Source organism: Gottfriedia endophytica (genome assembly GCF_017814275.1).
GTDB classification, from domain to species: Bacteria; Bacillota; Bacilli; order Bacillales; family Bacillaceae_G; genus Gottfriedia; species Gottfriedia endophytica.
Window position 1 is genome coordinate 1 of the sequence record NZ_JAGIYQ010000013.1, and the last position, 57,671, is coordinate 57,671.

Annotated in this window: 45 protein-coding genes and 5 pseudogenes (1 of these 50 running past the window's edge); 10 read left to right on the forward strand and 40 right to left on the reverse strand. The window is 32.7% G+C overall.

The annotated features are described in order from the left end of the window. The first annotated feature begins 605 nt into the window (after window positions 1-605). Together J5Y03_RS15775 and J5Y03_RS15780 are read left to right on the forward strand one after the other, a co-directional pair. On the forward strand, window positions 606-1,139 hold the full coding sequence (locus tag J5Y03_RS15775) for a hypothetical protein (RefSeq protein WP_209406965.1): 534 nt from the start codon (window positions 606-608) through the stop codon (window positions 1,137-1,139). After that, window positions 1,138-1,650 (forward strand): annotated as a pseudogene (locus tag J5Y03_RS15780) (IS3 family transposase); the annotation flags it as partial. The gene J5Y03_RS15775 and the pseudogene J5Y03_RS15780, both read left to right, overlap by 2 nt. Before the next feature lie 46 nt (window positions 1,651-1,696). Here J5Y03_RS15780 and J5Y03_RS20030 read toward each other — a convergent pair. From J5Y03_RS20030 to J5Y03_RS15805, 6 genes are all read right to left on the reverse strand, one after another. Continuing rightward, window positions 1,697-1,822: a hypothetical protein gene (locus J5Y03_RS20030; RefSeq protein WP_280850430.1), complete on the reverse strand. Its 126-nt coding sequence runs from the start codon at window positions 1,820-1,822 to the stop codon at window positions 1,697-1,699. Between the two features lie 1,339 nt (window positions 1,823-3,161). Continuing rightward, window positions 3,162-3,674, reverse strand: coding sequence for an NPCBM/NEW2 domain-containing protein (locus J5Y03_RS15785; protein WP_209406966.1), 513 nt, complete (start codon window positions 3,672-3,674; stop codon window positions 3,162-3,164). Between the two features lie 1,007 nt (window positions 3,675-4,681). Then, window positions 4,682-6,904 carry a transglutaminase TgpA family protein gene (locus tag J5Y03_RS15790; protein ID WP_209406967.1) on the reverse strand — a complete coding sequence of 741 codons (2,223 nt, stop codon included), beginning with the start codon at window positions 6,902-6,904 and terminating at the stop codon, window positions 4,682-4,684. Next, window positions 6,901-7,932 carry a DUF58 domain-containing protein gene (locus J5Y03_RS15795; protein WP_322099594.1) on the reverse strand — a complete coding sequence of 344 codons (1,032 nt, stop codon included), beginning with the start codon at window positions 7,930-7,932 and terminating at the stop codon, window positions 6,901-6,903. Before J5Y03_RS15795 ends, J5Y03_RS15790 begins: the two co-directional genes overlap by 4 nt. A gap of 185 nt (window positions 7,933-8,117) precedes the next feature. Continuing rightward, the gene (locus J5Y03_RS15800; protein ID WP_322099595.1) at window positions 8,118-9,077 is read right to left on the reverse strand and encodes an AAA family ATPase; all 960 of its coding nucleotides are present in this window, start codon (window positions 9,075-9,077) and stop codon (window positions 8,118-8,120) included. A 562-nt stretch (window positions 9,078-9,639) separates the two neighbouring features. Continuing rightward, on the reverse strand, window positions 9,640-9,819 hold the full coding sequence (locus J5Y03_RS15805) for a hypothetical protein (RefSeq protein WP_209406969.1): 180 nt from the start codon (window positions 9,817-9,819) through the stop codon (window positions 9,640-9,642). 317 nt (window positions 9,820-10,136) lie between these two features. On the opposite strand from J5Y03_RS15805, the gene J5Y03_RS15810 reads away from it, so the two are divergent. From J5Y03_RS15810 to J5Y03_RS15820, 3 genes are all read left to right on the forward strand, one after another. Further along, window positions 10,137-12,119: a serine hydrolase domain-containing protein gene (locus J5Y03_RS15810; RefSeq protein ID WP_209406970.1), complete on the forward strand. Its 1,983-nt coding sequence runs from the start codon at window positions 10,137-10,139 to the stop codon at window positions 12,117-12,119. Between the two features lie 654 nt (window positions 12,120-12,773). Next, entirely contained in the window at window positions 12,774-13,298 is a 525-nt protein-coding gene (locus J5Y03_RS15815; protein WP_209406971.1) for a GNAT family N-acetyltransferase, read from the forward strand. An 860-nt stretch (window positions 13,299-14,158) separates the two neighbouring features. Continuing rightward, entirely contained in the window at window positions 14,159-14,383 is a 225-nt protein-coding gene (locus J5Y03_RS15820; RefSeq protein WP_209406972.1) for a DUF2651 family protein, read from the forward strand. A 48-nt stretch (window positions 14,384-14,431) separates the two neighbouring features. Here the strand turns inward: J5Y03_RS15820 and J5Y03_RS15825 are convergent. The 4 genes and pseudogenes from J5Y03_RS15825 to J5Y03_RS15840 form a co-directional block, all read right to left on the reverse strand. Continuing rightward, window positions 14,432-14,557, reverse strand: a pseudogene (locus tag J5Y03_RS15825) (IS1595 family transposase); the annotation flags it as partial. Between the two features lie 128 nt (window positions 14,558-14,685). After that, window positions 14,686-14,985 (reverse strand): hypothetical protein, encoded by a 300-nt coding sequence (locus tag J5Y03_RS15830; RefSeq protein ID WP_209406973.1) that lies wholly within the window; start codon window positions 14,983-14,985, stop codon window positions 14,686-14,688. A 112-nt stretch (window positions 14,986-15,097) separates the two neighbouring features. Continuing rightward, window positions 15,098-16,942 (reverse strand): terpene cyclase/mutase family protein, encoded by a 1,845-nt coding sequence (locus J5Y03_RS15835; RefSeq protein WP_209406974.1) that lies wholly within the window; start codon window positions 16,940-16,942, stop codon window positions 15,098-15,100. Between the two features lie 228 nt (window positions 16,943-17,170). After that, a complete protein-coding gene (locus tag J5Y03_RS15840) occupies window positions 17,171-17,737 on the reverse strand; it encodes a bifunctional transcriptional activator/DNA repair enzyme AdaA (protein ID WP_245208928.1) in 567 nt (188 codons plus the stop codon). A gap of 419 nt (window positions 17,738-18,156) precedes the next feature. On the opposite strand from J5Y03_RS15840, the gene J5Y03_RS15845 reads away from it, so the two are divergent. Further along, complete coding sequence (locus J5Y03_RS15845; protein WP_209406976.1) at window positions 18,157-18,840, forward strand: DNA alkylation repair protein; 684 nt, start codon at window positions 18,157-18,159, stop codon at window positions 18,838-18,840. A gap of 182 nt (window positions 18,841-19,022) precedes the next feature. Here the strand turns inward: J5Y03_RS15845 and J5Y03_RS15850 are convergent, their stop codons facing one another. From J5Y03_RS15850 to J5Y03_RS15895, 11 genes and pseudogenes are all read right to left on the reverse strand, one after another. After that, complete coding sequence (locus J5Y03_RS15850; protein WP_209406977.1) at window positions 19,023-19,322, reverse strand: Ada metal-binding domain-containing protein; 300 nt, start codon at window positions 19,320-19,322, stop codon at window positions 19,023-19,025. 20 nt (window positions 19,323-19,342) lie between these two features. Continuing rightward, window positions 19,343-20,164: an SPL family radical SAM protein gene (locus tag J5Y03_RS15855; RefSeq protein WP_209406978.1), complete on the reverse strand. Its 822-nt coding sequence runs from the start codon at window positions 20,162-20,164 to the stop codon at window positions 19,343-19,345. A 42-nt stretch (window positions 20,165-20,206) separates the two neighbouring features. After that, entirely contained in the window at window positions 20,207-20,734 is a 528-nt protein-coding gene (locus tag J5Y03_RS15860; protein ID WP_209406979.1) for a methylated-DNA--[protein]-cysteine S-methyltransferase, read from the reverse strand. 107 nt (window positions 20,735-20,841) lie between these two features. Beyond that, on the reverse strand, window positions 20,842-21,555 hold the full coding sequence (locus tag J5Y03_RS15865) for a 2OG-Fe(II) oxygenase (protein ID WP_209406980.1): 714 nt from the start codon (window positions 21,553-21,555) through the stop codon (window positions 20,842-20,844). A 187-nt stretch (window positions 21,556-21,742) separates the two neighbouring features. Next, window positions 21,743-22,036, reverse strand: a pseudogene (locus J5Y03_RS15870) (homoserine kinase); the annotation flags it as partial. A 227-nt stretch (window positions 22,037-22,263) separates the two neighbouring features. Next, entirely contained in the window at window positions 22,264-23,280 is a 1,017-nt protein-coding gene (locus J5Y03_RS15875; protein ID WP_209406981.1) for a hypothetical protein, read from the reverse strand. Window positions 23,281-23,729: 449 nt separating this feature from the next. Beyond that, window positions 23,730-24,031, reverse strand: a pseudogene (locus J5Y03_RS19885) (NADH oxidase); the annotation flags it as partial. Window positions 24,032-24,057: 26 nt separating this feature from the next. Continuing rightward, the gene (locus tag J5Y03_RS15880) at window positions 24,058-25,209 is read right to left on the reverse strand and encodes a toxic anion resistance protein (protein WP_209406982.1); all 1,152 of its coding nucleotides are present in this window, start codon (window positions 25,207-25,209) and stop codon (window positions 24,058-24,060) included. 28 nt (window positions 25,210-25,237) lie between these two features. Continuing rightward, window positions 25,238-26,920, reverse strand: coding sequence for a vWA domain-containing protein (locus J5Y03_RS15885; protein ID WP_209406983.1), 1,683 nt, complete (start codon window positions 26,918-26,920; stop codon window positions 25,238-25,240). Between the two features lie 13 nt (window positions 26,921-26,933). Continuing rightward, window positions 26,934-27,665: a hypothetical protein gene (locus tag J5Y03_RS15890; RefSeq protein WP_209406984.1), complete on the reverse strand. Its 732-nt coding sequence runs from the start codon at window positions 27,663-27,665 to the stop codon at window positions 26,934-26,936. Window positions 27,666-28,408: 743 nt separating this feature from the next. Continuing rightward, window positions 28,409-29,021 (reverse strand): annotated as a pseudogene (locus tag J5Y03_RS15895) (helix-turn-helix domain-containing protein). A 114-nt stretch (window positions 29,022-29,135) separates the two neighbouring features. On the opposite strand from J5Y03_RS15895, the gene J5Y03_RS15900 reads away from it, so the two are divergent. After that, the gene (locus tag J5Y03_RS15900; RefSeq protein WP_209406986.1) at window positions 29,136-30,017 is read left to right on the forward strand and encodes a DMT family transporter; all 882 of its coding nucleotides are present in this window, start codon (window positions 29,136-29,138) and stop codon (window positions 30,015-30,017) included. A 289-nt stretch (window positions 30,018-30,306) separates the two neighbouring features. Here the strand turns inward: J5Y03_RS15900 and J5Y03_RS15905 are convergent, their stop codons facing one another. The 8 genes from J5Y03_RS15905 to J5Y03_RS15940 form a co-directional block, all read right to left on the reverse strand. Continuing rightward, window positions 30,307-31,146 carry a YitT family protein gene (locus J5Y03_RS15905; protein WP_209406987.1) on the reverse strand — a complete coding sequence of 280 codons (840 nt, stop codon included), beginning with the start codon at window positions 31,144-31,146 and terminating at the stop codon, window positions 30,307-30,309. A gap of 861 nt (window positions 31,147-32,007) precedes the next feature. Further along, window positions 32,008-32,364 (reverse strand): hypothetical protein, encoded by a 357-nt coding sequence (locus tag J5Y03_RS15910; RefSeq protein WP_209406988.1) that lies wholly within the window; start codon window positions 32,362-32,364, stop codon window positions 32,008-32,010. 500 nt (window positions 32,365-32,864) lie between these two features. Beyond that, complete coding sequence (locus tag J5Y03_RS15915) at window positions 32,865-33,350, reverse strand: hypothetical protein (RefSeq protein ID WP_209406989.1); 486 nt, start codon at window positions 33,348-33,350, stop codon at window positions 32,865-32,867. Between the two features lie 228 nt (window positions 33,351-33,578). After that, window positions 33,579-34,211 (reverse strand): DUF3995 domain-containing protein, encoded by a 633-nt coding sequence (locus tag J5Y03_RS15920; protein ID WP_245208921.1) that lies wholly within the window; start codon window positions 34,209-34,211, stop codon window positions 33,579-33,581. 281 nt (window positions 34,212-34,492) lie between these two features. Beyond that, on the reverse strand, window positions 34,493-36,031 hold the full coding sequence (locus J5Y03_RS15925) for a SagB family peptide dehydrogenase (RefSeq protein ID WP_209406990.1): 1,539 nt from the start codon (window positions 36,029-36,031) through the stop codon (window positions 34,493-34,495). Window positions 36,032-36,054: 23 nt separating this feature from the next. Further along, entirely contained in the window at window positions 36,055-37,983 is a 1,929-nt protein-coding gene (locus tag J5Y03_RS15930) for a TOMM precursor leader peptide-binding protein (protein ID WP_209406991.1), read from the reverse strand. Beyond that, a complete protein-coding gene (locus J5Y03_RS15935) occupies window positions 37,980-39,860 on the reverse strand; it encodes a putative thiazole-containing bacteriocin maturation protein (RefSeq protein WP_209406992.1) in 1,881 nt (626 codons plus the stop codon). The genes J5Y03_RS15930 and J5Y03_RS15935 overlap by 4 nt, the downstream gene beginning before the upstream one ends. Window positions 39,861-39,959: 99 nt before the next feature. Continuing rightward, window positions 39,960-40,223, reverse strand: coding sequence for a heterocycloanthracin/sonorensin family bacteriocin (locus J5Y03_RS15940; RefSeq protein ID WP_209406993.1), 264 nt, complete (start codon window positions 40,221-40,223; stop codon window positions 39,960-39,962). Between the two features lie 297 nt (window positions 40,224-40,520). On the opposite strand from J5Y03_RS15940, the gene J5Y03_RS15945 reads away from it, so the two are divergent. Continuing rightward, on the forward strand, window positions 40,521-41,642 hold the full coding sequence (locus J5Y03_RS15945; RefSeq protein WP_280850442.1) for an RtcB family protein: 1,122 nt from the start codon (window positions 40,521-40,523) through the stop codon (window positions 41,640-41,642). A 259-nt stretch (window positions 41,643-41,901) separates the two neighbouring features. Here the strand turns inward: J5Y03_RS15945 and J5Y03_RS15950 are convergent, their stop codons facing one another. The 4 genes from J5Y03_RS15950 to J5Y03_RS15965 form a co-directional block, all read right to left on the reverse strand. Next, entirely contained in the window at window positions 41,902-42,213 is a 312-nt protein-coding gene (locus J5Y03_RS15950; RefSeq protein WP_209406995.1) for a hypothetical protein, read from the reverse strand. Between the two features lie 19 nt (window positions 42,214-42,232). Further along, the gene (locus tag J5Y03_RS15955) at window positions 42,233-42,448 is read right to left on the reverse strand and encodes a hypothetical protein (RefSeq protein ID WP_209406996.1); all 216 of its coding nucleotides are present in this window, start codon (window positions 42,446-42,448) and stop codon (window positions 42,233-42,235) included. A 1,589-nt stretch (window positions 42,449-44,037) separates the two neighbouring features. Continuing rightward, window positions 44,038-45,351, reverse strand: a complete 1,314-nt coding sequence (locus tag J5Y03_RS15960) for a hypothetical protein (protein ID WP_209406997.1) — start codon at window positions 45,349-45,351, stop codon at window positions 44,038-44,040. A gap of 101 nt (window positions 45,352-45,452) precedes the next feature. Further along, on the reverse strand, window positions 45,453-46,040 hold the full coding sequence (locus tag J5Y03_RS15965) for a hypothetical protein (protein WP_209406998.1): 588 nt from the start codon (window positions 46,038-46,040) through the stop codon (window positions 45,453-45,455). A 948-nt stretch (window positions 46,041-46,988) separates the two neighbouring features. Between J5Y03_RS15965 and J5Y03_RS15970 the strand changes: the two genes are divergently transcribed. After that, the gene (locus tag J5Y03_RS15970; RefSeq protein WP_209406999.1) at window positions 46,989-48,107 is read left to right on the forward strand and encodes a tyrosine-type recombinase/integrase; all 1,119 of its coding nucleotides are present in this window, start codon (window positions 46,989-46,991) and stop codon (window positions 48,105-48,107) included. Window positions 48,108-48,799: 692 nt separating this feature from the next. Here the strand turns inward: J5Y03_RS15970 and J5Y03_RS15975 are convergent. From J5Y03_RS15975 to J5Y03_RS15985, 3 genes are all read right to left on the reverse strand, one after another. Beyond that, a complete protein-coding gene (locus J5Y03_RS15975; protein WP_245208923.1) occupies window positions 48,800-50,041 on the reverse strand; it encodes a chloride channel protein in 1,242 nt (413 codons plus the stop codon). A 337-nt stretch (window positions 50,042-50,378) separates the two neighbouring features. Further along, window positions 50,379-51,227, reverse strand: coding sequence for a polysaccharide deacetylase family protein (locus J5Y03_RS15980; protein ID WP_209407000.1), 849 nt, complete (start codon window positions 51,225-51,227; stop codon window positions 50,379-50,381). Then, window positions 51,220-52,590 (reverse strand): glycosyltransferase, encoded by a 1,371-nt coding sequence (locus J5Y03_RS15985; RefSeq protein ID WP_209407001.1) that lies wholly within the window; start codon window positions 52,588-52,590, stop codon window positions 51,220-51,222. Before J5Y03_RS15985 ends, J5Y03_RS15980 begins: the two co-directional genes overlap by 8 nt. A 635-nt stretch (window positions 52,591-53,225) precedes the next feature. Here J5Y03_RS15985 and J5Y03_RS15990 point away from each other — a divergent pair. Further along, the gene (locus J5Y03_RS15990; RefSeq protein ID WP_245208924.1) at window positions 53,226-54,671 is read left to right on the forward strand and encodes a flavin monoamine oxidase family protein; all 1,446 of its coding nucleotides are present in this window, start codon (window positions 53,226-53,228) and stop codon (window positions 54,669-54,671) included. Between the two features lie 120 nt (window positions 54,672-54,791). Here J5Y03_RS15990 and J5Y03_RS15995 read toward each other — a convergent pair whose 3' ends face one another. The 4 genes in view from J5Y03_RS15995 to J5Y03_RS16010 are tightly spaced (at most 27 nt apart) and all read right to left on the reverse strand, a layout consistent with a single transcriptional unit that may run on beyond the window. Continuing rightward, complete coding sequence (locus tag J5Y03_RS15995) at window positions 54,792-55,403, reverse strand: alpha/beta hydrolase (protein WP_209407002.1); 612 nt, start codon at window positions 55,401-55,403, stop codon at window positions 54,792-54,794. Then, window positions 55,403-56,347 (reverse strand): ring-cleaving dioxygenase, encoded by a 945-nt coding sequence (locus J5Y03_RS16000; protein WP_209407003.1) that lies wholly within the window; start codon window positions 56,345-56,347, stop codon window positions 55,403-55,405. The genes J5Y03_RS15995 and J5Y03_RS16000 overlap by 1 nt, the downstream gene beginning before the upstream one ends. 27 nt (window positions 56,348-56,374) lie before the next feature. Next, entirely contained in the window at window positions 56,375-56,983 is a 609-nt protein-coding gene (locus J5Y03_RS16005; protein WP_209407004.1) for a flavin reductase family protein, read from the reverse strand. 23 nt (window positions 56,984-57,006) lie between these two features. Further along, a protein-coding gene (locus J5Y03_RS16010; protein ID WP_209407005.1) for a ring-cleaving dioxygenase crosses the window boundary here: on the reverse strand, window positions 57,007-57,671 show its 3' portion. Its footprint extends 274 nt past the window's final position; only the last 665 of its 939 coding nucleotides appear in the window; its start codon lies beyond the right edge, outside the window; it ends in the stop codon at window positions 57,007-57,009.

The window sequence follows — 57,671 nt, forward strand, 5'->3', positions numbered from 1 at the left end:
CGACTTCCTTCAGATTCTGCGTCACCACAGACACCCTTGTCTTAAGCTAACCACTACTACTGCCTTCATGGCTCGGGACTTGCACCCTATAGATTATGCACATGCTGGGCGCACATAAAAAATGACCGACGAATCGTCGATCATTTTATTCAATTAACTCATGCGTTAGCCATCCATAAATCCAATGATTCGCAACAGTGAATGGAAGTATTTATCGTTCTTCCATAGTAGTTGTACAAGAACTTAAATAAAATAAATAATTATATCGATTTTTATCTAAATATTGTCATAAAAAAAGTAGGAGTATGTAGGAAAAATATATCCAGGTGTGACTGGGAAATATAAAGAAATTATTTTATAAAAATTATAAGAAAAATGTCCTCAACCAATTGAAATTATTTATAGAAAAAGATTTATAAATAATCTTTAGTGCTTTTTTAAAAAATCGATAAAAAATAACTATCTTCCTATTTAGCCTCGCCCCAAAATGGTTGAATATTTGTAAAATTAATAATTGGTTCATGTTATACTTAAATTAGGTTTGGAAAAGGTTTCCTGAAAGTTAATGAATACCTGCAAAAAAAAATAACTATAAGGAGGAAAAAATGGAGAGTAATTTTGACGAAAGTGTAGTAGAGCTTCAAAAGGGATTGGACCCACTTCTTTCAGCAGCAAATACTAATTACAAAACGGTAAAAACTAAAAACGGATTTGAACGTATGTGGATACCCTTATTCTTGTTTTATCCATTTAAGCAGTTGTTATCACTGATAACAATCGGACAATATGGCATGAAAGTATCCAAATTACAAGTTGGAGCGGGTATAACAGGACTTGTTGCTACAATTACCAAATTTATTCCTATTTCAGAGTCGTGGTTTAAATGGGGATATGATTTTTATCATCATCATACAATTTGGCAATTCCTTTTATATGGATTGATGATTTGGTACGTTGTAACAGTTATTTATACCTTTTTTCAAATGACTAATTGGAAAAATGAAGATTTGTTTCATATTGATGCATATAGAGTGTTTAGAGCAAACGAATATGCAATCGTTCAACCGTTTTTAGGTAGAACATTCTCTATTATACCATGTTCTTCAAATTTTTTTCTCCACAATTCAATTGAACTTTGAAAGAAATTTTATTGCTTCCAAACCGAATGAAAAGTGGGTAACTGATATTACAGAATTCAAAATGTACGGGGAAAAGCTATATCTATCTCCGATATTAGACCTTTATAATGGAGAAATTATAGCTTATAGCATTAATAAGCGTCCTGTTTTTCATTTAGTTTTCAATATGTTAAAACAGGGATTGAGCTACTTAAATAATGGAGAGAAGCCAATTCTTCATTCGGATCAAGGGTGGCACTACCAAATGAGACAGTATCGCGAGATACTAAAACAAAATAACTTTAAACAAAGTATGTCTCGTAAAGAGAATTGTTTAGATAACGCAGTCATCGAAAACTTCTTTGGCTTATTAAAGTCTGAATTACTATATAATGAGGAATTTAGTAGTATGGACCAGTTTATAGAGAAATTACATGAATATATTCACTATTACAATCATGAGCGTATTAAGATAAAACTAAAAGGATTGTCCCCTGTTCAATACAGAGTCCAATCCTCTTTAGTTGCATAAATCTTTTTGTCTAACTTTTTGGGTTCACTTCAAAATGGCTCCTATTTTAATATTCTTTGATTTTTTTTAAAAACTCATTTGTTTTCTGTTTGGATAATTTCAACTTCTTCTCCCGCTCTTCCCTATTTTTCTCGATTATTTTCTTAATCGTTGGAAGTTCCTTCTTGTTCATTATCCTTACCTCCTCATAAAAAGCTATTCACGAATTCGAATCTTATTCCTATGAATGATACGTAACATTTGTGATTTCTAAATAGATTGGTTCGTTTGTTAAATTCAGTTATTCACAGCTTTTAACGATTCCAAACCCGTTATCATGAGGGAAAATGTATATTTACATAAAATCAAATAAAAAAAGAAACTTGGTATTACACTAACTTTTACTATTAACAAAAAATGGACTACATTAAAGTAGCCCATCTTTGTTCAACTAGTCGAGTAGAATGGAGTCTTTTTACCTTGCGGTAAATTGCACCCCACCCCCTCTCAGAACCGTGCTTGCACTATTAATGCACACGGCTCCTCCAGTAATCATTTATAGAATGTAGCAATTTCATATATTGCTAATTCTACTATCCTTAATAGTTTTGTTTCCATTTATTCTACCTCTGTGTGTAGTAAATGTGTCCCTATTAAGAGTGATAAACTGGTAGCAGCCTTTCCTCCATCGGCATTACCCAACTTCATAGGTACTACGCTGCTATCCGACTCCCTACATCGGCATTTGGTCTCCTTGCTTGTTATCACTTGTACACCATACTCTTCTATTAAATAAGAAAAGACCGGTAGGGCCTCCCAAGTTGCCGTATCATATCAATGTGTAACGTGCCAAGGTCTCTGACTCCGGAGAGGCTTTAGCCTTCTTGCCTTAACGAAGAGTAAAATGTTGCTTTCTGCTATGCGTAAAGCATCAGCCCTCTCGCTTTACTAACATTTCGGAGCTCAATTCCCCTCAACCAATTGGCTTTCGGCCCATTACCTAACTGTCTACGCTTAAAGACTAAAGTTACCTTTAGCCCTCCAAGACTCGCTACGAGCGAATGGCTAATTCTTACTCGACGGGAATCCCACCCGCTATATGATACGACCTAGGCTCGGCCGCACACATATGCGTTAGTTCAATAAGGTCCCATCTATAGTGAGGCTGTTAGAATTTGCGGTTATCAATGTCTTTTCTGACTCGAAAAGGTAGTCCCATTTTTTAGTTTTTACACATTTTGCTCTATCATATAGGAAGCACCTCTTCTGTTTGGTAGTGTATTCTCGAAAAATCCACTATACCAAAGAATGAGGTGTTTTTTGTATATATTAAGCATAATGTCATGGATTCTATTGAAATATACAATATCTAAATAGAATCAAGATTTATCCTAATTATCAAGGTGCGAAGTTTGAGTTACTAATTTATGTCCTATTTTTATTTCTGATTTAACGCAATCCTTGATTTAATAATAAAAAAGTCAGACCAGTTTTTTATTATTTGGTCTGTCCTTTGTCTATATAAATTTACCTTATTTAACTATAGGATCGCAGATAATAACTTCGTTAAAGTTAGAATCATTTATCTCACCATATTCTCCATTGAAAACGAAGCTTAATTTGTTTATACCGTCAACATCAAGAGTTAGAGGATATGGTAAATCTCCGGGTTTCATGTCAATATTGAATAATAACCCACCGTCACCGTAAATTTTTAAATTAGTAGGGATGTTATATTCATGGTATTTGCTAGAATATCCAATTGAACCTTTAAATTCGGTATACTTTTTCTTCAAATTAAAAGCAGTTTCTTGCTTGCCACTATGAATTTTAAGTGCATATCCTTTTGAATAAAATGTACCACCAGCATAGTAGAAATCCCTGTAGTTATCATAATTAACGCTCCGATATTCCGTACCATATGAAGTGAAATAAGGTTCACCAACAACATCTTTTAAATAACTACCATATGGATTATATCCCATATATAATATATTTTTCGTTTTATTGAAAACTGTAGGATATCCTAAAGTTTCAGTTACCATTTTTACTGGTGAATATTTTATACCTTTGATTTCAACAATAGATGGGACTGAAACGTTATTTTCAAAGTATCTAGTGTTTAATACACTTGATTTATGTTGTACTTTCGTAGTTGGAACTGTGTAAGTACTTGATTTTAATTTCTTGTTTTCAGCTTTTAGCTTACTAATTTCTATTTTGTTTGAATTAATTACTTTTGTAAGTCTAGTAATTTCTTGTTGTAGTTTTTTTACATCAGTTGTTGCACCGCTTGGTGATACAAAATAAGTAGTTGAAATAATTAATGATAATATCAGTAATATTCCCCAATTCTTTCTTTTTGATTCGAATCTTTTAACAAAGAAGTTATTGAGATTATTTTAAAATTATAAAAAATTATTACAACACAAAAAAGGTAAATATCCATCATTTAATGAAAGAAAAGAAAGTTGAGATTGAGACATATTATTTGTAAATACATTTTGTTTAACAATGAACTAATTGATCAATTATTTAGATACAGTTGAGATTGTTTGAATAGGTAACACTTGTAAAGTTTTATCGTTCATATTTTATATGAACATAATTATCAAGGATGCACTTTATAATTATCAATTCTGTACTAATAATTATCCTATTGTCTTTATAATTCAAATTTTCTACGAACTGAATATATATTATGTAAACTAGAAAAAACCAGGCGAAATAATAACTAAAGGTACTCACTTCCTTAACGTTGAACCCAACTTGTATACATATAAGAACCAAATGTGGTACATAATGTTTTAAAGTTTTATTTCGCTCCTAAATTCCTCTTTTTTTTGAACCAAACATATTACATAACCTACAGTTTTTATCATTAAAATTTGGGAATTTATCATTATCAATGGTATTTTCAATAAGTTGAATACATTTTCCAAATACTACTAGTAACTCTCTTTAAAAATATAAAAAACCGCTGTAAAAAGTTAATTAACTGCGGTTTTTATTAATTCAACATATTAAATTATCTCATTTTAATTCTTAAATTTTAGATAGTCCTCTTCATTAAATTCTTCCATAATTTTAGGCATCTCTCCCAATTATCTTCTTGGCTAACTTGTTGATACAAGTATTGCTCATAATATATAGTTAATTCGGTCATTTCGCTTGAAGTAAAAAGAGAATCAATATATTTTGCATAATTTCTAAGTGTTTCGTTTTCGTTACGCTTTAATCCATAACGAGCTAATTGACGTAATAAAGTAAGGTAAGCTAATTCTAGTCTATTGTCTTTTTTATTAAAACGGTAAATTAACATGAAATAGTAAGGGAGCCATTTTCTACGATTTAGATAAATGATACCTATAATAGCAAGGATCAGCCCTATAGAAAGAAAAATCTCTTTCCAACCATTCATAATTGATTGTTTAATCTCTGACCAGAGACTAGAAGAGTTATTTGTTTTTTTAGGGTTCTTTGATTCTTCACCTGTTACTTCTAGTTCATGCATCGGTTTATTTTTAAGTACAGTTGTAGGTAAATCTTGCTGTTGGGTAGTAGAGGAATTTTCGTTATTGTTAGTGAAATTTTGTTCATTCGAATTCGAAAAGCCTTTAGTAGGTTCAAATGCCACCCATCCTTGATTTGGTAAAAATACCTCAACCCATGAGTGAGCATTGTTAACATTCACTTCGTAAATTTGTTTTGATGAGTCTTCTTTACTGTTGTTAACAAAATTACCGCCAGAGAATCCTTTAACCCAACGTGTTGGTATCCCTATCGTTCTAAGCATTACTGCCATCGATGTTGAAAAATTATTACAATAACCAGCTTTCGTGTCAAATAAAAATTGGTCAACATAATCAACATTCTTACCTGGAAAAGCAACATTCTTTTTAGTATATCTGTATTCATCCCTATCAAAGTAAGTCTCTATTGCTTTCGCTTTGTCATACCAATTTGTTTTTCCTGTTGTTATTTGCTGCGCCAACTCACCTATTCTCTTAGGTAAATTTGCTGGTAATTGAGTATAATTTTGGTAAAAGACAGCATTAATCAAATTTGAATCAAGTTTTACTGTTTTGATTAAATCTTTTGCTTTATATCTAGGTATTTCATATTCTACTTCAAAACTGGCTGGAATTTCTGGAATGCTATTATTGAAATAGCTTATTCTGTCAATGGTTGTATCAAGTTTGAAAACATTTCGACCGGGTTTATAAGGTAGAATTTTTACTACTTTTTTAATTCCTTCAGGATACATAATATAGTTATACTGATAGTTATCATTAATTGTGATCCTTGCTGTTTCGATTTTGGTCTCAATCGCATCTGGATAAGTATTTAACATTACAAAATCTTCTTTTTTCATAGGACGCTGCGTCGATGCAGAATCAACCCAACCTCGACCTGTATAGGTGTCTTTAGTCTCCATTTTCCAATAGATACTTTGATTTGATTCATATTTAAAAATCGGGTCATCATTATCTTTTATAGGTCCACCTAGTCTTGAATCATCGGTGTCGTACCCCACCGTTTTTGTTCCTCCACCGGAACCAACATTGTCATCCTGGTTTAATACTTGGAAAGACCATTTTGAGGAAATCCAAATTGGTGAAGGCTTAGGGGCCAAAGAACCAATTAGGACAAAAAGAGTAATCATACTAACGAGTGGAACCATCCATTTTTTTACATATTCTGAATAATAATTAACTCTTCCTTTATTCATTAGATTTTCAAAAGTTAATAAACCCATGGTTGTAAAACCAAGTATTACTGTTCGAACAATGACAGGTTTGCCAACGTAGTCGGAAAGCGAATATAAAAGAGAAATGTATAAAACTGTCAAAAGGAATAAGAAAAATATCCAATTGCGGTTTAAAAAGAAATTGATGAAATAGACGATTATAGAAAGTGAAAGTAAGAATAATAATGTCTTGAATTCGTAAGTCAATTCATTAAAATGGCCAGTTGTAAGCCAAATAATGTTCTCAAATACATGATTAATGAAAGTTAATATCCATCTATAATCAAAGAAACCTAAATCGTAATGGAATCGATTAACTAAGATTAAAACTAAGAATATGTTTATAATCCATTGAAAGATTCTTTTTACTTTAAAAAAAGATAGTGTAAAAACTATTAACATGTATAGCATGAAGACTTTCATATGATCAGTATTGGGAAAATGATCAATGGGCCATATCCATTCCAATAACAATAAACAGCCATATGAATACAACAAAAATAAGGTGAAATTACTTTTTATCATCGTATATCTCCCCCTGTAAAGGCTGCATTAAAATTCCCTTCACGTACAATGATTGTTCTCACCCCGTGTGCATTGGCGATTGAAATGAGTGATTTTTCACTTTCTGATACGACCATAGACTCTTCCTTAATCACAAATATTGTAAATGAGCCTTTTCTATTTTTAATAAAACTAGCTTTTTCGACCAAATTTTTCGATAACTGGGTAGTTATTAAGATATAAGATACACTTTGTTGAATGAAACGAAGTTCTTTTTCTAAAACCATCTCAATTGATGAAGTATTATTTGCTTCTATTTTCGCAAGGTGGTAATAAAGTTTTTGAAAATGTCCTTCTCCCCCTCTAATTGGAAAAGAATCTAGTTTTTTGTTATTTGTTAAAAACCCAACCTGAATCCCCTTTTTCAGTACAGTATGCAGAAAAGATGCTGTAAACGACACAATTGATTCGAAAAGTTCATTTTGAGCACAATCCATTATGACAAACAGATCATTAGATTGTAATTCTTCAAACTCTTTTGTCATCATCTCATTTCGTTTCGCGGAAGCTTTCCAATTAATCCAAGAAAACCGGTCTCCAGACTGATATTCTCTTATACCAACAGCCATTGATATATCCCGCTGAAAGTGATGACGTGATACTGTTGAGCCTTGATTATTTTGATGCTCAAGTGAACGATAATAAAGCTCCGAATACTGAGGATATACTACGAATCTATTAATAATGGGGAATTTAATTTTCGATTCGAAAATACCAAGAGGATCACCAACCTTTATTGTTAAGGAATTAAAAATGTACTCCCCTCGTGGTAATTTGTAAATCAAATAATCAAAGGAACATTCCTTTTTAAAGCCAGTTAAAATCAGTTCCTTTGTAACTTTTTGTTGATCAGTAGTTTGTAAACTATTTGAGTAATTTTCTTCTATTAAAAAATAAAATACTGGAAAAAAATTTGACTTTCTCAAGGTTAAAATAACTTTTATCGGATCACCGACTTTGAAACTGTTTTTAGGAATTTCTCTAGTCACTATCAGGTTTTCCAATGGATAAAATGACAATGCAACACAGTATAAGATAAAAGGTAGAAAACTATAGAATAAAAACCAACTTACAAATCCCCCTTGAAACAAAGCATTCAAAAACAGTATTGGTAATAGAAAATATAACAATAGGTACTTTCTGGCTTTTTTGAGGACACGTAATTGTATTTTCATTATAATTTCACATTCCTTTTAACAGGTACAGAAATCTTTTTAACAATATTTTTAATAATTTTTTCAGTAGTTATTCCTTCAAATTTTGATTCTGAATTTAAAATAATTCGGTGGGATAATACAAATGGAGCTAGATATTGTATATCATCCGGTAAAACGTAATCACGTCCGTACATGAATGCATATGCTTGTCCCGCTTTCATAAGTGCGATTGAACCTCTTGGGCTTGCACCCAAATAAATATTTCGGTCCTCTCTCGTACTATTAACAATACTCACAATATAATGCTTAATTGATTCATCGATAAAAACATTCTTCATTTCCTTTTGAAGGGTTAGTAAACCATCAATGTCAATGACAGGTTTTAGCTTATCAATTGGTGGGAGATTTTGGAACCTATTTAATATTTCTAATTCTTCAACCATGGTCGGATATCCCATTGTAATCTTTAACAAAAATCGATCTAGCTGTGCTTCAGGAAGTGGATATGTACCTTCATATTCAATAGGATTTTGAGTCGCCATAACAAAAAAGGGCTTGGGTAGTTCATAAGTTATCCCATCAATTGTTATATTTGCTTCCTCCAAACCTTCTAATAGTGCAGACTGTGTTTTTGGGGATGTTCGGTTAATTTCATCAGCAAGGATAATATTCCCCATTAAAGGTCCTGGATGGAACTGAAACTCCATCTCTTTTGGATTATAAATTGAAACCCCTGTTACATCTGAAGGCAACAAGTCTGGGGTAAATTGAATTCTACGGAAATTTGCATTAACAGATTTGGCAAGTGATTTTACCATCATTGTTTTCCCAACACCCGGCACATCTTCCAATAAAACATGCCCCCCTACTAAAAGGGCAACCAGACTTAGTTCGACTACATTTCTTTTTCCAATCATTACATTTTCGATATTTGTAATGATATTTTCAATATCAGGATGCATTTTTTCGTTGACCACGTTTTTAATCCTCCTTAAAGTGTAGTAGTTTGTTAAAATAATAGCTTTTCATTTCATCGTTCGATTCTAACTAGGGATAATGTACAAGGAGTATTTAAAAATAAATAGATACTTTATATACTTCTTCGTTGACAGACTTATTCAATAAAACAATAGTAATAAATACAAATCGTTTGAATTGTAGGTCGTTAGAAGTAAAATAATCACTAAACTTCAGTTTTACCATACAAGGTTATATAAAATTACAATTTTCATACTCCAAATAATGATCATGCTGACTATGGGAATCGTTATCTAAAGTATAGTATAATTTTAATAAAATTTCGATAATTCAAAAAATATTTCAGGGTTTTTTTTCTTCAATAAAACAAATTTCCGTAAAGGACAAATCAATTGGTTGTATATGTTCAATATCTACTCCTATTTTTCTTTCTTCAACAACACCTAGAATAATCAATTCCCCTGAATGAGATATATTAAAATCTCCTTGCCATACCAGAAAACCCTCTATATTAGGACGTCCCCATCTGTCCCTATTAATGAATTCTGTTATTAGGTATCTTTAGTGCCTTTTCAATGTATCGTTTAATTTTAAAACAATTGCCAATAAACTCCTTTGGCGATCTTCCCATTTATGTAGACGCAAGATACATTCCTTATCAATCGAATCTAATTGTTGAATTTCCCAATCGAATACTTCATTTTGGATTGGGATCCCTTTTTTAACAGCAAATAATTCCAATAAGATTCCCCCATTATGATTATTTCCTGCATCCCCGGAATGCATATGATTCAGGATATGCTTAATCCCTACTATTACTCGGATGAAATGTTGGTGACTCTTTCTAACAACCCCTTTGATTGAGATAATTCTTGAATAATCGCATTCATATTTGTTCCGTCTTGAAGCATAGAATATTGAATATTGCGGCAGGATGGTGGTTTACAAGGAGACGCACTCATTAAATTAAAAATAAAAGTAAAATTGTTCATTGCCAGAGGCTAGTCATTTACGATAAGAAGAAGTTTTTTATTTCATAAAGAAAGGATTGTAATTAAATGCAAAGAAGAGTATTACAATTGATATTAGTATTTATTACTGCATTTCAATTTCTACTTTCAGGTTGCCAAACTACAGAAAGGTCTGTAGAAGTACCAACAAGAACTTTATCTACTAAAGAGGTTAGTAAATTTGTAGAACAATTTTTTCAGCAGGATAAAATCAAAAAGATGAATGTACCCGGAGGGGCTGTAGTTGTAGTCAAAGGGGATAAAATCTTATATAAAAAAGGATTTGGTTATGCAGATCTAAATAAAAAAATAGCCGTTAACCCAGATGAAACGGTGTTCCTAATGGCCTCTACTACAAAGCCGTTTACTGCCACTGCGATCATGCAGTTAGTTGAACAAGGAAAAATTGACCTAAATAAAAATATTCAAACCTACTTAAAGGATATTAAAATTGATAATCCATATAGAGAACCAATTACTGTGAAAGATTTACTAGATCATACAGCTGGATTTGCTTCAATTGAAACACAAAAGGTTGATTTTGAAGAAGATTTAACAAAGATCCATCCAATGCGACCTTTTTTGCAGTCAAATATGCCTCCAGTAGTTCGAAAGCCTGGGCAAGTGTTCGTGTATGATAATTTTGGTTATACTTTGTTGGGTTACATGGTCGAAAAAGTATCAGGTATGCCATTTGAACAATATATGGAAAAACATGTATTTCAACCCTTAGAGATGAAAAATAGCAGTCTCTATTTATCTCCTGAAATTCAGAAAAAACGCTCACTTGAATATGACCCAAACGGCCATGTTATCCCTCCCTATACTTGGACACCTACGATTGATGGAGCGGCAGCGCTCAATGCAACACCTGATGATATCGTCCATTTTATGATTGCCCAACTGAATGGTGGTGTTTTCAAAAATAAACATATTCTTCAACCAAAAACTATTCGCAAGATGCAACAATATCAATCCAAAATTCATCCAGCATATCCAGATACAACACTAGGCTTTGAAAATTCGCTTCTCACTCAAGACCACCATAATCAGCTCGTCATTTCTAAAGGAGGCGATGGTGAAGGTTTCAGCAACTTACTAACACTGCTACCTGAACAAAGAGTGGGCTTCTTCATTGTAGGAAACATGCCTTCTGACATACGCCAAGAGTTTTATAAACAATTCATGAATCATTTTTATCCTAGCAAGGAACACACAACATATTTGAAAACCCCTCAGGAAGAATTGCAGCGTTTTGCAGGAACTTTTATAGATTTGCGCAAGGATTTTTTAATCACTCATATTACGCCACATGGTGATGGGGAGCTAACAGTTGAAAATAATATCTCTTTCATTAACGGCAATAATATTTATAGGCAGATTGATCCATTACTATTTATCAACGATGAAGGGCAGATGCTAGCTTTTAAAGAAAATCCAGATGGTTCGATTGCGTATATGAAAAATCTTTTGTCTTATGCTCAAAAAAGTAAACTTCCATATTTCTCTGATGTCCAAAAGGATGATGCCTATGCACAACAAATCCGTAATGTTCAAGTGTCAAAACTATTGCCTTCAACTTGGAAAGATCGGTTTGAACCGAGTAAACCTATAACCTGGGGAGAATTTATAACCATGACGATGCTAGTACTAGAAGTCTCCCCTACGATTGAACCAGAACAAAGAAAAAATGGATCAATCACAGAAGAGGTACAAAAAGCAAAGGACATCGGGATTATAGACGCCCCTATCAAAATTGATTCGCCAATCCAACGACAAGAAGCTGCAACTATTTTTATGAAAGCAGCCAAAAAACTTAGAATGCCAGAGATAGATACGTTAAATGCTCAGATAGCAGGAGAAGTAAATGACTCCTTTAAACAGGGAGTTAAGGCAATAGTAGCACTAGAATTATTTGGGCCTGAAGTTACTAAAACCAAAATTGGTGTCGATTACCATGCCAAACAAAATATGCTTAGAAAAGAAGCCGCTGCATTAATTTCTGAAGCTATTTTTAAGTTAGCACCCTGATCATAAAGATTGATCTGCAGAACATCAAAAGGGTTACTAGAAATAGTCACCAACACCTTATCCGAGTCTAAGGCTATACGCGCATTGGTCCCCAAATCCCACCTTCAACGTCGTATATGACGGCAAAGGCAGCACGGGCGGAACCTTACCTGCGGACCCCGGTTCGTATGAGCGAAACGCATCTTAAACTATTAATTCCAACCTTACTTTGCTTTTCTTGGATATATTTAACTTTCTGTATATAAAGTTCTTCATTTTTGTTTGTCTTTTCTTCCCTTAATGATTCACTAATTCTCAATATCCCTCTAATCTCCTTGATTAGTTCGGGATATTGTGGTACATCAGTGTAGATATAAAATAAAACGTTATTTTCTCTGTCTTCAACTTCTTAACAAAAAGGTGAATATTTTTGTACAAGGTAATCCATATATTCTCTACCATTTTTACGACCTGGTTCAACAAAAATATCACTAAGAACTCTCATTATTTAAATCTTCCCCTAACATTTTGTTCAATTAAAAATAAATTCAAATAGATACATGTTCTTTGCTAGATATCTATATAATATATTGGTTTGTATTAAAAGGATTTTACATAAAAATAGAGAACAAATAGATTAGGAATCTAGAATAACTACATTAGGAGGATTGGAATTTGTCTTCAAACTATGAAAAAATTGCTTATGTTTGGAATGAACCGAAAGAGAAGGTTATCGTACCTGATCGCTGTCAATATAAAAAAGTGACGCCAGAATTAGAAAGCACGTTTAAAGAAATGATTAGTCAAGTAGTGGTAAATTCGCTAGATCGAGAGGATAAAGAACACTTAACACATGAAAGTCACCGCGAACTTGTAGATAAAGTTTTTCATGTAGACGATGAATATTTTCAATACGAAAAAGAATGGTGGGAACTGGCATACTATCAAGGTGAACTAGTAGGAATGATCCAGCCTGTTGCATTTAAGGGATGCGAGAATAATGGATTGCTAGAGGGAACAATTCATTATATCGGAGTCAAACCTGAATATCGCGGTAAAGGATTGATTAACGATTTGCTTTTAAGGGCAACGAGAGTCTTACAGGATATTGGTGTTTGGAGAATATTTGCCGATACAGATGTTGAAAATATACCGATGAGAAATGCATTTGTGAAGGTAGGGTATGAAAAGAATAAATAAGATTGTGTTTTTGTTATAAGGATAAACGGAAACAACCCTTCCATTAGAAAGTGCTTTTTAAACTTTATAATGATGGAAAATAGTTGTATTCTATCCATTTGAACAGTTCGATATTTCATCAACAATAGAAGCATATCAATTAATATCAATTGGTTTAATAATCCTTTCATTACCAACGTCTATTATATGCTTCCTCGAAAGGCTTGTTAAAAAGTTTTAAGAATATATTAAAATAAAGCTCGAATATAGTTTTCGGTATATTCGAGCTTTAATTCTACATTCTAACTCACTTTACAACCATAAGAGTATTAATACTTGATAGTTAACATCATAATATCTTGCTTTAATCAGATCTGTAATATTATACTTGGCCTGTCATTATAAATCCTAAAAGTATGAAATCTGTAAATTAATATCTAATTGTGCTTTTACCTTCGTAATTGATACCAAATTTTCTATAATTTATTTAGCTCGTTAACTAATACTCCAAAAACAAGAAAGTTACACCTTTTGGCTAAATGATATGCTGAGGTTCGTTAATGTATATAGTCTACCCGTAAAAATATATAGTTCATTATAGTTATTTTCTATGTATTCGCTAATAGTGTTTAGCCCTTCTATAAATCTATCTACTAATAAATATGTGTACTTTTCATCCCACGCATACCGATTAATTCTGAGAAGTTCATCTGCTATTATTTGAAACTTATATTCCTTAAGAAGTTTTATTTGATACATTTTATCTGTATTTTTAAAAAAGCTATTTTTGCTATTTTCATGACTTTTATAAACAAATTTTATAAAATCTTTTATATTTTCTTATAATGGTATAATTTTAAAAAAAGGGATGGATAAAAGATATGGAATTTCTTTTGGTATTATTTATATGTCCTATTATTGTTCTTGTAGCATCAATCATCGGTTTCCTTGTGGTAAGAAGATGGTTTGTAATGCCACTATTAACTTTCGTAGTGTTCACCATCTTAACTTTCACTGTTTTCAATGATACTTTCTTTATTTGGGTTGTGGTTTATACAATTCTTTCAGTCATAGTCAGCTTAATTATGAAATTGATTAAGAAGTAATTTTGATTTTCTTAATAGGGAGAATATACCGTAAACAGACGGTCTTTTTTAAGCGATACCCCTTAAAGCATTGAAGGTTGTATAATTGGATTTTTGACACGCTGATATAAGAATCTGCTCAAATCGGCTTTCAGATGCTAAGTTTTTACCAAGTTCAAGCCATCGGAACCAGTAGAAAATTGCCAGTCCATAAAAATAAAATCCCCTTCAGATTGGAGTCTAAAGGGAATTTTTATAAATTCTTCAATCATACTATAAAAAACTAAATCACTAAAATTATAAACATTCAATATTATTGATGATTAAAACCAAAAGCAATCTCTTCTACCTTTTATCATATTCCACATTTCTCTTTGATGGGAATGATTTTGTGGATCTACATCACAATTCATTAGCCAATCTGCAGCATTATCTCTTTCCTCAGGTGAGCATTCAATTCCACAACAATCAGACAATCGGTCGATCATCCCATATGCATGTTCTGGGTGTTTTAAATCTTTTCTGCGATATGAACGACAAATATTGAATATACGTGGAAAATGTTTAGGATGACAAGCTTTTTCTCGAAAAACCCTCATTAAATGTGGGTCAAGTTGGCCCATTTATACCACTCCTTTTAATCAAACACAACCTAAATTCAGAACTATGGTATTGTATGTTTGAACGATAAATAAGGACATGGATGTTTAACTTATTAGACAAAAATTTTCAGTGTTATTTAAATTTATTTTGATAATGACTTAAAGTTAGTAAAGGCCAAATGTATTGATAGCTGTGGTAATAAATATAAAAATGTCCAGGTAAGCCTCCCCCTGTTGGATATGTTATTCTATTATCTGGAATTCTCATCCAATTTATAATATTTAATATACCATTATTAATTTCGTCTATATCGGAATCAAAAACTGAGATTAGTGTATCAAGTGCCCAAGAACTATGAACTAATGTAGAATACGAAAGTGGGATATATTCACCTAAGATATCACTTTTACATGATTCTCCCCAACCTCCATCTGCATTTTTTTTGCTAAGAAGCCAGCCGATAGCCTTTTGGATACTAGGATGATCTGAAGGTACACCAACCGCCTTCATACCTGTAACAGCGGCCCATGTTCCATAAATATAGGAAATTCCCCATCGACCATACCAGGATCCATCCTCCTTTTGATTTTTTATTAACCAATTAACACCATCTTTAATTCTTTGATGATTCATATCCAATTTTAAATAGTTTCCTAGAAATTCTAAAGTACGTCCGGTTAAATCAGCAGTGGAGGAATCGATTGCGGTATCTACAAAGTTCTGTAAAGGAAAAATTCTTGCTAAGCTTTTATTACTGTTCTTTTCAAAGGATGCCCATCCTCCATCATTATTCTGCATTTCTAACAGCCATTTCACTCCTGAGTTCCAAGCTATTCTAAATTCAGGATTTTGGAGAGATAAATTAGCTATAGCTCTAAGTACCGCTTGAGTATCATCAACATCTGGATTATGTGTATTATATTCAGAGAAGCTCCATCCTCCAAGTGAGTAATATAGCGAGTCATTATTATTTTCGATTTCTTTTTGTTGAAAAGATAGTAAATAATTTGACGCAGATTGAATCGATTTATCCTTTTCTGACAAACCAGCTTTCTGCAGTGAATAACTAATAAGTGCAGTATCCCATATAGTAGAAGGCGAGTTTTGAATATGAAATTGTTCATCCGATTTATATAAAAAGGAAATGATTCCTTTTACTGCATTTTGAATCAATGGCGATGTAGGTTTATACCCTAAAGAAAGTAAGGAATACACCATAAAAAATGTTGCACTTGCATAACTGGATAGTGTCCCATCCTTCTCAATACTATGAATCATATATTGCTCTGCTCTTTTAATTCCCATTTTGGAAAACATCTTAAAAAAAGGTAAATTTAATATAGAAGTAGCATGTTTTTTACCTATTTTTTTATATTTTTCATTATTTAAAAATAAATGTTGTAAATTGGGGGTCCATTGATTTCTAGTAGTATATCTCTTATTTCCAACAATTAACAGAGGTGCAAAATGTGATCTAACATAAGAGCTAAACTTATAGAAACTTATCGGAAGAAATTTGGGACTGTTCATTAGTAATAGAGGTAATGGAAAGAATTTGGGCCATGGATACAAATCATGTAAAGCGAGCATAAATTTTGTCGAAATATGCACCTGTTCTAATCCACCATTTTCTAGAATATATTCTTCTGCCATCTTCAACTTTAAATCAGAAGTTTGAAAATAACCTGAGTATAATAGAGCGGTATAAGCCTCTACAGTAGCTGAAAGGTTCCCATCATCATCATCATATAACTTCCAAGCTCCATTTGAGTGTTGCTTTTTCAAAAGTCGATTAACAAGTTTATCAATCAAATCCTCCTCGTTAAACTCAAGCGTCCTAAGTACCATAATTGTATAAGCATCTGTCATCGGACCACTTTCAAAACAATATCTCCATGATCCGTCCTTAAACTGATCATTTTTGATTTTCTCTATCAGTCTATTTATTTCAGTTTGTACCTGCTCGGTTAAAGTCATAATATAAAACACCACCAACTAAAGTTGACTATATTTTTACATTATGAAATCAAACTTTAATTGGAATGGGCTAACTAACTACTGTTAGAATCGAGAAGTCTATTTAAACGAAACTTGAATTCAAAATGAGCGGAAAGATTTTTAAATAATGAACCAAATTTATTAATCTTCATGAATTAACAGCATCGAATAGACTTTACAATTTTTTTGTCTCCATATTAATGCTAACTAATTAATACGATTTTTAAGTTGACGATATTCTGTTGGGGTAAATCCAGTTTTTTGTTTAAACAATGTAACATAATATGACATATTCGAAATTCCAACTGCTATTGCTATTTCTTTTATTGGTCTATCTTCATTTAATAAAAACACCATAGATTTTGAAATTCTAGTATCTTGGATATATTCTGCCGGAGTAATTCCCTTAACTTTTTTAAATGTTCTTTGCAAGTGAAATGGACTACCATGAAATAATTCTGCTAATGTTTGCAAGGATAGATGTTGGTTATAATTTGAATCTATATAAGAAGCAACCTGTTCAACCCATTCTTCCGAAGGTAATCTCTCATCAGTTGGCTTACAGCGTTTACATGGACGGAAATTTTCGTCTAATGCTTGTTGTGGGTGATTAAATATTTTTACATTTTGTCTTTTTGGTGGTCGTGATTTACAAGAAGGTCTACAAAATATTCCTGTAGTTTTTACACCATAGTAAAATTTCTTATCATAAAAAGCATCGTTACATATAATTGCATTCCATTGTTCATGTGTCATGCCATTATTAACTTCCATAAAGTAAGAATTATCATGGTGTACATTATGGTTGTTCTCAAATTTTGTTTCAATATTATTCTTCATGTACTCACCTCGATTCAAAGTATACTCTCATTAATAATTTAATATAAGTTCCTACGGATAAAAGAGCAAGATATCGAATAGATCATTCTTAAAATTTAACTTTCATTTTTGAATTATTATGTTGGTTTATTATATAGATTGTGCTTTAACTTTTTGCTTTGCTTCTTCTGTTAACCTTAAAAGGAACATAAATGATTCTTTAAGTTATTTCTTTGCCCATCATGTTATTAAAAAAGATTTATTACAATATCTTGCTGTTACATTCTAAATTTGATTTTTTTTATAAATTATCAGCTATAGTTAAATGTGTAAAACAAAGTAAGGAAATAAGAATTTTCGATATGGAGAAGCTAATGAATAATGAAATAAGAAAGCAAATCTTTGAACTGATAGATACGGATTATCAAAAATTCGCTGCAAGACTAATACCTAATATTGATAATGTTTTAGGTGTTCGTTTACCAGAGCTTCGGAAAATTGCAAAAAAAATTGCAAAAGATGATTGGAGAACATTTCTAAAGACCGCTGAAAATAAATATTTTGAAGAAACAATGTTACAAGGCATGATTATAGGTTATGTTAAAGCTGATATAGAGGAAATATTATCGTATGTTTCTGATTTCGTACCAAAAATTGATAACTGGTCAGTATGTGATAGTTTTTGCACTGGCTTAAAGTTTACAAATGATAATAGAGATCGAGTATGGGATTTTTTAATGCCATATTTAAACTCAAAAAATGAATACGATGTACGATTTGGAGTAGTTATGCTATTAGATTTTTACATCGAACCAAATTATATAAAAAAAGTACTTAAACTACTGGATAAGATAAACCATGAAGGTTTCTATGTTAAAATTGGCGTTGCTTGGGCGATTTCAATTTGTTATGTAAAGTTTCCTGAAATAACTATGAAATATTTAGTTGATAATTCATTGGATAAACTTACGTATAACAAAGCTTTACAAAAAATAATAGAATCAAATCGTGTAGATAAAAATACAAAAAATGTCATGCGTAAATTGAAAAGAATATAAAATTATTTATTGTTTTGTACATTTATTTAATTGAACAATATAACAGACCAGATAGAAAAAATAAATTCTATCTGGTCTGTCTTTTATTTAAATATATAAAGATATTTATTTAATATTTAAAAGTTATATTATCACTAATTCCTTTAAAAATCTTTTAGTTCACTAGTATGCTAGTCCTATATTTACTTTTGTCTAGACTTCCATTCTGCATATTTCTCAGGTAAGCAAATAGCACACGGTCTATACCCTGCTAAGATCGCTGTTTGTTCATCTTTAAAAAACACACGATGTTTAATATACCCTCCTTTTGATATTGCTCGTAACGCTGTAGGGCAATCTAATCTGCCATACAATTTACCTCGTCGATATCCGCCGAGAGTGCCAGGTTTATCACTTTGATACGGACGTGAATCTGCTCCTAATAATGTATATATCTTATTAACTTCGTGAATTTGTTCCTCTATTTTATTATTACTTAGCATATATTCATATCCTATTTGAATTAAGGTTCAAAACCGGCTTGACTTAAATAAATTTGATCTTCATTAAACACCTCTTTAAATCTCTTATATACTATTTTATATGCACAAGTACTATACCATTCTTCTAATCCTAGCTCTATAAACTTCTTATCAATTCCAATTTTTTTAGTTCGTTTTCCTCCACTTCCGTCACCCAAAAAGAAGTCATCAATACATATTCGATTCACAATTGGTTTCAATTTATGTGGGAAATACTCTCCACTAGGTAGTAAAGGAGCAATTGCAACTTGTGTGGGTATTCCTGCATCTGCTAGAATTTGTAATGCCTTTATACGTGCTTGGATTGGTGGTGCTTCAGGAGAAAAATATTTACGTATTATTTCTGAATCCGTTTCAATTGTCATGCTAACACGTACTTTTTCCCTTAATTGTTGCAGTAAATCGATATCTCGACATACAAGTGGACTTCTGGTTTGGACTAGTAAGAAATCGGGTGGGGTTTCTACAAGCACTTCTAATATTGAACGAGTAACTGTTTCTTTGTGTTCTATGGGTTGATATGGATCAGTACTTGATGACATAAAAATAGTTACACTGCCCTTTTTTTTCGCCTTTACAATCTCCTTTTTCAATATATCTGCAGCACCATTTTTTACATCCACCCAACTTCCCCATTGGCCGCCCTCACGAAAGAGTGATACAGGCATTTGTCGTACATAACAATAAGAACAACTAAAAGAACAACCAGTATATGGATTTAATGAATGTGTATATCCTGATAGAAAACCTGTACCTTTATTTAGAATGGATTTTGGATTTTTGTAAAATATTTCACTTTTCATACTTAGTCCTTTCATATAAAATACATTGCTAATTTCACTGAATTAATTTACTAAGCTATTTTTTTCAATAGCTAACAGTTGCTTCTTCATTTCTAAACCACCACGATATCCAGTTAATGATCCATTTTTACCCACAACACGATGGCAAGGTATTGTAATAAGAACTGGATTAGCACCTATCGCAGCTCCAACAGCGCGCACAGCTTGCGGATTGTTAATATAATTTGCTATATCCGAATATGATTTAGTTTCTCCATAATTTATATCGCGTAGCGCATTCCATACTGCAACCTGAAATTCTGTACCTTTATAATCAAGTGGACTAGTAAATGTTTTTCTGTTTCCCTCAAGATAATCAATTAATTCAGTTGCATATGGTTCAAGCTTTTCATTATTTTGTACTAACTGGCTGACAGGAAAATTTTTCTTTGTCCAATCAGCCAATTCAGCGAATAGTTTATTTTGTGATCCTACATAACATAATCCTTGGTTAGTAGAGGCAATATAAAAGTTCCAATTTTTAAGTTTTAGCAATGACCAATAAATTGTAGTATTACTACTAGTTTCCAATATTAAATACCTCCATTTTATTTATGTTTAAAGTTAATTCTCTATTTCTCCTCTTCTTTCCTTATCAAAATTATCTAATATTGAATAGTATCAGTTTTGTTTATGATCTATTTAGAATCATGGAATATGATACCAAGTCCAAAACGGCTGCCAGAAGTTACAGTACTTACTCCATGACGTATTGTATTTTTGTAATATCCTTTTTTTCCTTGTGTAGGTCTGTTGTTAGTTGGGAATATAAGGGCACATCCTTGGTCTAAAGTAACTACATGACCCCTACTTTGCGCACGTGGTATTTGTTCTACTAACAACGACTCACCTCCTGTATAGTCTTTATCTCTTTGATTTAGCACAAAGACAACTTGAAATGGGAAATACATGTCACCATATAAATCTTGGTGCAAACAATTAAATCCGCCTTCTTCATATTTTAAAATTAATGGTGTCGGTCTTGTTTGTTCGTAACTCGCACATTTATTCAAGAAGTCATGAAGATTATCTGGATATTCTTCAGGTTTCTTCATATAGCCTAACCATCGATTTGCTGTTTTTGCCAACTCTTGATAAATTGATTCTCTTAAATCTTGAATTATCTTTGGTAATGGATAAGAAAAATACTTATATTCTCCACTTCCGAATCTATATCTTTTCATATTAATTGTAGTTCTGTATGTTTCTTCATCAGAATAAAGACTCATAAATAATTCACATTCTTGTATTGTTATTATTTGCGGTAATTTCGCAAAACCTTTGTCGTCTAATTCGTTTTGTATAGATTCCCAATCAAGGTTATTAATACGTGTTTTTATATCAAGGACCATTATGCTTCCTCCTTGCTTTCAATTTGATAAATAACACTATAACCCCATAAATAAAAAAACATAAGTACTTTAGAATGTAATAGCAAGATAACAAAACTAATTGAAAATTGTTTATAGTGATGTTGATTTTAAACAAAAACAAAAAGCGATTTCGACCTTCTTGATTCAGAAGTGAAACCGCTTTTTGTTAAACTACCCTTAAATCTGTATTCTTTTCAATATAGATTCCTTTGTGATCAATTTCAAGCTCACATACTTTCATCACTGGAAAAACTCTTGCTAATTGCTCAGCAATTTCTTGCCTATTTTCATAAGGAGTTAAAATAAAAATTGATAGCCCTGCACCGCTAAGTGCTGTTCCAAAGGCACCAAATTCTTTTGCACATTTACGTATAGATGGCAACAGCAGGACTAGTTTCAATCGATATGGCTCATGAAAATGATCTCTTTCCATCATTTCACCTACAAGTTTCCATTTCTGTTAAAATTCGCTTAATTTAGAAGAAATAAAAAAGTGTCATCAACACTTACGTTTTAAATTGACATAAGGATTGATGACACACTTTAAATGTATTTGTATTTAGTTTGATTTTTGGAAAATCAGCTCTGCTAAGCTTCAAAAATTTAAAGTGAATATCTAACTTTATTAAAACTATTAAAAATCTAAATACCACTCGTTTTCTTTATTTAGAAACAAACAGTCAATTTTTATTGAAATTCTTTCGCATCTTCTTTCGATAAAATTTCATGTGTAACGTAATCACAATTTTTATTCCCTTGGATGAATTTTAAATGTATATTTGTTGGTTGAATTATTACTCTATCCTCTGTATTCTCAATGATATCATCATTACCATTTTCATCTTTACCATAGGAAGTAAAGTGTAACTTTACAATATCATCATTCCATAGTGTTATAACAGTACCGCCACAATCATAATTACCATCTGGAATTCCATATTCTGTTTTGCATTCATTTGTTCCACTAGATATCGGTACACTTACATCATCCAAGTAATATTCCTTACCAGTTTTAACAGATCTTACATATACTTTATCGTCACCGAGTTCAGTACCTGCATGATCATCGATTACTTTTACAGTGTCATATATTTGTTTTGCTCTCTTTTTTCGTTCAAGTTCATTTACTTCATCTACGAGTGTAGTGATTATCAATTTTTCATTATTTATTTTGTCAACTGAAATTTTTTTTGGTTCGTCTATATAAAATTTAACTTCCTTAGAATTAACCTCATCTTTTTTCTTAATTGTTTCTGCTAATAGTTTATTTGCATATTTTTCATCGAATGATGAGATTTCATGTTCTCTCTTAAAATTTAACAATGAATCTATAAGAAACTTATCAAAATTAAAAGATGCTTTAGCATAAGCTATTTCAGAAATTCTAAATTCGTTCATTTGTCTTTGTTTAAAATATTTATCATTTTCTATTTCTTTTATAAAATCTTTGCGGTTTTCAATTAAATCTTTACAAGTTTTTTCATCAATCGTATCAATATCATATTCTATTCCCAAATTATTAAACTGTTCTTGCAACTTTGTTTCCCTAACTTCAATCTTTTTAATTTCCTTACCTTCTATCATTAGAGCATGTTCTAGTTTTTTTCGTTTTTCTACTGAATTTATAGCTCCAACGATCACTAAAATTAATAGTAGACTTAGTGATAGTCCAATAATAATTTTTACATTTATACCATTATTCACTTTCATTTTCCCCCAGATGTAATAAGCAATTTATGTAAATTAATATGGTTAATGTTACCATTGAACAATACTATCACCTTTTACATACTATTTCTACGGTTATTTTGAAAGGAAAACACTTTCCTTTCAAATGGGTTAGATGATTATTTCTTATTAGAATGGTTAATACTATCTTGAACACTTTTATTTTCTGTATATAAACAATAAAATTTATTATCTAGTTTCTATGCTTCATTCATATGATTACCTCCACAATAAAACAAGGAGAGAATCTGCATGGAACACTGAAATTGGCATACATTCATCTGTGGAAGTAGAATAATCTAATAATAAGTCGCGTATAAGTGATTTTGTGGAACCCATTCAGCATTAACTAGCTCAAATACAGAATTTTTTATCTAAATAAAAATAGACAGAGAATAAGAACTCTGTCTATTCCAATTCCTTATTCAACTACGCAAACTCCCTCTCAGCCAAGCCCGCTCTTCGTAAAATCCAATTGGAATTTGAATAAGCATCGTTTTTCCTCGTTCGTTTAACCTATAAGGTTATCACATGTATTTACATCAAATCCTAGAAGCGGATGACCCCCTATTCCGATAGCAGACGCTGCTAGTAACGATTTTTGAGTAAAGAATCCCTGCCTCCATTTGCTGAATGCGGTATCCTCGGTAACCAAGTTCTACCTTTGCATGCTGCCTTTCTCCCACTAAATGCACACAAAAAGCGGAACTTGAAATAAACCGAGATTATGAGGCTAACTGTTGGGATAATACATCAATTTAATCCTATTTGATTACCTTTTTCTAGACGTAAAATTTGTTTTTCACCATTATCGGCTAATTGTTTAAATTGGTTAATTGTTTCACGCATCTTTGGTAAAGCATTTTGTTTATATGTGCTTATGGAGTCTAGTGCACTTAATACGTCAGCAAAGGCTCCTTTTAAGGTCTCAACTGAAACACCAGTTTCCATTGCTTGTTTTTGAATCTCTACTCCTTGTTCTTTAAGCATTTTCGAAGTGCCTGCGATTAATTCATTTGTGGTTTTGTTAAGTGCTTCAAGTTTTTTTAACACAATTTTTTGATTATAAAGAGCACTCGCCACAGTGACAGCAATTTTTAATGCTGAAATGGTAACTGTTTTCGCTCTTTCTACACCACGAATCAATTCTTTGTTATTACGAATAACAACTTCATATGCCATAATCCCTTGTTGATTGACAACTTGCATTTGTTGAAGATCCATCACTCTTTGTCGTAATGGGAATAACACTTCTTCACTGATAAACTGTACTCTTTGTTGGTCTGTACCATTATTTCTAGCGGTTTCAATTTGTTGTTCAATGGATTCATCCATTAGCGTTCCAAGTTGGATTTCTTTTTGTAATATTTTTGTCAGTTCTCTCAGAGATTGTTGTTCGAAAGTTAAGGTTGTATTGTCGTTTTGAAGTGTGGTTTTCCCTTTTTCAAGTGAAACAACAATGTCAGAAATAACCGCATCTGCTTTTTCGTATTTTTGAAAATATACTCTCAAAGGATTGAATAATTTACTGAGAAAACCTGTTTTTGCAAAATCAATTACACTTGGATCTAGGTCTTTTATTTGAAATTGAAGTTCAGACAATCCTTTTGCTACATGGCCACCCTCGTCGCCAGATTTAGATAATTTACCGACCGAAACTTGTAACAAATTATTTTTTGAAGCAGAAGTTTTCATTGTATCCAAACCAAATTCTTCAATTGATTTCAATATTTCACTTCGTTTACCAAAACCTTCTGTTGATTCTAATTCAAGCGACATAATTGCCGCAACATTGTTTTCAGCGGATTCTTTAAGTTTTTTTACCTCTTCTGGAACTGGTTTAATTTGTTCCTCAATAACAGATTTGATTTCTTCTTGACTTACAACTTCCATCGAAAATGACATAACGCGTCCCCCCTATAATTGGTTTAACTTACATTTGTACATTGAGTAAATTTTTAATTTTATAGACTACATCATCACTATCCGCATTGATGTTTGCTGCCTCATTAATACTTGAAACACTCTCCAATACTTTAATGTTTGCATTATAACCAATAGTGTAAATAGGAGTTTTATATGCCTTTATTAGTCCTTTTACATCACCTAACGTATGACCTTGATTTGTCTCTCCATCAGTCAAGACAAAAATAAGTGGTCGAACATTAGGATTCTTTTTCACTTCATCTTCTAACATTTTCATTGCAACAAGTATTCCATCAAATGTAGCAGTACCACCTTCTGTTTGAAGACTTTCAACTGCGCCAACAAATTTTGATTGTTGGTTTGTAGTGTATTTTGCGATTGGTAGATTGAGTGTCACATTGTCCGAATATGTTACAAGACCGATGCTATTCTCTCTACCTAAATATTTTTGCCCTTTTAATAACGATTCTTTTAGACGTCTTAATGGTTCACCATCCATACTACCTGAAATGTCTGCAACGAACACTGCAGCAATTGGATTCGCTCCATTTTTCTTCACTTTCCATAATTTTTGAGCTGCAGATAAAGTATTACCGTCTATTGTTTTTAGTTCAGAAACATAGTCATTCAATGCATTGAAACCGTATTTCTTCGCTAAATTTTGATATTTTTCTTGCTTAGTAAATTCTGCAAACTTCTTAATAATATCTAATTTTTCTTTCGGTAATTCACCTAATGCATATAGGGGAGAATCATGTCTTAAACCGAATGGTGTAAATACATAAGAATCTTTTAAATCAGGAGAGTTCTGAAATGATTGATACTCCAAAACAAATCCATCTAATGCACCTGATTTTGCCGCTTCTCTCATTTGAATAGTTGTACTAGCTGTAAACGGCACATTACTTTGGAAATTTTCAAATCCTTTTTCCGCTTTATCACTTAATATATTTGAAGAATCGAATGTATTTAAAGCCGTTAATAAAAAGTTTAATCCAGTTGAGCTTGCGTATGGATCAGTGTATCCCATAGCGAATTCATTATTGCTCATTGCTTGAATAACAGATTTTGCATTCACTTTTCCATATTTCTTCATTAGTGCATTGTATTTTGATTTCGAAATAACAATTCCTGGAACATTTCCAACAATTCGTTTTGAAATTAGTTCTGTATGTACATTGTTTGCTTTAATGATTTCGGCCCATAGCTCGTTTGAAGGCGTAAATGCATCTGGAATATATTTTCCAGATTTAATATAGTCAGTTGCAGTACCGGAAGCAATATTTCTAATCTTCACACTAACGGGCTTACCATTTAATATAAAATTAGTTTTATTAAAATCATTTGCAACCTCATTTAACCAACCATCTGTTCCTGTGCCAGATTTTTCTGTTGAAGAAAATATCTCAACATAAGAATCAGTTGAATTTTTTACAGATATCGGAAATTTATTAATATCTGGTAGTTCTGACGCAATATCAGCAGGATTTAAATCAATCTGCCCTTTTTTTGCACTAACCTTTTTTACATCAATGTCTTTATATAAATTGGCTAACACTTCACTTTTATTTTTGTCGGTAATTTTAACAGCTTCTTCCTTACCAAATAATTTAATACTTACAAAAACAATTAAGAATAATGCGATTAAAGAAATTACTGACACAATTAGAAATTTCCCCTTATTTGCCATCCATTTCTTCCTCTCAATGTTTATAGTATTTTGTTTGTTCTATTAGTGCATCGATTTCTTTCATACAGTCCATTTTTTCAATGTCTGCTAGTTCAAAACTGTCCAAATTCGAAATCTCTACAACTAATTTTTCTAAATTAAGTATTATTTCATCGTTAATATCTTTAGATTTTGTTACAAAATTTAGATAACTATTGTAAAGTTGTGACTTTTCTTCAAGTACTTGCCTTGAGTAACGAGTTGTATCTTTTTCAATAATGCTTTTGTATTCTGACTCATCAAAAACATATAATTTATTTAGAACATTCCTGAGGTTCAGATAAAAAACTTTCTCAACTTCTGTGATGACGGAATTAAACCGTTGATAACTTAATTCATTTGGAGAGAATCGATCATTTAAAAGTTTCTTAAGTGTCTCTTTCTTTTTCTTTAGTTGTACAATTTGGTCTAAAATGATTGTAATGTTCCCTTTCAATACTTTACTATCTTGGTAACGAGTTAACGCTTGGAAATAATCTTCATCACTTTGTAATTGGATGATGGTTTTATATACGACAGGTTTAAAAAAGAAATTATGAATAAAGTAAACCAATACAATTACACTAGCCGTCAAGATGGTAATTCCTAATGCAGTTTGCAGTGCTGTGCCACCAATTTCTACATCTAAAAATTTTGGTGAAAGTAGGACAATATCAATGATTGCTAATCCAATTACTAATCCTACTAATTTTAGATAGTTCGACATACTTCACTTCTCCGTTTCCCTTAATCTTTTAAATAGGAATTTTTTTAATATAATTTTTCTAGTATTCAATAAATCTTTTAAACATGATTAACTTGTGTTTCTAATAAAAAATAAAGTTCAGTTTATTTAAATACTTTTACTTCCTTACGTCTCACTTCTTAAACTAATTATATTACTGGTCTTACTCTTAAATAACCAACCGTATCTACGAAAACAAACCCACTCTTTTATAACTCTTTTATTGTTTTATATCGTATTGCAGTTTCCGGTGAATTTATATTTGGTATTGAAAATGAAGGGTATATAAAAATAGACAGAGTATAAGAACTCTGTCTATTGAATTCCTTATTCAACTACGCAAACTGCCTCTCAACCAAGCCCGCTTTTCGTAAAATCCAATTGGAATTTGAATAAGCGTCTTTTTTCCTTATTCGTTTAATCTATAAAGGTTATCGCATTTATCTACATCAATCCAGGAAATGGATGCCCCCCTAGTCATAAGGCAGACTTTAAACAAAAACAAAAAGCGATTTCGACCTTCTTGATTCAGAAGTGAAACCGCTCTTTGTTTAATCTTCTCTTATATAATGGATCTAAGTTTTTTTACGAAATCAACATTATTATTTTGTCAATTTAACCAGGAGTATTTGATCATTGTTTTAATTAATTTCATCTATTAAATATTAATTATTTTGCTCTCGTAGTCTACTTTCGTACTGTTTGAACCCATTTGGAGGAGTTATTTAAACTAATGATGGGGTTAGTACGAATAAAATATGATTAGGTTCATCACTCTTATTCAAAAATCGGTGTTTAACATTTGGTGGAATGCGTACGACATCCCCTTCTTCTAAAAAATATTCGATTCCTTCCAGTTCAACATTTGCTTGACCTTTCATAACCACAGCAATCTCTTCTTTATCGTCATGTGAGTAATGACTCTCTGTAGTAGTAGTATGTGCATTCAAATCCATCATTAAGAGTTCAATATGTGCCTTCATAAAGTCTGGTGTTAATATATCATAGACAATATGGTCACTATTTTCACGATATACTTTCTTTCGATCTTGCTTTCTGGAAATGAGGGAATCTGTATCAATTTCATTAACAAACAGAGTAAAAAGTGGCACGTTTAATGCTTGTGCAATTAACTCTAGTACACTTAATGACGGATTCCCTTGTCCTCTTTCAATTTGGCTAATAAGTGATGTACTAATTCCTGCATAATTAGCAAACTCACGAATTGTCATACCATTTTTCTTACGATAGTTTAATACTGTTTGTCCTAATCGATGATTTTTCATAGCAAATGCCCCTTCTAAAATAATGTATGTTTGATGTCTTTTGTGCTGACATACTAAACATGGAGAAATAATGCTTTTTTCAATAACATAAATATTTTATACTTACACTTGTATATTATATTGCATTAATTTTATTATAGTAAACAAAACTCAAGGGGGAACAGTATTGAAATCACCGCTTATTTCTTATACGATACTATTTTTAGGCGTATTTGCATTGTCTACTTCAGCAATCTTTGTGAAATTAGCAGATGCACCTGCGACAATTACAGCATTTTATCGGATGCTTTTTGCAGCAGTAATGCTTCTGCCATTTTTATTAGTAAATAAAAAAAACCGTAAAGAATTAGGTTCGTTGTCAAAAAAACAATGGGGTCTTGGATTACTCTCAGGTTTATTTCTGGCAGCACATTATTTATTGTGGTTTGAATCATTAAATTACACATCAGTAGCAAGTTCGACTGTCATCGTCACATTACAGCCACTTTTTTCGTTAGTTGGCGGTTATTTTCTATTCAAAGAGCGCTTCAGTAAAGGTGCTATAATGGGCTGTCTCCTAGCGATTGCCGGAAGTATTGTCATTGGATGGCAAGATTTTCAAATTAGTGGACAGGCATTATTTGGCGATATACTTGCATTTATTGCAGCAGGTGTGATTACGGCCTACTTCTTCATTGGACAGAATATTCGTAAAAGCCTATCTCTTATCCCTTATTCAATCATCGGTTATGCCAGTAGTGCACTAATTTTAAGTATTTTTGTTTTCAGCCATCAAACTTCCTTCGTTAATTATTCCGCACAAACATGGTTGTCCTTTATTGGATTAGCGTTTATTGCAACGATATTAGGGCAAACGATTTTTAATTGGTTGTTGAAATGGCTAAGTACCTCGATTATTTCAATGAGTATATTAGGAGAGACAATTGGAACTTGTATACTCGCTTATTTCATTTTAGATGAGGTCATTTCTTTACAACAAGGTATCGGTATTACATTCATCTTAATTGGACTAGCATTATTTTTACTAAAGCAAAGAAATAACAAATAAATAACATGAAGAATTGTTAAAACATATCTCACCACTGGGATGAGAACATATAACTCCTCTAATTTGTTTTCAAAGTATTTAATATAGTGAATATCTTTGTGAATGTTTTAAGATAATTGTTTCGACAATACTCATAACCAGATGTACTAATCCCCAACAAGCCAGTATTTTTTACGATAAATAAAAAGAATCCATTTTGAAAAAAATTGATCAAAATGGATTCTTATATTGTAGAATTAAGTCTCATACAAACTCTACAAAATTTTTAGTCTTTTAAAATAACACTTTATTAAGCTTTAGAAATATCAATAAATCCTTCTCCGAACACATCACGAACATCATGTATTGCGATGAAAGCACTCGGATCAGTAGATTGAACAATCCTTTTTAACTTTAATACTTCTTGTTTACTAATAACAATATATAGAATTTCCTTAGGGGTTTTTGTGTAATAACCATGTCCTGAGTATACGGTTACCCCTCTATCCATTTTTGTAGTCACCTGTTTGGCGATTTCATTAGGTTTATCAGAAATAATTGTAATGGCCTTCTTCGGATTCAAGCCTTCGATTACAAATTCTATCACTTTGGTTCCTACATATAGCATAATAATTGTCAACATTAGCTTTTCTGCACCAATGATAAAATAAGATGAAAAAGCAACTATTAAATCAAAAAACAATAGACCATAGCTAATGCTCCATCCTAAATACTTATTCGTTATCCTTGCTAAGATGGTAGTCCCTGCTGTTGTTCCGCCTACTCGAATGATTAGGCCAATCCCGCCGCCAATAAATATTCCTCCAAAAATGGCATTTACCATCAATTCATTAGAAGCAATATGCCAGCTCTCTGTCAGATGAAGAAAAAGCGAGTTAAAAACTACAGCAATAATCGTATAAATCGTTGTTAACTTATTCAAAAATTTATAACCAACTATTAATAAAAACGCATTTATAATTAAGTTGACTAAACCTGGTGACCACTTAAATAAATAGTAGGTAATAATCGTGATACCGGTTACTCCACCTTCACCAAGTTCGTTCGGAATAACAAATAAATTAACACCTAACGCAAAAATAAATGCTCCAATAATGATAAAAATAATGTCTGTGATTCTTTTTTTCATACACTACCTCACTGCTTTATAAATATTTACTCAGGCACAAACTCTCACCATTATATCGTGGAATAATTAAATTGAACAGTAGTCCGTTTTTTATTTTAATATAGGATTGTAACCAAACTTTATTCTAAATCTACATTGGTATCGGTTTGGTTGGAATAGCTATTTTGTCAGGTGTACATTTGGAGAATGCGCTCAAAACTTTATGGCCATAATCGAGCGCTCTAATTCTAACCAGTTTATTAGGCAACTCTGTATTTGTTTTGGTAAAACCTTAATTTCTGTAGCTCTATTTTACATAAAAAAGTAATCAATCAAAATAAATAACCGACTCGATTAATGATTGGGTTAAGAAGGTTATTCGCGACTATCTTCCCATAAGTTCCTTGATAAAGATAATGAGAAACTAATCGATACGTATTTCTCTACTATAAGTTTTTCAGTTTTAGTTAGTTCCAAGACTTATTCCAGTCTCTTACAGGTACTTAAGGATAAATTAAGACTGAACTATGCTGCAATTCGGTTTACGAACATGTATTTATGTGCTATTTATCTCTACATCTAGTGACTTTCACCCGCACCGTGTTTTTATCTTTTTCTTAATTTTTATTAATTGATAAATATAAAAAGCCATTGCAATTACAGCAATGGACCTAACGCACCAGTTTGTTCAAAAAGGAGTTTAAATTTAGTATGATCCGACTGAACTAAACCTTTTATTTCAGCGCCTCTATTATCAAAGCTACAAATTCATATCTAATTGTGCATCAATCGATGTCACTATTTAATATTTTACCTCCGTAATTGATGCCAAATCTTCTAGTTTTTGTTTACCACGATAACTAATACTTCAAAAAAAGAAAGTTATACCTTGTTGCTAAATGAAACGCTAATGTTCTTTAATGTGTATAGTCTTGCCGTAAAAATATATAGTTCGTTATAGTTATTTTCTACGTATTCATTAATAATGTTTAGCCCTTCTATAAAACTATCAAGTAATAGATAAGTGTACTTTTCATCCCACGTATACCGATTAATTCTGAGAAGTTCATCTGCTATTATTTGAAACTTATATTCCTTGATAAGAAGTTTTATTTGATACATTTTATCCGTATTTTTAAAAAAGCTATTTTTGCTATTTTCATGACTTTTATGAACAAATCTTATAAAACCATATATATTTTCAGCCAACATATTCGCTTTTTGCATCTCAAATTTCATTTCTCCATCTCCTAAATGTAGAAAATTAAATACATTACTAAAAAGAGTGTATGTTTTTAGACGCTATCATAACACAAACAATACAATTAATCCTGTATTCTATCAAATGTCTTTACACATCGGAAACCTCCATTTTTCTTTACATTAGTTCAGTTCATTTCATTTAATTCTATCAATTTGCTAAGGTAGATCCTAATGGTCAAGAAGAAATACATACGCCGAATCAGATCCCGTGGAGGAATAGACTATCTGCTTACTTTTGTAGGATCAAAATTTCTTCATTTTTTCAAAGAAATGCTACTGCCATTTACCTTAGCTTCAAAGCTGTTCTTCCTTTCTTTTAAATTTTTATTCTATCCAACAATAACCCACGAATAAGTGATTTTGTGGAACCCACTAAGCCCAAATAGAAAATTTTTTTTGTAAATAAAAATTGACAGAGTATAAGTACTCTGTGTATTTCAATTTCATATTCAACTACGCAACTCATAAATCCAAGTTCAAGTAAATCTTTTTTCCCTATTTTGAAAAGACACGGCAGCCAGTAGGGTCGTTATCCCCCATAAAAGAAACCCACCGTACACTAGGAGGAAGACCCAAAGATGCATATCTCCGATTTCTGCTTTTCTAACCAAATATAAGCCATCGGATCCAATATAAGTGAATGCCGTACCGCCTAACCATGCTGGAATAAGTACTAATCGGCGATCCATTTTTCTCCCCCAAGATTGTACCAGCGACAATCCTAGCAGTGAGGCGACGCAAGCTAGAATCGCGGTTATATCAATTCCGTTCGAATAAAGAAAATGTATGACTGGATTCCCCGATTTCATAGCCATGTGCAGCTCTGATATACCTTTACTGGACCATCCCAAAGCGATTCCAAAAGCCCACATCGTTTTCAACGCGGCATAAGGCATTAAAACTACCGATGCCGTATATCCCCAAACCTTTGAAGAAAGCCATTTGTTTTTATTATTTTTCATTGTCGTATCTCACTTTGTCATACTTAAAAATGAGAGTCCCTTGGATATCTTACCTATATGCTGAAGAAATAGTTAAATAGGGCGAATAATTAGTGACAAAACAGCTGGTAATTGGAGGTCCGAGCCTTCTGATTATTAAAGGTGCAATCCTGCGGTAAGGAACGCCCATGCACAGGCGCTATATCCTTTCCATCTGGTTCCTTCCACTTATCACTTTAGGAAAAAAAGTTAAATTGACTGAATAAACCCTGATCGAAATGAGCTGAGTTGCGAATTATGGACAGTATAAAAAGCATCGTAAGGATAACAACCAGGATCAAATAAATGACCGTTCCCCGTCTGAATGTGCGAGGCGAAGCGCCTGTCGATTGGGCATAATGTGCAGCCGTTAAGCTGGCCAAGATGCCCCATGATCAAAAACCATGGCTCGTAGAATAAGAGATCCCATAAAGCCATATTATGAAGATCACCTTTTATGTGAGGGAAATAGATCGTAATGGCCCCGCATAAATACAAGGCCTTTGTTATGATCCCACTTATTGCATGTGCAAGTAAAAAAGCCGTACAAAAAAGTGTGGGAATCAATATGATTAGACGTGGGATCTGTTTTCCTCCAATCAGCGGGATGTTCGCCGGAACAACTTTTGTATACGGCTTAACGAGTGCGAGCAGGATAAAGCCGCAGATCATGATGACGACGCCCGCGATGTAGCTTGCAATATTAAACCCTTCAGGATCTTTACTTAATGTAAAGTTTGCAGCTTCATAGAAGCGAACGAAAACCGCATAATAGAGCGCCATCAGGAAACCAACATATGCAGGCCACACCGAAGTTTTTGTAAACCGTAATAAAAAGCTCATAACAAATCTCCTCCAATTTAACATCTATTTTTATAAATTAACCCTACATCCAATTTATCCGGCGAAGGTTAAAATGAAGGTAGGGCCACGTTTAAAATTCGTTTAAATATTTCGATATACATGAATGTGGGTTCCATTCATATATCCCCTATGATACAACTTTATAGTATCTAATAAACACTCATGAATAAGTGATTTTGTGGAACCCACTTAGCTCACAAGTAGAGAACTTTTGATGTAAATAAAAATAGACAGAGTATAAGAACTCTGTCTATTCCAATTTAACTACCCAAACTCCCTCTCAACCAAGCCCGCTCTTCATAAAATCCAATCGGAATTTGAATAAGCGTCGTTTTTCCTTGTTCATTTAACCTATAAAGATTATCACATGTTTCTACATCAAATCCGAGAAGAGGATGACCCCCTAGCCCGATGGAAGCGGCTGATAGTAACAATTTTTGAGAAAGAATCCCTGCCTCCATTTGTTGAATGCGGTATCCTCGGTAACCAAGTTCTTCCTTTGCATGCTGCCTATCTCCTACTATATGCACACAAAGCGGAACTTGAAATAAACTGAGGTTATGAGTTGTCATAGCGTTTTGCAATAACAGGCGAAAATCTCCTTGTTGAATGAGCTGTAGTGTATGAGTCTCACCGTTATAAACATATGCTCCGTTTTGTATACCTTCTATACCAAATAAAGTAAGGTATAATGAAACATCATTTGTTGTTCCATCATTTCGATAAGGAAAAGAAGCCGCTGTTTCATAAAGTAATTGAATCAGTTTTTCATGGCTAAGTTTTTTAAACGTAAAATCCATTTCTGGAGAATACCTGTTTTTGCAAGCATCTGCAAAGTTATAAAATATTCTCTCTACTCGAGGTAACAAATGTGCCTGGTCAAGATGATGAGTACTTTGTTTTCTTTTTACATTTTGAAATGATTGTGTAGAGTCTAAGAAAGCAGCTTCATTCATTTTCAGTAACATAGGATACTCTAGAATCTGTTTTGACCTTACATAATGTTGATGATCTATTTTTGGTATTTCATGACATAATTCAGCATACGAAATATTTAGATCAAATTCAGTTCGATATGACTCTTCTCCTAATGGAATAACAGCATACACACTTTCTTCTGTTTCTGACAAACCAAGTAAATGATTAACGGCTCTATCTAAAAATTGATAGTGCACACTTGTATGAAACTTATAGCGTTTTGCGACTTCTTGCAATTGTCCAATTAACACACCCGCATCTAACCCTTGCAGTCGGTATGAAAAGTTATGATATTTGAAAAAATTTTTCCAAAACATCGTTGAAATAAAAACGGTAGCAAAACAAGAGGAGACATCAGATCGATTACCAAGAGCACGAGAAACAAACGAATCATAATTACCTTCCCTCAGCAAAACAAGGCGATGGTGAGCAACATCATAATGATATACCCCAGTTGGTACATCTTCTATCTTTAAATATACATATAATTCATTCGGATACAAACCACCACCTGATGGAGCGAAGCGGCGAAATCTTTGCATAAAAGCATAATCTTTTTCGGTAATTGGCATCCCCAAGTGACAAAGCTGCGTCAATCCATATGTGTAAAAAAGAAAATGACCAATTGTATCAAGGTTTATGTTGTTAGATGTTTCGATTTGATCTAGTGATAAAGGTATTTCTGAAGAAAAAGGAATAGTTGGCAAATGACGATACAGTTTATATGGAAGGGGCGCATCTTCCCAATTTGCTTCCCAATCGTCCGGTGCAGCTTGATCAGTGTGATAATGCAAAATATCTAAAAAAGTTTCTAAACTCATCCAGGCTCCCTCCTCTTTATACATTATGGAAATGGATGAGGGTGCGGATTTAGTTGCTCATATGTGAGCGGTGTTTTCCTATATCCAAGTTCCATCGGTATTCGTAGCACTCTCTCTAAACCTGTTAGGCGGGTGAGATGGTAACCAAATGTCATTGGCAACATCCCTGGAATGATCACTTTCACGCAGTGAAGTCCATTTCTTTTTATTTCTGGGGATGTTTGATTGACAACAATGACGTCAAAATTTTTCTGTTTTAAAGTTTGCAAAACATATTGTAGGTCATCTTTTATATCTGCGTGACGCTTCGTTTCCCCAAATGCCTCATTAAATGTTAGCGCCGTTCCCTCATTCTTTAGTAAAAAATCTAGCCGTTCTTCCGCTTCCGGTAAACCATATAACATCGAATGATGATCCATCTCCTTAACGAGAAATGGATTGGAAAGCATTTTTTTATATTTTCCCTGATTCTTCTCAAGTTTTTCATCTAAAGTTAACATCATACCTGCTAGTTCAAAGAGAGCACCTTTTACAGCACGAATGGGGTCTAAATGTGACCCAGCTGCACAAAGAAGATTCATCCCTGTTTCTTTTTTATTTTTCGCGATGATCCATATGCTTGGAATGCTGTGCTCCATCGTCGCTTGAAAAGCATGTAATTCATACCCACCAACAGCTTCCATACGCTGCATCATTAGCTGTAACTCTACATCGTGAACTGAAGAAAGATCTAACCTTGGGAGCGGCAGCCTTGCATACCAAGTAAGCAGAAAGGAATCACGTTCAATGACTTCAAATATGCCGTGCAAAATCGCTTCTTCTACACTTCCCCCCATTGCGCATCCATTTGAAGTTTCATATACAAAACCATCATGACTTAAACTGTAATAAGCAAGTAGTTCTGGAACTAGAAGAGAACGCTCTTGTAAAAGAGAATACCCCCATACCCAGTTCATTTTTCGCTCCGAATCAAAACGTTGGAATGGGAAATTTTCTTTTTCATATTCATCTGGTGCATGAACACCAACTGTTAACGGATTTAGCGCGACGTCATTTAAATTACGAAAATTATCATGTACAATTGTTCGTTTACTTATCGCTTGTATCCCGTTATATCGTTCTAGCCCTTCTAGAATTGCTGTTAACTCACTTTCTTCATAAGAAAGCGTCCGACCAGCTGTCCCTTCATTTCCAAACAGCAGCGGAAGATTAACGGTAACATCAGCAAATGGTGGTGTTAAATTATACATTTTATCGTTTAACAGACCGGTTTTGTTATCTAAGTAATCTTTTGCTAATACACTTTGAAGTTCTGACATAGAGCGAGTTCGATATGCATCCTTATGAACTTTTGGGCTTGGTTGTAAAAGAATGCGAGCAAGTTCTGAAGAATCATCTGGAATTTGGCTACACACAGGACAAAGCGGATGAGGAAGAAAAAAATGATGCGAACTTGCTAACGTTTCTAAGTTTATCGTATAGATATGCTCGGTCAAACGGGAGCGCCTAAAACAAAGGATTTCATGCACTTCTTCAATCAAGAAATGCAACATTTGCAGTACACCGTTATGTGATGCCCAAGTATCGTGATGATTAGTCTTTGCCATCACTAACCTTTTTTGCACTTCTAACATTTCTTTCGAATCATTTCCAGCTAATAATAGCCGTGAGTCTGCACATTGCGAACAACCTTTTATATTCGGCTGAACGAACGGTCCAATTATTCCTTCTCCAAACGAAATAAAAGCTCGTAACCACGGGATACGAGTATTTTCTGCTTGTTTATGATAAACGGGATTCCACATATCGTGAATAACGAGAAGCAAATCTGTCCCTCTATCTATGTCTGTTTGAAAGTTATCTTGTTGCTTGATATCATAGTAGACAGATAATCTCTCATACGCATAGTTTGCTAGTAACCCTTCTCCGACAATTACGATTGAAGCGCTCACTTCGCTTCCTCCTCTCGCAACGATACAGTAACAATTCCCGCAATATATTTCTCCCATTCTTCTCCCAACGTTACATCAAATAAACTAAGCTTCTTATTTTGTTCCTGTAAAACTTGTATTGCATACTGTAAAATATCCTTTTGTTTTACATCTTTATAAGAAGAAATTGTTATATACATAGGATCATGTTCTTGCTGCGAAACGATTGGTGAGATCCCTTCTATCTCCGTATTATTTTGAACTGCTGCAAGAGCTTGCTCTAAGGAGCGTTGCACTGCAATTGAAGTATTAAATCCTACATTCGCATACCAGCGATCCTTAACACAAACCCATACAACCGGAAAATTGTACAATGGTTCTCCAAGTGCAATAAACGGGACTTCGCACATCGTAGTGAGTGCTTCGAAATAAAATTGTATACGGTCATCTTCAACTTTTTCTAAGTAAATTTGTGATAAAACCTCTTTTTCATTTATTCTCATTTTGAGTTCTTGATCTAAGTAATGTTGTAAAGCGCGGTATACACATTGTACTTTCGTTAAACCTGCACCAACTCCGATACATTGGGGCGTCTCAATAATGCGAGCTACATAAGATTCAATTCCCCTTAGCCCCGCCTCACACCTTACTTCTGTATGTGTAAACCCGCTGCAAACAATTTCAGGTAACAAATAGGCTGGTCCATCTGATCGTAAATCAGTAACCTGAATACGGCACTGCGCTAAAGGTAATTGTTTCAGGTTTCCTTCTTCCCAAATATGAAAAATACCGGACTCTTTCGATGTGAATGGGTGAAGATTAAGAATCTCTTCGTTTGAAATATCCCTATCTTCTTCTACCTCAAAATCTTCTAACGGCTGAATGTTAATGCTTTCTTTCACGAAAGGATGAGGTAAAAAAGAATGCCAGTCTCCTTCTAACGTTTCTAAATTCAGCAAATAGAATCGATTTGTCTCTGACGGTTTCGTTATTCCAGTCAATTTTTTTAAGCATTCAAATACCGATATGTTTGCAAGTAATGCTTCCGCAGTAGAAGAACGGTCATGAGTTTTTCGGTCCGATGGAAAAACAGATTGATGTAATCGACGCCAAGCTGAATCCCAGCAAGTATCATTTTCTGCATGTACAAGTGGCCCGGCAAATCCAATTCCGTTCATACATAAAGCGGGAAAAAACAGTTTGTTTTCTTCTTTGCAAATATGATGAAACATTCGTAATTCCTCTATTTCATCCTCTGTTGATACATATAAAATACAATCAAACGGCTGAATAGATTCCAGAAAAGAGTGCTTTTCTCTTGTAAATGGAATTTCTTGTACAAACACTTCCGAGTCACTTTCTCTTCCATGTTGAATCAGTTCTTGTAGCCTATCTGTATTTGTTCCTTCTACATTCGTAATCATCGTATAAAGTTTAGATACTCCGCTTTCAAGCAGTGTGGAAACAAGTGACAAAAAAAACGTTCCTGAACCAACAGCTAATACTTTGCTTTGACGATATTGCTGGAAACGATAAGCACCAGAATCACCACAGTTATTTAAAAATTCAATTTGTGAAGCATACTTTTGACAAACATGCTCTTGTAGTTGATGGGGCCTATCTTCACTAATATCTTTTGCAAAACCATTTTCATATAATATGCTTGCGATCTCAAATACACGCTCTTTATAAGGTTCTGGTAATCCATCTGTTAGTGCTCCTAATGTAAATTCACCGTTTAACATAGGTGTCAGTTTTTCAATCCATTGACTAATAGATTGGCCTTTCATATGAAAAGAACTGACATTATTTCGAAAATACACGTTACCTGTTGAATCAGGAAGAAAAAAAGTATCTCGCTTCATTTTTAGTCGAGAAGAATCATGTAACGATTTCATAGAAATCCCCCTTCTTCGTTATTTCTACACTCCTATCATAATGAGTGTATGACCTCGCTACTTGCCCTATAACGAAAAAGGGAGAAGATTTTCATTACATTAAATAAACCACCATGGCCAGATGCCAACGCAACTGCCACAACTGCCACAACCGCCACAACCGCCACAACCACCACAACCAGCACAACCAAAACAGCCAAAGCAACGACCAAAACCTCCGCAACGGCCAAAACCACCACACATACCACAACGGCGTGAATCATCATCAGCCCCAGTATAATAAGGCTGATTCAAGTACGTTACATTTCCAGTCTGATAGTCATAAAGATTTAATGATTGCAAATCTTGTTGAAATTGATTCATATTAATAACCTCCTTTAAAATTGATGCGCAACCCCAATAGCACACATCTACCAACAAAATATGAGCTCTTGTAAATAGATGAAACTTGTTTATACGCCTAATTTCATTATAGGCGGGAGTGATTAACTCCCCACAGTTTTATAAACGGTGGTTTATATTAAATCTGACGCAGAAACTCATTTCACTGAATAGACTATTGAGACCTTGGATTTGCTAGAATGCCCATCAACCTAAAGAGGAAGTCGCTAGTTTAGTATAGTTTTATGGTATAATTTAGAAAAAAAGTGAGGACACTTAATGCTTGAATACAAAGGAAAATGCAATAACGGAAAAATACTACTGAATGCAGTAGACACAAATGTGATAACACAATTAAAGACAATTTTAGATAATGAATGTTTTTCGAACTCCAATATCGTTGTCATGCCAGACTGCCATATGTCTAGTGGCGGGGCGATGGTCGGATTTACAATGACGTTAAATGATGTGATTATCCCATCGATTGTTGGAGTCGACATTGGGTGCGGTGTTAGTGCATATCATCTGGGGAGACTTAAATCGGTAAAAAGTGAAAAACTCGATAAATTTATCCGTAAGAATATCCCAATTGGTACGGATATTCACGATGAAGCGGTCACTGAAATAGCAGATGAAATAGCTGATGTGATAACAAGATTGGGATTAAATGCTGATTACGTTATGCGTAGCATGGGGTCACTTGGAGGCGGAAATCATTTTATTGAAGTGGACAAAGATGAAAACAATCATTACTGGCTTGTGATTCACACAGGTTCAAGGCATTTCGGGTTTGAAATTGCACAACATCACATGAAAATCGCAAAACAAAATACGAAAAGTTTATTTGGCGAAAGTTACAAAGGATTCGAGTACTTGTCTAAAACAGAAGACAAAGAAGCTTATTTATGTGATCTAAAGGTTGCACAGCAGTTTGCTGCATTAAACAGAGAGACAATCGCCAAAATTATTATAGAAAAATATTTCAAACTGGATTTTGATAATGTTAGAAAAATCGAATCCGTCCATAATTACATTGACTTGGAACAAAACATCTTACGAAAAGGTGCGATCTCAGCTCGTGAAGGCGAAGAAGTCATTATCCCGTTTAATATGGCATTTGGTTGTGCGATTGGAAAAGGAAAAAGCGGATTGTCTTACAATTATTCTGCCCCGCACGGAGCTGGACGAATCATGAGCAGGACGGACGCAGTGTACAAAGTGGATTTAGACATCTTCCAAAAATCAATGAAGGGTGTGTTTACAACTTCTGTCAACAAACACACACTAGATGAATCGCCAATGGTGTACAAAAAACCTAAGTTGATTCTTGAACACATTACGGACCTTGTTGACATCGAATTCTTTATGAAGCCAGTTTATAACTTAAAAGCCGACAAATAAAAGTAAAAAGAACTGGGGCCTAGTTCTTTTTTACTTTACATCTATATAATACACCTTACAATTCAACTGAAATATATTCCTATAAAGTGAAACTTCCATCAGTGGGGGGCTTCATCCCCACTGATGGTTAGTTGAACCATTCGGGCTTTTACGGGCAGTTATCTCCCATCTATCTTCCTTGTTTCTCTTTGAACTTAAGGTGGGGGTCTTACTGCCCGTTAATGCGGGATAAAACAAAAAAGGAAGCCATCACAGGCTTTCAATTTAATATATGCATTTCTCTAATATGCTGTTTTGTTTCTGCCGTTCCTAAATTATGTAGCATTCTATACACATCTTTTATATTGTTATCATATCGATCGTTAGGTTCATCTAAATGATAAGGCATCGAGATACCTAAAACTGTTCGAAAGCCTGAGACAAAATCATTATGATCCATGTTATTAAATAATTGCTTAAGTCTTTCAACATCATCTTGAGTTGCATCAATCTCTAATTCGTATGCAGCATCTCCTTGATTTATAGTAATTGTTTTAGCTTGGACTGAAACATAATATCTCGTTTTATCCATGTAAATCTCCTTTAAAATTCTATTGTAATATCATAACGATTAAGATGATTATGAGTGCTATAAAAAAGAAAGCGGTGTAAGCTATTAATGCAGGATTCCCAATAATCCTATGTTTATATGTAGTTTCACTTACATCATAATTAACTGCTTGTTTTTCTTTTTTATTTGCAAGCACAAATGTTAACACAAAGCCAATTATCCCAACAATTGCAATTATTATTAAATAGACCTTCATTAATTTTCTCCTTTAACATTGTCAACTACATACTTATTATTTGTTTTAATTCTGCTAGATATACTAAATCAACAAACATACTTCAATTAAAAATGTCTATGTATTAATGAAAGGTTAAGATCTTTTTAAGAACTGGTTTGCCCTTATTACTCTTGTTTTAATTGAAAATTATTACTCAATAAGAATCACAGGTATTATTAAGAAAGGAAACAATGTATGATTATTGCTACTCTATCCTCCCTACCTCCGCTGATTCTAACATATAAAGAAACTTCAGTTTATCCTCATGTATATTATATAAAATAGTAACCTGCATAATCATAACCAAGTTATTGTGCTGTGTCGATAAATTAAAGTGCAATGTTCAACTTCTAATTTTTTATTAAAAAATTACGTTTTAGGTACATTCTATAGTTATCACATGAGTTTCAATTTCTATTACATTTCCTGAAATTTAATAAACGCTCTACAATTATTAAAAAATATCTCCAAATTGAACTCTTTTCATTAAATGTTAATAAGCTTGTTTTTTGTTCGAATAATTTAACAAATCAACAAAATCTTAATATTATTATTTTCCTCAGAATTAGACCAATTTTATTGTTCGTATAAATCGTTATATGTAATGTAGTTTTATTGAGTTGCCATACCAAATCGAATGCTAAAGTTTGGGCAAGTAAATGATCTGTCGCTTGCTAACATTTTGCTGATATTTTCATTCTTTTAGTACATCTTTTAAAGGCTCATGTGTAAAGTTACTCATTTGTACATCTTTCCTTATAATAAATATAATTTTATCTATTCCAAGGCCTTTTTCCAGTTCTATCCATTATTTTTTCTGATATTAAAATCTATAATTTAATAAGTTTACCTGTTGAAATTTTAAAAATGCCTTTACAGAATAGAATAAGCTAATAATTGCCATTTCTATTCCAAAACATATTAATCTTTATGAAAATTGAATTACTTATTTTTTTTAGGTAATTTAAATTCCTCATTATGAGAATTTTTTTTATAATGATTTACAAGGAATCCTATAGTTTATTTATTAATCAATTGATAAATTGATTGATTAAGTAGAACCCTTAAATTAAAATGTTTTTCGTATCAGATGCATGATAATTCTAAATTCGAAATTATATATCCACTCCTTAATCACTAATTGTTATATGTGTGTATACGATGAATTTTTTTATATTACAAATTATTTATAATTGGCCTTCTTTATTACCTCTATGGAGGTATGAATCGATTTATATATTTTCATTCAATGTTTGTTTTTTCTCATTTTAAAAAAGTGGCTTATCATTAATCAAATGTTTATAAGAGTACGATCTCTTTACAAACTTTAGGTTATCTAGCAATTCATTATATATTACAACTCTATCATTTTTTAACATAATTCTTTCTAATTTATTATTATAGTAAAGTATGTTTAATAATTCTTTTTTGTCTCAAAGTATCGATAATACTCAACATTATTTATAGGCATCTATTGTTGAAGATTCTCCTATTCAAGGTGAGGCTTTAAAACAAAAAACTCACCTTAGATAATTACATCTAGGTGAGTTTTTAAATAAACTAATATTTTATTTTATAAAAGGAATTTGGGGTAACCCACACCATGGCGCAATAGTGTTATAGTGCTTAGCCAATTTTTTCATAAGTTGTATACCTTCATTTGTAGTATTAATGGATTTACTAATACTACTTTCTGCATTATTAATATTCTCAATAAGTTTTTGTAATTTTTGAACACCCTTTGATGACTTTAAGTTATTAGCATCAATTTCTGTTAATGCACTTTCTACATCACTTAATGATCTAATATCATTAGGCGAATTTAATTTATTCTTCAAGTCCCTAATAGTTTCAATTGTGTTATTTAATTCATTATGTATGTTATTCACATGATTTAAAGATGTTTCAACTGTAATTACGGGCGAGACATGAATAGCAGGTAAAGCTGGATTAATAAGTCCATTACTTATAATTTCCATAAATTTATCAATTTGTCCTTTTTGGTAAGTTAAAAGATCACTTTGAGTTTCAATACGTAATTGTGCAATTCTCAATTCACTTTTTAGTTCAAGTATTTGTGCTGGTGCATCAAAGTATTCCTCTGGTTTAATTTCACCTTTTACTATTAAATCGTATTCTTCTAAAGCTTTTTCAACAATATGTCTGTTGCCGTCTTCAGTTTCTACTATCATTTTAACAACTAAACCTTCTTGAATGATTTTAACTGTCGCTTGAGTTCCTGGGTACTTTTCCTTAAGTATCTTATGAAAATAACTTAGGACTCCTAATCCAGCTTGATAATATTCAGGAGGGAATTCTATACTTCTATTCATAATAATATTTGCGTTATGCCCTTCAATATTACTCGAAATATTAAAAATTTCAAATGGTGTTTCTTGTTCAGATATACCTAAAATTAGAAAGGGATAATCTAATGAAAGAGGGGATAATTCTTTAAGGATTGATAAGGTTCTTTCAAAATTAGCTAACATACGATTACGCAAACCTGAAGAATATATATTTACTTCTTTCATAGGTAAAATAAGAATCGGAATCTCACAGGTTTTATTTTTTATTGCTAGATTACTCATTCTAAACAACCATGAATTAATCACTTCTTGGTTGCTTCCGATTAATAATTTTACAGTTGTCATATTCTTTTTCTGTCCAATTAATGTCTTTGTATTATTATATGACCAATCCCCGTTATTTAAAAATAGTTCCCAAGAATTTCTGAATTCTCTTAAGGACTCATAATTACCTTGAAGTAACTGGAAATTTAAGTTTTCTATAGCACCAATTATATCGAAGTATTCTTCGGGATACTTTTCATTTAGCAATTCCCATGCCTCTAAGTAATTAATGGCTCCATTTAAAAACATACAATTTTCTCCTTTTTTTTAATAAGAATATTATATTTAATTATGAGATTATTCATTTTGTGAATAAATTTTTAAGATAAGTAATTATCCTTACTTCTTTACTAACTGTTTCGAAAGCTTGTTTGATGTCTCTGAAAAGCATCATCGTCTTGAAGCACTTTAAAGTATTCTATTTGCTTCTTTTCACTTAGAATATGGAATTCCAAGTTCTTTTCAGGCGACACTGGTGTTTTAGAAGAAATTATACTCCTAACCAAATATGTTAGTGGTTCCCCTATTGCTTGTTTAAAATTAAATCCTAATAGTTGAAGTATATTAAAAGTCTCTTTAGATAAAATCGGTTTGATCATATTAATAGCTACTTTAGCCTTTTGTGCTTCTTCCCCATCGCTATAATTAAGTATTTCATTCACCAATGGAACAATACTAGTTGTGATATATTCAATATCTTGATTGGACAATTTCTGTGTAATAAGTTGTTCGTCATATGCTTGGGCAATTTGGATCAATTGATTTTTTTCAGCAATAAGTTCAGTAATAATTTCTTCAAGATTACTAATCGCTTCATCTTTATTTTCCTTTGTCCTAGCTAGTTTTATTTTGTCAATGATTACCTGTACACTAGTTTTTCCTATAAGTTTAGTAAGATCAGTACTTAACTTTAGTAGTTCAGGATTTATATCTACCATATAAAAGCGCCTCCCTTATTTCTGTACTAGACTGTATTCGACAAAAAATATTATTTTCCTGCATTTGTGAAAAAAGTCACTGCTAATTGATATTAAATATTCATATATTCATTAAAATTCTTTACGGTCTGATTTAATGTCACCAATATATTTTATCCCAAGGAAAAATTAGTTTCTCATTCTTTTGACTAGTAGAATTAAAAATAAAATTTCATCTATTATATCATTAGTTATAATGGATTTTGCTAATCCTTCAACATCGCAACTTCAAGTCTATAATGTATAACATTCTTAACATTTGGTAGTGTCATAACTAATACTATGTAACTTCCACTATAATATCAGAGTCATCTCTTTAAAATCCATTGTCTCAATATCTATATCGACAAAATAATAGTTACTTTGAAAATCAAAATCTTTTTTTCGGATATTTATAATATATGAATTTGTTTATGACTTCCCAAATCTATATTCTAATTCGCATTTTTTATTCATTAATGAAAAAACGGCCTAAAATGATCTATATCTAAAAGGTTAGTTTTATAAGAATGGAACAAGTATTGAATTTCTAACGGACTAATGTCATTTATTATTACCATATTCTCTTCGTATTCCCTTATGAAAGCATTTCGCTACCATTAGCCACTGCCAGAGCTACTTAAACCTTAAATAAATAGCTCCTTAAACCTAACACATTAACATGCAGTTTATATGTTGGAATATATTGTTATTTCCAACAGGCTCTTTAACGAAATATACGACCAATGATATTGAAAAATAAAAATAAATGCGTTAGAATGCGTCTCTCAGACGTCGTATAAAAACCTTTTATTTCGCTCTTATCCTCTATTTAGAACAAACATTCTATGTTAAAATATAACTAAAGATAATTAGGTATTATCTTTACTTTACATAATATTATTATTGGGTGAAACTAGGAGACTACTAATGAATGATTTAACTATACTTAATCATTTGACGAGTGAGCAATATTTATCGCAACTGAAATATAAATTAGAAGATCGGCAGCTGCTTGATGAACATAGAAACCTTTCCCTCTCGGAAAGTTCCGAGCATGAGTTTTTAGAATTATTTTTTTTAGTAAAAATATTTACATCAAATAAGCAACTCTCCCCTCACACGATCAAAGCGTACCGTACAGATTCCAAGACTTTGCTTCTATTTTTAATAGAGCACTCTCTTTCTTTTCGAGATATAGGCTTTCCAGAAGTCAAAGCATATAATAAATATATTAATGAAAAATATGCAGCTAAATCGGCTGTAAGAAAATTGGAGTTTTTTCGAAGACTATTAGACTTTGGTTATGAAACGCAATTTTACAAAGCACATCTTTCCACTTGGATCTCTAAACCAACATTAAAAAAAGGACACTATATAATAGAAGAAACTCGTCAAAACGATGCACAAACTCGTGTCCAAGTCAGAGAATTGAATCAGAGAGATGCAGAATATCTAATCTCCTTCTTTCCAAAAGTTGTGAAAGCAAACAGAAATCGTGAACAATTAGAAAAACGTAATTTATTGATAGGCTATCTACTGTACACCACAGGTCTTCGTGCAAGTGAACTAGTAAATTTGAATTGGGGAAGTTTCCGATATAATCGTCAAGGTCATATTTACGCGGATGTAATTGGTAAAGGGAAAAAGCCACGAACCATTCCTATGAGAGAAGAAACTATAGAGTTGCTATTCGATTACCGAAAAAGCCTTGGAGAGTCAATTGATATAAATCCATATGATTCAAGCCCGGTGTTCTTCGCTCTATATAACAAGAAAGAACTGGGCGAAAATAAGAAACGGTTATCCTATCCAAGCCTTTATAAGATTGTAAAGGAAGCTGTTCATTTGGCTGGAAAACATTCAAAAATCTCTCCACACTGGTTTCGACATACTTTTGTTACCATGTTGCTTGAAAATGATGTTCCACTTGCTATCGTAAAGGACTGGGCAGGACATTCGGATATTTCAACTACTAATATCTATTTAGAACGTGTGAATCAGGATAATACTCATGTTCATTTAAATAAGGTGAATCTGTTTAGATAAATATTAATTTTTAATATGAGGAGTTCTTAATTCTAGTGATAAAGTAAGTAAAATAATGTGATCTATATTGTGAATATCAAGAGTATTTAAAGATTAAAGATTGAGTAAAATCACATTAAATACAAAGAGCGATTTCGACCTTCTTTTAGCAGAAGTGAAACCGCTCTTTTCTCTATTTTTCTCTTATTAACTTATCTATTTGTCAAACGAATTAATTATTATTAAGCTTCTTTTTATATAAAACTAGTTGAATGTATACCTTATACATCTAGCCATTCAGAATATGTGAGTATGTTTAAGTTATCTTGATTACTATCAACATAATTAACAATCGATTGTATCGTTTGAATTGCCTTATCAATTTGTTCTTTCTCCCATCCGCATATGTTGAAGCAAGAAGTTGATCTTTCATATTTTTAGATTGTTAGATTGTATTCCAAAGCTAAAAATTATTGGGAAAGGAAACAAGGAGCAATTATTACCACTCCAAGCTTTCCCAGCTGATCCTTTAATACAAAGAAACATTAATACCTTTTAAAGTTCTATAATTACTTGTTGGTTTTTGTTTTATCATGAATTGCTTTATCTAAATTTCATATTCATTATACAAACAATCCCTCCCTTAATTCCATTGTAAGGCGGGATTGTCCATATGTACTGTGTTGTTATTAATAGAAACTTTTTTAATTCAGCTATTCTGCTTTTGCGACAGAATCATTATTTATCCGCATATGCTTAGGGACTGGAAATGCACTACCAATGAAGGCTACACCAAGCATTGGTAATAATAAATTAATTGGGAAGAACATCAGTAATAATACTGTAGCGGCGATTTGATTCTGTAATACGTAGCTTAAAATAGCTGTCGTCACGAGAGCTACACAAGCTGTTGGATCCAGCGGAACGACAGTAGCGATGGCATATCCGATACTTGTACCAGCAAATATAATCGGAAAAAGATGTCCACCACGCCATCCAGTGGTTAAACAAATTGCCGTTGTACATAATTTTAAAATACCCACAATAAGTAGCAGCCAAAATGATATTTTTGCCCATTCATGCACTAATTCTGGTAATTCGTGAGCTCCTGAAAACATTGTATATGGGAATAAAGTTCCTAAAATTCCTAAAAGAATACCACCTATAATACCTAATGTCAGTTTATATTCTTTAAAACGATGCATCACTTTTTCCAATACATGTTCTATTTTGACATAAAAATACCCTAATCCAGCACCTATGCAAGCAAGTGGGAGCAAGGCAATCCATTCATTGAGGGTAAAAGTCCCTTTCGTGAAATTAACAATAAAGGATCCACGATTATCTACCTTACTAAGCCATATAAAAATTAGAAAACTAGTAAAAGTAGTTGCTAGATATAAAATAGTCTTATTTCTTTTAGAAATTTCATTAACTTGGTCGTTTTCATTTTCACTTGGGGCTAAGTAACCGAATAGTGGTGCATTAAAAATAACACTTAAAGTAGCGCCTATCCCGGCTTCTGTTAATTCTCGAACTCCTTTGAAAGTAAATGTAAAGCGATCCCCAATCCAAGTACAAAGTCCACCTATAATCCCAACTAGTGCTGCCTCCGGTCCTAGGCTTGCGCCAAATATTAAAGCGATGATAGCTGTTAACGTAGAGTGATGCACAAAACGGTACTCAACCCTACCTGTCTCCTTATATTCAGACATTATTTCTGGCATTAAACGCGGGTAGGTACCTAAGTACTTCTGTGCAAGTCCGATTAGAACACCACCAATTGTTGTTACACAAATTGTGTAATAAGATGGTGATGCCAACTCTTCAGGTAGATAATGCCAAACGAACCAAATCCCAATATTCACTATAGATAAAAATAACCAGGCCGTAGCACCAACTATAGAACCTAGAAACATACCGTACATGATAAATAAATAGTGCCTGCCACTCATAATAGTCACTCCTTCATATTCTATTATAAAAAAATTAGAGATTCTGATACGAAAATAATTTGATAAACAATCTTTTCTTTATACTACCCAATAAAGACAAACAAAAAAATGATGCACGTTGTGCTAAAGTAACTTAGGAATAATTTTATTCAAATAACCTATCAATTCATTTTTATCCTTAGAAATAGGTTTTCATAAGTTTAAAGCAAAAACAAAAAGCGATTTCGACCTACCTAAAACAGAGGTGAAATCGCTCTTTGCTTAATTTTTCTCTAATTTACTTATTTATTTATCAAACGAATTAATTATTACTAATCTTCTTTTATATATAACAAAATCAATGTATACCCTTTATATCTAGCCATTCAGAATATGTTAGAATGTTTAATTGATCTTTCTTACTATCAACATAATTAACAATCTCTTTAAATTTTGCAGGATCAAAGTTCATTTGTGCTGCATCGGCTTCTTTATCAAAGCGATGATTAGTAAATACGATCGTTTGTTTCGTTTGAATTGCCATATCAATCTGTTCTTTCACCCATTCCACATTTGTAGAAGGAAGTAAGTTGATTGTTGGAACTTCATATTTTTTTAGATTATTAGATTGTATTCCATCGATTACAGTGCGAGCACTACGATAATGTTCTTCCTGCAAAATATTCAATGTATCCTGATTATAAGAACCATATGGATAAACAGCAATATCACTTGCTCTTTTATAGCAATGATTATTTAGCCATGTACGTCCTTGACTCAATTCTTTCTTTTGCTTCTGTTTTGATAAATGTGCTAAATGATGATGTGAATACGTATGATTCATTAAATCCCAACCAGATGAATACAATGTATTTAATTGACTTAAGGACATATATCCTGATGTTCCTACTTTTGTTGGAATTACTGCGATACTACCTTTCATTCCTTTCTCTTTTAAGATAGGAAAAGCCTTAGTATATTGAGTATCCCAGCCATCGTCCATTGTAAAAATAATGTTAGCTTTATTTTGTTTTTTCTTCATATCTTGTAGATTTCTATCAGGTATCGGTCCGCACTTGATCTTCTGATCTAATTCATTATCTTGATTTACCTCTGTTAAATAAGATTCACTACTTTTCATAAATGGATATGCTATCGTGAACAATGAAATAAGAATAGCATATACAATAACTAGCTTTTTATCCAACCTTTACCATTCCTTTATCCTTCTCTAATTCATAAATACGACCAGTTCTAGCTACTTTATTCCAGTCATTGCGATTCACAAAATATGCCATTGTTCCGTACAGTACAATAAATAGCGTTACAAAACGAAATACAAATAAATCTAATACAATCGTAACTGCCAATCGTATTTTTTCTTTTCCTTTGAAACGAACTCCATAGTAACGAGCAAGAATCACAGCAAACATACTGTAAATCAAATTAAATAAGACTGCACCTAACAGATAGAATATAATTAGATTCCTTGCTTCATCTATATTTGTAATAAGCATATTTCCTAAATTAAATAACGAAATATAAATAGCAATTGTACCTACGACGAATGAATCTATTAGAAAAAAGAAAGAAACAGTTCTAAAAGGAAACGTCTTTATAAGCATAGGGAAATAATGAACTATACAATCAATAAATGCTTTTTGCCAACGAACTCGCTGTTTAAATAAGTCCCTCCATGTTTCGGGACATTCTGTATAACAAACTGCTTCTGGAACAAAGACCATTTTCTTACCACGATTTTTTAATATATATTGCTGAAATTTTAATGTAATGTCGATATCTTCACCAAGAGTCTTCCGATATCCCCCAACTTGGAATAAAATTTCTTTATTAAATATCCCAAATGCACCAGAGATAACAGAAAGAGCATCCAATTTTGCAAGAGAAATTCTATTAATATAAAAACCCTTTATGAAATCAAATATTTGAAATCTAACAACATGATTCACCAATAAAGTATGATAAACTTTATTTTTATTAAAAGAAACACCTTGAAGGGCGTGCACCATTCCTCCTGCTGCAATAACATTATCATCTTGAAATACCTTGTTTAATTGTTGCAGAGCATTATCAGCAAGGATACTATCTGCATCCAATGTAACCACTAATTCATTTTTTGCATATTCGATCCCTGCATTTAACGCATCATCTTTTCCGCCATTTTCTTTGTCAATTACATATACATTTGGATACAAGCTAGATTTATAAAAGTGTTTGATATTCTTATATCTTAGTTCCTTTGCTACTTTTCGTTCTTCCGGTATAAGTCGAAGGTGATTATGTAATTTCTTCAATGTTCCATCCTGTGAACCATCATTTATATAAATGACTTCTTTTGCGAGGTAATCAATTCTTTCCATCCCTTTTATAGCCGTTTCGATTATGCTTTCCTCGTTATAGCATGGAATAAGGATGCTCATAGTTTTATATTCTAGTACTTTGTGTTGACCCGGTTTCTTCCGATTTAAAAAAATTGGAAGAGCATTAAACATATGAAGTAGCGGAAAAGCTGTACATAAAAACAATAGTAGTATTGTTATAAATTGCATAATAAATACCCTCCCTTAATATTAATTTTTTTTATTTGTGTATAATAAAATTCTCTTTATGTTTAATAAATTTTATCTATTTAAGTATGAAAGTACATTGTTATGTTGTTAACAATGGTCTATTTCAGATGATAATAAGGAGATATTTAACACATTTTCATTTAATGATACAAAATTAAAATTATATTAATGTTATATTAATATTTCATTTCCTTTAAAAAATGTTTCATTAGCAATACTATTATCTGGTTATTTAAAACTCCTGAATTTTATAAAAATTAAAATCCTTAATAATTAAGGATTACCAAGGATTTGTTGATCTGATTCCAACTGGATTTGAAATTAAACTAAATTTTTACTACACAATCTATGCTGAGGCTCTACTTCTAAAAGAACACTAGTTTAGCTCCTATTAAAATAATAGAAATCGAATTTATAAAATAACTGGATTTAACAACAAGTCCAAAAATAACGGATGTTAAAAAGAATAAATTAACAAACTATTAGGTTGATTAGAAAGTTAGTATTACTAAAGAATCTAGACATTTTCATATTCTAACTCCCTTTCTTTTATACATTTGCTTACTTGTAGGTGAATAAAATGAAATATACGATTTTTTATAAGGAGCTGAAAGATGTCAAATTATCCATTAACCACTGAACAAATGCTTTCCGTTATCAGATACGGCCTTAACAAAACTCAATTTCCAAAGAAAATAATTGTTATTGGTGCAGGAATGGCAGGACTGACCACAGCTTCATTATTAAAAGATGCAGGGCACAATGTTACAATCCTTGAAGCAAATGAAAGAATAGGAGGTCGCGTTTATACGTTGCGATCCCCTTTTAGTACGGGGCTATATTTAAACGCAGGTCCCTTACGAATACCTAATATTCATCATTTGACTTTAGAGTATATTAGAAAATTTAAACTACCAATAAATGAGTTTATTAACACCACTCCTAGAGATATTATTTATGCAAATGGAGTCAAAACAAATTTTACTACTTATAAAAGTAATCCAAACATACTAAACTATCCGGTTAAGCCAAACGAAATTGGTAAAACCTCTGAAGAGCTGTTGGATTTTGCAATGCAGCCAATAATAAATTTTATTAACCAAGATCCAATGAGAAATTGGTATGTAATAGAAAATAAATATAAGAATCTTTCGTTTGCTTCTTTCTTAAAAACTTACTTTTCAAACGAAGCAATTGATATGATTGGTGTACTCCTTGGTTTGAAATCATTTATGGAAATGTCCTTTCTTGAAGTTTTAAGAGAACAAATAACTTTTAAATCAACAGCACATTTTTATGAAATAACGGGTGGCATGGATCTCCTACCAAATGGATTCCTGCCTCAATTAAAAGAAAATATAATGTTCCTTCAAAAGATGACGAAAATTATTCAAAATAAAAATAATGTAATAGTCCAGTCTATTAATCATCAAACCTCAGCGCATTCCACTTTAACCGCAGATTTAGTCATTATAACGATTCCCTTTTCTCTTTTAAGATTTGTGGAAATTGAACCTTACCATTCGATTTCTTACTACAAACTAAAGGCGATTCGAGAACTCAACTACGTTTCGGCAACAAAAATTGGAATAGAGTTTAAATCTAGATTTTGGGAAAAGGAAGGTCAATATGGGGGTCAATCTATAACTGACTTGCCAATCCGATTTACGTTTTATCCAAGTCAAGGAATTAATACATATGGACCAGCTGTAGTTAAAGCAAGTTATACTTGGGGAGACGAAGCTCTAACTTGGAGTAGTATAACTGATGAAGAACGTATTCAGTATGCTTTAGAGAACTTGTCAAAAATATGGGGAGCTAAAGTTTATTCTGAATTCCTATCCGGAACGTCTTATAACTGGAGTCAAAATCCGTATTCATGTGGGGCTTTTTCATTTTTTAAACCAGGTCAAGAGGAAGAGATTTATCCTTATATTGCTTCTCCTGAAGGAAGAATCCATTTTGCTGGGGAGCACACTACTCTTACTCACGGCTGGATGCAAGGGGCCATAGAATCTGGTATAAGAGTTGCATATGAGGTGAATAATTTACCGACATAAATACAGATAAATTACAATAAAAAAAAACAAAACGCAAGAATGGTGGTTAACAGCATTCTTGCGTTTTTGTTTAAGTATTTTTTGGTCAAAATGGACTTTTGAGATAGCCCTAACTGCCAACTAGATTGAAGTATTTTTGTTATACCAGTTTGCCGCAGCCTTGACTTCTTGCATGACTAATTGATGACCCCTACTCTCCCAATGCAGTTCTACATTCGCATTGGCCTTTTCTAATAGGGATTTTAATTCATCCGTTTCCATTGGCGAGCAAATTGGATCATCCGTTCCAGCTGCAATAAACACTAACTTATTTGATAAGTCTGGAAGCTCAATTCCTCTTCTAGGTACCATAGGATGATGAAGAATAGCACCTTTTAATGCGTTTTGATAGTGGAATAATAAACTGGCAGCTATATTCGCTCCATTAGAGTATCCAATAGCTATTATATTATCTCGGTCGAATTCATACTTTACTGAAGCATCATTAAGAAACTCATTTAATTCTTTTGTTCGGAAAATAAGATCTTCTTCATCAAATACTCCTTCAGCCAATCTTCGAAAGAATCGTGGCATTCCATTTTCTAATACGTTTCCTCGAACACTTAATACGTTAGCTTCATCATCAACTATTCCTGCTAATGGTAATAAGTCTAATTCATTACCTCCCGTACCATGAAGCAATAATAGTGTTGGTTTTGACGGGTCTTGCCCTTTATTAAAAAGATGTTTCATTATTTATCCCCCTCTAGAATACGAACCTCCACGCGAGGTAAGCTTTCTTCTAATTCTTCTCTTTTTGACTCTAACCAAGAAGGTAACATAAGTTTTTTTCCAAGGTCTTCGGCAGACTCATCAATCGTAAATCCCGGTGGATCTGTTGCGATTTCAAAGAGTATGCCCCCTTCTTCATGAAAGTAAATGGCTTTGAAATAATTTCGCTCCCGAACTTCTGTTGGATAATATCCTTTTTCAATAAGCAGTGTTCTCCATTTAAGGAGTTCCTCTTCATCCTTTGCTCTCCATGCTATATGGTGAACCGTTCCGACTCCCATCAGCCCTCGTATTGAAGGGGATAAGTGAATATCAACAGTGTTGCCAATGTCTCCAACAGATTTAAATCTTAAAAATTCATTTTCTTGCCCGATACATTCAAATCCTAATATATTTTCTAGAACATCTGTTGTCTTAAATGTTTGTGCTGAATATAGCACTACTCCGCCAAATCCTTTAATGGCATTTTCTGATTGAACTCCACCAAAAGACCAAGTATTCATAGGTCCTTCATCTCGTTCAATCAGTTCTAGTTGTAGTCCGTCAGGATCGTTAAATCTTATATATTTTTCACCAAAGCGAGTGTTTGAAGTAATCTCAACTCCGAATTTTTGCAATCGATTCTCCCAAAATGAAGCTGACCCATTCGGAATAACAAAGCTAATCACGCCAACTTGACCTGTTCCAATCCGACCTTCACCTTGTTTAGCCCATGGAAAAAAAGTAATGACAGTACCTGGATTACCCTTTTCATTGCCGAAATAAAGGTGATAAACTTCTGGTCGATCAAAATTAATCGTTTTTTTAACAAGTCTTAACCCAAGTACACCTGCATAAAAGTCTATATTTCTTTGAGCATCTCTTACCATTGCTGTGATATGATGGATTCCCATTGTCTTTAGCATCTTATCCTCTCCATTTCAAAATGGAATTTAAATTGGTCTATTGATTTCAAATATTTCACCGATTTTTGCGTAATTATTTCCAGCTAACCGACTTACAGCAGCCAATTCCCTTGGATCGATTCTTCCACTTTCATAAATTTCATTTTCAATATGAAACTGTTCAACTTTACCTATAATCAAATCACAAGTTGGAGAGGCCGAGCCTCCCAATTCTATGGAATGCTCTAAGGAACATTCCATTCTGATTTTTGCTTCTTTAACCCCTGGTACTGAAATTTTCATGCTTGTTACTTGAGTTAAATTTACCAATTCAACCTCACTCTCTTCAGGAGGAAGGTTTGCGGCTGTTTTATTTATTTTTTCGACATTTTGCTCGTCAACGATATGAACAACAAACTCTTTTGATTCCATTATGTTTCTTGCTGTATCCTTTTGTTTCCCTGACGACCGTTGGATTGCCAAAGAAATCATTGGAGGATCTGATGAAACAATATTAAAATAGCTAAATGGTGCCCCGTTTAATACGCCGTCTTTTGAAATTGTTGTGACAAAAGCTATCGGCCTAGGTATAATGCTACCGATAAGTAATTTATAATTTTCTCTTTCAGACAATGATCCTGGATCGATCGAAATCATGCTAATCATTCCTTTTCATATAATCAGTCAAGTTCTCTTACTTGAATCGGTAGCAAAACTTTCTCAATTTGTGCTCTACGAGGTTCATACTGTGATGGTAGCTTCAAGTTTTTACCCATTTTTTCTTGTGATTCATCATGCGCAAATCCTGGAGGGTCAGTCGCTATTTCAAATAGAATTTCTCCGTGTTCTCTAAAGTAAATGGCATTAAAATAATTTCTGTCTTTTACAGGAGTGACACCATATCCATTTGCTTTAACGTACTTTTGCCAATCTAATTGATCTTTGTCATCAATAGCACGCCATGCAATGTGGTGTACTGTTCCAACACCCATTTGCCCACGTCCAATAGGTGTTAATTTTAAGTCAATTACATTTCCAATATCTGCAGTAGAACGATAACGAGCAAAATCTCCTTCTTTTCCGACTAGTTCAAGTCCCATTACCTTTTCTAACAATTCAGCTGTTTGGTTAGGCTCTGTTGATAATAAAGTTGCTCCACCAAAACCTTTGATAGCAACTTCAGATGTTACCTCACCAAATGTCCAATTATTGATTTCTCCTTCTTCTCTTTCTACAATTTCCAAATGAAGACCGTGTGGATCATCGAATTCCAAATACTGTTCTCCAAAGCGTTCCATGATTGTATAAGGAACCCTGAATTTTTCTAATCTTTTTTTCCAAAATT

What these genes read in the sequence shown, in the direction of transcription:
- J5Y03_RS15775 (WP_209406965.1), top strand. Translation starts at nt 606, where the DNA reads ATGGAGAGTAATTTTGACGAAAGTGTAGTAGAGCTTCAAAAGGGATTG.
- J5Y03_RS20030 (WP_280850430.1), bottom strand. Translation starts at nt 1,822, where the DNA reads ATGAACAAGAAGGAACTTCCAACGATTAAGAAAATAATCGAGAAAAAT.
- J5Y03_RS15785 (WP_209406966.1), bottom strand. Translation starts at nt 3,674, where the DNA reads ATGGTAACTGAAACTTTAGGATATCCTACAGTTTTCAATAAAACGAAA.
- J5Y03_RS15790 (WP_209406967.1), bottom strand. Translation starts at nt 6,904, where the DNA reads ATGATAAAAAGTAATTTCACCTTATTTTTGTTGTATTCATATGGCTGT.
- J5Y03_RS15810 (WP_209406970.1), top strand. Translation starts at nt 10,137, where the DNA reads ATGCAAAGAAGAGTATTACAATTGATATTAGTATTTATTACTGCATTT.
- J5Y03_RS15820 (WP_209406972.1), top strand. Translation starts at nt 14,159, where the DNA reads ATGGAATTTCTTTTGGTATTATTTATATGTCCTATTATTGTTCTTGTA.
- J5Y03_RS15830 (WP_209406973.1), bottom strand. Translation starts at nt 14,985, where the DNA reads ATGGGCCAACTTGACCCACATTTAATGAGGGTTTTTCGAGAAAAAGCT.
- J5Y03_RS15835 (WP_209406974.1), bottom strand. Translation starts at nt 16,942, where the DNA reads ATGACTTTAACCGAGCAGGTACAAACTGAAATAAATAGACTGATAGAG.
- J5Y03_RS15840 (WP_245208928.1), bottom strand. Translation starts at nt 17,737, where the DNA reads ATGGAAGTTAATAATGGCATGACACATGAACAATGGAATGCAATTATA.
- J5Y03_RS15845 (WP_209406976.1), top strand. Translation starts at nt 18,157, where the DNA reads ATGAATAATGAAATAAGAAAGCAAATCTTTGAACTGATAGATACGGAT.
- J5Y03_RS15850 (WP_209406977.1), bottom strand. Translation starts at nt 19,322, where the DNA reads ATGCTAAGTAATAATAAAATAGAGGAACAAATTCACGAAGTTAATAAG.
- J5Y03_RS15855 (WP_209406978.1), bottom strand. Translation starts at nt 20,164, where the DNA reads ATGAAAAGTGAAATATTTTACAAAAATCCAAAATCCATTCTAAATAAA.
- J5Y03_RS15865 (WP_209406980.1), bottom strand. Translation starts at nt 21,555, where the DNA reads ATGGTCCTTGATATAAAAACACGTATTAATAACCTTGATTGGGAATCT.
- J5Y03_RS15880 (WP_209406982.1), bottom strand. Translation starts at nt 25,209, where the DNA reads ATGTCATTTTCGATGGAAGTTGTAAGTCAAGAAGAAATCAAATCTGTT.
- J5Y03_RS15885 (WP_209406983.1), bottom strand. Translation starts at nt 26,920, where the DNA reads ATGGCAAATAAGGGGAAATTTCTAATTGTGTCAGTAATTTCTTTAATC.
- J5Y03_RS15890 (WP_209406984.1), bottom strand. Translation starts at nt 27,665, where the DNA reads ATGTCGAACTATCTAAAATTAGTAGGATTAGTAATTGGATTAGCAATC.
- J5Y03_RS15905 (WP_209406987.1), bottom strand. Translation starts at nt 31,146, where the DNA reads ATGAAAAAAAGAATCACAGACATTATTTTTATCATTATTGGAGCATTT.
- J5Y03_RS15910 (WP_209406988.1), bottom strand. Translation starts at nt 32,364, where the DNA reads ATGAAATTTGAGATGCAAAAAGCGAATATGTTGGCTGAAAATATATAT.
- J5Y03_RS15915 (WP_209406989.1), bottom strand. Translation starts at nt 33,350, where the DNA reads ATGAAAAATAATAAAAACAAATGGCTTTCTTCAAAGGTTTGGGGATAT.
- J5Y03_RS15920 (WP_245208921.1), bottom strand. Translation starts at nt 34,211, where the DNA reads ATGAGCTTTTTATTACGGTTTACAAAAACTTCGGTGTGGCCTGCATAT.
- J5Y03_RS15925 (WP_209406990.1), bottom strand. Translation starts at nt 36,031, where the DNA reads ATGAGTTTAGAAACTTTTTTAGATATTTTGCATTATCACACTGATCAA.
- J5Y03_RS15935 (WP_209406992.1), bottom strand. Translation starts at nt 39,860, where the DNA reads ATGAAATCGTTACATGATTCTTCTCGACTAAAAATGAAGCGAGATACT.
- J5Y03_RS15940 (WP_209406993.1), bottom strand. Translation starts at nt 40,223, where the DNA reads ATGAATCAATTTCAACAAGATTTGCAATCATTAAATCTTTATGACTAT.
- J5Y03_RS15945 (WP_280850442.1), top strand. Translation starts at nt 40,521, where the DNA reads ATGCTTGAATACAAAGGAAAATGCAATAACGGAAAAATACTACTGAAT.
- J5Y03_RS15950 (WP_209406995.1), bottom strand. Translation starts at nt 42,213, where the DNA reads ATGGATAAAACGAGATATTATGTTTCAGTCCAAGCTAAAACAATTACT.
- J5Y03_RS15955 (WP_209406996.1), bottom strand. Translation starts at nt 42,448, where the DNA reads ATGAAGGTCTATTTAATAATAATTGCAATTGTTGGGATAATTGGCTTT.
- J5Y03_RS15960 (WP_209406997.1), bottom strand. Translation starts at nt 45,351, where the DNA reads ATGTTTTTAAATGGAGCCATTAATTACTTAGAGGCATGGGAATTGCTA.
- J5Y03_RS15965 (WP_209406998.1), bottom strand. Translation starts at nt 46,040, where the DNA reads ATGGTAGATATAAATCCTGAACTACTAAAGTTAAGTACTGATCTTACT.
- J5Y03_RS15970 (WP_209406999.1), top strand. Translation starts at nt 46,989, where the DNA reads ATGAATGATTTAACTATACTTAATCATTTGACGAGTGAGCAATATTTA.
- J5Y03_RS15975 (WP_245208923.1), bottom strand. Translation starts at nt 50,041, where the DNA reads ATGAGTGGCAGGCACTATTTATTTATCATGTACGGTATGTTTCTAGGT.
- J5Y03_RS15985 (WP_209407001.1), bottom strand. Translation starts at nt 52,590, where the DNA reads ATGCAATTTATAACAATACTACTATTGTTTTTATGTACAGCTTTTCCG.
- J5Y03_RS15990 (WP_245208924.1), top strand. Translation starts at nt 53,226, where the DNA reads ATGTCAAATTATCCATTAACCACTGAACAAATGCTTTCCGTTATCAGA.
- J5Y03_RS15995 (WP_209407002.1), bottom strand. Translation starts at nt 55,403, where the DNA reads ATGAAACATCTTTTTAATAAAGGGCAAGACCCGTCAAAACCAACACTA.
- J5Y03_RS16000 (WP_209407003.1), bottom strand. Translation starts at nt 56,347, where the DNA reads ATGCTAAAGACAATGGGAATCCATCATATCACAGCAATGGTAAGAGAT.
- J5Y03_RS16005 (WP_209407004.1), bottom strand. Translation starts at nt 56,983, where the DNA reads ATGATTTCGATCGATCCAGGATCATTGTCTGAAAGAGAAAATTATAAA.